This window comes from Stappia sp. ICDLI1TA098, assembly GCF_054880955.1.
This window is the reverse complement of the sequence record NZ_JBTZBT010000001.1, coordinates 458,229-514,765: the sequence shown is the minus strand read 5'-3', so window position 1 is coordinate 514,765 and position 56,537 is coordinate 458,229. Positions and strand designations below refer to the sequence as shown.

51 protein-coding genes and 1 pseudogene (2 of these 52 cut by a window edge) are annotated in these 56,537 nt (G+C 66.1%); 33 read left to right on the top strand and 19 right to left on the bottom strand.

Annotation, left to right across the window (positions count from 1 at the left end; translation table 11 throughout):
• From ACSLUQ_RS02255 to ACSLUQ_RS02245, 3 genes are all read right to left on the bottom strand, one after another.
• Window positions 1-321 carry the beginning of a threonine ammonia-lyase gene (locus ACSLUQ_RS02255; RefSeq protein ID WP_461807582.1) on the bottom strand. The gene continues 666 nt to the left of window position 1, outside the view, so the window shows 321 of its 987 coding nt (coding positions 1-321); the start codon lies at window positions 319-321; its stop codon lies off the left edge, out of view.
• A gap of 74 nt (window positions 322-395) precedes the next feature.
• Window positions 396-1,433 (bottom strand): glycosyltransferase family 4 protein, encoded by a 1,038-nt coding sequence (locus tag ACSLUQ_RS02250; protein ID WP_417770957.1) that lies wholly within the window; start codon window positions 1,431-1,433, stop codon window positions 396-398.
• Window positions 1,430-2,233 (bottom strand): UDP-2,3-diacylglucosamine diphosphatase, encoded by an 804-nt coding sequence (locus ACSLUQ_RS02245; protein ID WP_417770958.1) that lies wholly within the window; start codon window positions 2,231-2,233, stop codon window positions 1,430-1,432. The genes ACSLUQ_RS02250 and ACSLUQ_RS02245 overlap by 4 nt, the downstream gene beginning before the upstream one ends.
• A 191-nt stretch (window positions 2,234-2,424) precedes the next feature.
• Between ACSLUQ_RS02245 and ACSLUQ_RS02240 the strand changes: the two genes are divergently transcribed.
• Complete coding sequence (locus tag ACSLUQ_RS02240) at window positions 2,425-3,204, top strand: SDR family oxidoreductase (RefSeq protein ID WP_417770959.1); 780 nt, start codon at window positions 2,425-2,427, stop codon at window positions 3,202-3,204.
• 94 nt (window positions 3,205-3,298) lie between these two features.
• Here the strand turns inward: ACSLUQ_RS02240 and ACSLUQ_RS02235 are convergent, their stop codons facing one another.
• The 3 genes from ACSLUQ_RS02235 to ACSLUQ_RS02225 form a co-directional block, all read right to left on the bottom strand.
• Window positions 3,299-4,603, bottom strand: a complete 1,305-nt coding sequence (locus ACSLUQ_RS02235) for an OmpP1/FadL family transporter (protein ID WP_417770960.1) — start codon at window positions 4,601-4,603, stop codon at window positions 3,299-3,301.
• Between the two features lie 463 nt (window positions 4,604-5,066).
• Window positions 5,067-8,270, bottom strand: a complete 3,204-nt coding sequence (locus ACSLUQ_RS02230; RefSeq protein ID WP_461807581.1) for an efflux RND transporter permease subunit — start codon at window positions 8,268-8,270, stop codon at window positions 5,067-5,069.
• Entirely contained in the window at window positions 8,267-9,472 is a 1,206-nt protein-coding gene (locus ACSLUQ_RS02225) for an efflux RND transporter periplasmic adaptor subunit (protein WP_461807580.1), read from the bottom strand. The genes ACSLUQ_RS02230 and ACSLUQ_RS02225 overlap by 4 nt, the downstream gene beginning before the upstream one ends.
• Before the next feature lie 380 nt (window positions 9,473-9,852).
• On the opposite strand from ACSLUQ_RS02225, the gene ACSLUQ_RS02220 reads away from it, so the two are divergent.
• Window positions 9,853-10,614 (top strand): TetR/AcrR family transcriptional regulator, encoded by a 762-nt coding sequence (locus tag ACSLUQ_RS02220; RefSeq protein WP_461807579.1) that lies wholly within the window; start codon window positions 9,853-9,855, stop codon window positions 10,612-10,614.
• 33 nt (window positions 10,615-10,647) lie between these two features.
• Here ACSLUQ_RS02220 and ACSLUQ_RS02215 read toward each other — a convergent pair whose 3' ends face one another.
• The gene (locus tag ACSLUQ_RS02215; protein WP_461807578.1) at window positions 10,648-11,808 is read right to left on the bottom strand and encodes a TRAP transporter substrate-binding protein; all 1,161 of its coding nucleotides are present in this window, start codon (window positions 11,806-11,808) and stop codon (window positions 10,648-10,650) included.
• A 272-nt stretch (window positions 11,809-12,080) separates the two neighbouring features.
• Between ACSLUQ_RS02215 and ACSLUQ_RS02210 the strand changes: the two genes are divergently transcribed.
• On the top strand, window positions 12,081-12,317 hold the full coding sequence (locus tag ACSLUQ_RS02210) for an Lrp/AsnC ligand binding domain-containing protein (RefSeq protein ID WP_417770965.1): 237 nt from the start codon (window positions 12,081-12,083) through the stop codon (window positions 12,315-12,317).
• Between the two features lie 30 nt (window positions 12,318-12,347).
• Here ACSLUQ_RS02210 and ACSLUQ_RS02205 read toward each other — a convergent pair whose 3' ends face one another.
• On the bottom strand, window positions 12,348-13,340 hold the full coding sequence (locus ACSLUQ_RS02205) for a DMT family transporter (RefSeq protein ID WP_461807577.1): 993 nt from the start codon (window positions 13,338-13,340) through the stop codon (window positions 12,348-12,350).
• 294 nt (window positions 13,341-13,634) lie between these two features.
• Window positions 13,635-15,938, bottom strand: coding sequence for a xanthine dehydrogenase family protein molybdopterin-binding subunit (locus tag ACSLUQ_RS02200; protein WP_417770967.1), 2,304 nt, complete (start codon window positions 15,936-15,938; stop codon window positions 13,635-13,637).
• A gap of 333 nt (window positions 15,939-16,271) precedes the next feature.
• On the opposite strand from ACSLUQ_RS02200, the gene ACSLUQ_RS02195 reads away from it, so the two are divergent.
• Window positions 16,272-17,237, top strand: coding sequence for a DMT family transporter (locus ACSLUQ_RS02195; RefSeq protein WP_417770968.1), 966 nt, complete (start codon window positions 16,272-16,274; stop codon window positions 17,235-17,237).
• Window positions 17,238-17,279: 42 nt separating this feature from the next.
• Here the strand turns inward: ACSLUQ_RS02195 and ACSLUQ_RS02190 are convergent, their stop codons facing one another.
• The 3 genes from ACSLUQ_RS02190 to ade form a co-directional block, all read right to left on the bottom strand.
• Window positions 17,280-18,152 carry a substrate-binding domain-containing protein gene (locus tag ACSLUQ_RS02190; RefSeq protein WP_417770969.1) on the bottom strand — a complete coding sequence of 291 codons (873 nt, stop codon included), beginning with the start codon at window positions 18,150-18,152 and terminating at the stop codon, window positions 17,280-17,282.
• 112 nt (window positions 18,153-18,264) lie between these two features.
• Window positions 18,265-19,923, bottom strand: coding sequence for a long-chain-fatty-acid--CoA ligase (locus ACSLUQ_RS02185; protein ID WP_417770970.1), 1,659 nt, complete (start codon window positions 19,921-19,923; stop codon window positions 18,265-18,267).
• A 226-nt stretch (window positions 19,924-20,149) separates the two neighbouring features.
• Entirely contained in the window at window positions 20,150-21,916 is a 1,767-nt protein-coding gene (gene ade / locus ACSLUQ_RS02180) for an adenine deaminase (protein WP_461807576.1), read from the bottom strand.
• Window positions 21,917-22,114: 198 nt separating this feature from the next.
• Between ade and ACSLUQ_RS02175 the strand changes: the two genes are divergently transcribed.
• The 12 genes from ACSLUQ_RS02175 to ACSLUQ_RS02120 all read left to right on the top strand — a co-directional run bounded on the left by ACSLUQ_RS02175 (window position 22,115) and on the right by ACSLUQ_RS02120 (window position 35,137).
• Window positions 22,115-23,413: an ROK family protein gene (locus ACSLUQ_RS02175; RefSeq protein ID WP_461807575.1), complete on the top strand. Its 1,299-nt coding sequence runs from the start codon at window positions 22,115-22,117 to the stop codon at window positions 23,411-23,413.
• Between the two features lie 42 nt (window positions 23,414-23,455).
• Window positions 23,456-24,472, top strand: coding sequence for a sugar ABC transporter substrate-binding protein (locus ACSLUQ_RS02170; protein ID WP_417770973.1), 1,017 nt, complete (start codon window positions 23,456-23,458; stop codon window positions 24,470-24,472).
• Window positions 24,473-24,574: 102 nt separating this feature from the next.
• Entirely contained in the window at window positions 24,575-25,651 is a 1,077-nt protein-coding gene (locus ACSLUQ_RS02165; RefSeq protein ID WP_461807574.1) for an ABC transporter permease, read from the top strand.
• Complete coding sequence (locus ACSLUQ_RS02160; RefSeq protein ID WP_417770975.1) at window positions 25,648-26,430, top strand: ATP-binding cassette domain-containing protein; 783 nt, start codon at window positions 25,648-25,650, stop codon at window positions 26,428-26,430. The genes ACSLUQ_RS02165 and ACSLUQ_RS02160 overlap by 4 nt, the downstream gene beginning before the upstream one ends.
• A gap of 28 nt (window positions 26,431-26,458) precedes the next feature.
• Window positions 26,459-27,484 (top strand): alpha/beta hydrolase, encoded by a 1,026-nt coding sequence (locus ACSLUQ_RS02155; RefSeq protein ID WP_461807573.1) that lies wholly within the window; start codon window positions 26,459-26,461, stop codon window positions 27,482-27,484.
• Complete coding sequence (locus ACSLUQ_RS02150; RefSeq protein ID WP_461807572.1) at window positions 27,481-28,446, top strand: carbohydrate kinase family protein; 966 nt, start codon at window positions 27,481-27,483, stop codon at window positions 28,444-28,446. The genes ACSLUQ_RS02155 and ACSLUQ_RS02150 overlap by 4 nt, the downstream gene beginning before the upstream one ends.
• 19 nt (window positions 28,447-28,465) lie before the next feature.
• Window positions 28,466-29,938, top strand: coding sequence for a glucose-6-phosphate dehydrogenase (gene zwf, locus ACSLUQ_RS02145; RefSeq protein WP_417770978.1), 1,473 nt, complete (start codon window positions 28,466-28,468; stop codon window positions 29,936-29,938).
• 179 nt (window positions 29,939-30,117) lie between these two features.
• Window positions 30,118-31,944: a phosphogluconate dehydratase gene (edd, locus tag ACSLUQ_RS02140; RefSeq protein ID WP_417770979.1), complete on the top strand. Its 1,827-nt coding sequence runs from the start codon at window positions 30,118-30,120 to the stop codon at window positions 31,942-31,944.
• 46 nt (window positions 31,945-31,990) lie between these two features.
• Window positions 31,991-32,626: a bifunctional 4-hydroxy-2-oxoglutarate aldolase/2-dehydro-3-deoxy-phosphogluconate aldolase gene (gene eda / locus ACSLUQ_RS02135; RefSeq protein ID WP_461807571.1), complete on the top strand. Its 636-nt coding sequence runs from the start codon at window positions 31,991-31,993 to the stop codon at window positions 32,624-32,626.
• A 48-nt stretch (window positions 32,627-32,674) separates the two neighbouring features.
• Window positions 32,675-34,336, top strand: a complete 1,662-nt coding sequence (gene pgi / locus ACSLUQ_RS02130) for a glucose-6-phosphate isomerase (RefSeq protein WP_461807570.1) — start codon at window positions 32,675-32,677, stop codon at window positions 34,334-34,336.
• A 183-nt stretch (window positions 34,337-34,519) separates the two neighbouring features.
• A complete protein-coding gene (locus ACSLUQ_RS02125) occupies window positions 34,520-34,789 on the top strand; it encodes a glycine zipper domain-containing protein (RefSeq protein ID WP_417770982.1) in 270 nt (89 codons plus the stop codon).
• A 78-nt stretch (window positions 34,790-34,867) separates the two neighbouring features.
• The gene (locus ACSLUQ_RS02120; RefSeq protein WP_417770983.1) at window positions 34,868-35,137 is read left to right on the top strand and encodes a glycine zipper domain-containing protein; all 270 of its coding nucleotides are present in this window, start codon (window positions 34,868-34,870) and stop codon (window positions 35,135-35,137) included.
• Window positions 35,138-35,237: 100 nt separating this feature from the next.
• On the opposite strand, the gene ald is transcribed toward ACSLUQ_RS02120, so the two are convergent.
• Complete coding sequence (gene ald / locus ACSLUQ_RS02115; RefSeq protein WP_461807569.1) at window positions 35,238-36,377, bottom strand: alanine dehydrogenase; 1,140 nt, start codon at window positions 36,375-36,377, stop codon at window positions 35,238-35,240.
• A gap of 222 nt (window positions 36,378-36,599) precedes the next feature.
• On the opposite strand from ald, the gene ACSLUQ_RS02110 reads away from it, so the two are divergent.
• The 3 genes from ACSLUQ_RS02110 (at window position 36,600) to ACSLUQ_RS02100 (ending at window position 38,643) form a co-directional block, all read left to right on the top strand.
• Window positions 36,600-37,076: an Lrp/AsnC family transcriptional regulator gene (locus ACSLUQ_RS02110; RefSeq protein ID WP_417770985.1), complete on the top strand. Its 477-nt coding sequence runs from the start codon at window positions 36,600-36,602 to the stop codon at window positions 37,074-37,076.
• A 97-nt stretch (window positions 37,077-37,173) separates the two neighbouring features.
• Window positions 37,174-37,671: a response regulator gene (locus tag ACSLUQ_RS02105; protein WP_417770986.1), complete on the top strand. Its 498-nt coding sequence runs from the start codon at window positions 37,174-37,176 to the stop codon at window positions 37,669-37,671.
• 84 nt (window positions 37,672-37,755) lie between these two features.
• Window positions 37,756-38,643 (top strand): SMP-30/gluconolactonase/LRE family protein, encoded by an 888-nt coding sequence (locus ACSLUQ_RS02100; RefSeq protein ID WP_461807568.1) that lies wholly within the window; start codon window positions 37,756-37,758, stop codon window positions 38,641-38,643.
• 24 nt (window positions 38,644-38,667) lie between these two features.
• On the opposite strand, the gene trhO is transcribed toward ACSLUQ_RS02100, so the two are convergent.
• Complete coding sequence (gene trhO, locus ACSLUQ_RS02095; protein ID WP_461807567.1) at window positions 38,668-39,474, bottom strand: oxygen-dependent tRNA uridine(34) hydroxylase TrhO; 807 nt, start codon at window positions 39,472-39,474, stop codon at window positions 38,668-38,670.
• Between the two features lie 198 nt (window positions 39,475-39,672).
• Here trhO and ACSLUQ_RS02090 point away from each other — a divergent pair, with 198 nt between their 5' ends.
• Window positions 39,673-40,587 (top strand): PhzF family phenazine biosynthesis protein, encoded by a 915-nt coding sequence (locus ACSLUQ_RS02090; RefSeq protein WP_461807566.1) that lies wholly within the window; start codon window positions 39,673-39,675, stop codon window positions 40,585-40,587.
• A 62-nt stretch (window positions 40,588-40,649) separates the two neighbouring features.
• Here the strand turns inward: ACSLUQ_RS02090 and ACSLUQ_RS02085 are convergent.
• From ACSLUQ_RS02085 to ACSLUQ_RS02075, 3 genes and pseudogenes are all read right to left on the bottom strand, one after another.
• Window positions 40,650-40,991: pseudogene (locus ACSLUQ_RS02085) on the bottom strand (ribbon-helix-helix domain-containing protein); the annotation flags it as partial.
• A gap of 132 nt (window positions 40,992-41,123) precedes the next feature.
• Window positions 41,124-41,693 (bottom strand): DJ-1/PfpI family protein, encoded by a 570-nt coding sequence (locus ACSLUQ_RS02080; protein WP_461807565.1) that lies wholly within the window; start codon window positions 41,691-41,693, stop codon window positions 41,124-41,126.
• Window positions 41,694-41,848: 155 nt separating this feature from the next.
• A complete protein-coding gene (locus ACSLUQ_RS02075; RefSeq protein ID WP_461807564.1) occupies window positions 41,849-42,619 on the bottom strand; it encodes a matrixin family metalloprotease in 771 nt (256 codons plus the stop codon).
• Between the two features lie 576 nt (window positions 42,620-43,195).
• Here ACSLUQ_RS02075 and ACSLUQ_RS02070 point away from each other — a divergent pair.
• From ACSLUQ_RS02070 to ACSLUQ_RS02020, 11 genes are all read left to right on the top strand, one after another.
• Complete coding sequence (locus ACSLUQ_RS02070) at window positions 43,196-43,864, top strand: TetR/AcrR family transcriptional regulator C-terminal domain-containing protein (RefSeq protein ID WP_461807563.1); 669 nt, start codon at window positions 43,196-43,198, stop codon at window positions 43,862-43,864.
• Between the two features lie 20 nt (window positions 43,865-43,884).
• Window positions 43,885-44,949 (top strand): ketol-acid reductoisomerase, encoded by a 1,065-nt coding sequence (ilvC, locus tag ACSLUQ_RS02065; protein WP_461807562.1) that lies wholly within the window; start codon window positions 43,885-43,887, stop codon window positions 44,947-44,949.
• Window positions 44,950-45,085: 136 nt separating this feature from the next.
• Window positions 45,086-45,619, top strand: a complete 534-nt coding sequence (locus ACSLUQ_RS02060) for a dihydrofolate reductase (RefSeq protein WP_417770994.1) — start codon at window positions 45,086-45,088, stop codon at window positions 45,617-45,619.
• Between the two features lie 154 nt (window positions 45,620-45,773).
• The gene (locus ACSLUQ_RS02055; RefSeq protein ID WP_417771208.1) at window positions 45,774-46,883 is read left to right on the top strand and encodes an S-(hydroxymethyl)glutathione dehydrogenase/class III alcohol dehydrogenase; all 1,110 of its coding nucleotides are present in this window, start codon (window positions 45,774-45,776) and stop codon (window positions 46,881-46,883) included.
• A 71-nt stretch (window positions 46,884-46,954) separates the two neighbouring features.
• The gene (locus tag ACSLUQ_RS02050; protein WP_417770995.1) at window positions 46,955-47,377 is read left to right on the top strand and encodes a helix-turn-helix domain-containing protein; all 423 of its coding nucleotides are present in this window, start codon (window positions 46,955-46,957) and stop codon (window positions 47,375-47,377) included.
• 44 nt (window positions 47,378-47,421) lie between these two features.
• A complete protein-coding gene (locus ACSLUQ_RS02045) occupies window positions 47,422-47,910 on the top strand; it encodes a GNAT family N-acetyltransferase (protein WP_417770996.1) in 489 nt (162 codons plus the stop codon).
• Window positions 47,907-48,749, top strand: a complete 843-nt coding sequence (gene fghA / locus ACSLUQ_RS02040; RefSeq protein WP_417770997.1) for an S-formylglutathione hydrolase — start codon at window positions 47,907-47,909, stop codon at window positions 48,747-48,749. The genes ACSLUQ_RS02045 and fghA overlap by 4 nt, the downstream gene beginning before the upstream one ends.
• A 240-nt stretch (window positions 48,750-48,989) precedes the next feature.
• The gene (gene hflK, locus ACSLUQ_RS02035) at window positions 48,990-50,174 is read left to right on the top strand and encodes an FtsH protease activity modulator HflK (RefSeq protein WP_417770998.1); all 1,185 of its coding nucleotides are present in this window, start codon (window positions 48,990-48,992) and stop codon (window positions 50,172-50,174) included.
• Complete coding sequence (gene hflC, locus ACSLUQ_RS02030; protein ID WP_417770999.1) at window positions 50,174-51,085, top strand: protease modulator HflC; 912 nt, start codon at window positions 50,174-50,176, stop codon at window positions 51,083-51,085. The genes hflK and hflC overlap by 1 nt, the downstream gene beginning before the upstream one ends.
• Window positions 51,082-51,267: a DUF2065 domain-containing protein gene (locus ACSLUQ_RS02025; protein WP_417771000.1), complete on the top strand. Its 186-nt coding sequence runs from the start codon at window positions 51,082-51,084 to the stop codon at window positions 51,265-51,267. Before hflC ends, ACSLUQ_RS02025 begins: the two co-directional genes overlap by 4 nt.
• A 167-nt stretch (window positions 51,268-51,434) precedes the next feature.
• Window positions 51,435-52,946 (top strand): DegQ family serine endoprotease, encoded by a 1,512-nt coding sequence (locus ACSLUQ_RS02020; protein WP_417771001.1) that lies wholly within the window; start codon window positions 51,435-51,437, stop codon window positions 52,944-52,946.
• Window positions 52,947-53,044: 98 nt separating this feature from the next.
• Here the strand turns inward: ACSLUQ_RS02020 and serB are convergent, their stop codons facing one another.
• Complete coding sequence (gene serB / locus ACSLUQ_RS02015; RefSeq protein ID WP_417771002.1) at window positions 53,045-53,956, bottom strand: phosphoserine phosphatase SerB; 912 nt, start codon at window positions 53,954-53,956, stop codon at window positions 53,045-53,047.
• 32 nt (window positions 53,957-53,988) lie between these two features.
• On the opposite strand from serB, the gene miaA reads away from it, so the two are divergent.
• Together miaA and ACSLUQ_RS02005 are read left to right on the top strand one after the other, a co-directional pair.
• Window positions 53,989-54,897, top strand: a complete 909-nt coding sequence (gene miaA / locus ACSLUQ_RS02010; RefSeq protein ID WP_461807561.1) for a tRNA (adenosine(37)-N6)-dimethylallyltransferase MiaA — start codon at window positions 53,989-53,991, stop codon at window positions 54,895-54,897.
• A gap of 308 nt (window positions 54,898-55,205) precedes the next feature.
• Window positions 55,206-55,745, top strand: coding sequence for a GNAT family N-acetyltransferase (locus tag ACSLUQ_RS02005; RefSeq protein WP_417771004.1), 540 nt, complete (start codon window positions 55,206-55,208; stop codon window positions 55,743-55,745).
• A 106-nt stretch (window positions 55,746-55,851) separates the two neighbouring features.
• Here the strand turns inward: ACSLUQ_RS02005 and ACSLUQ_RS02000 are convergent, their stop codons facing one another.
• Window positions 55,852-56,537, bottom strand: partial view of a 2-isopropylmalate synthase gene (locus tag ACSLUQ_RS02000; protein ID WP_417771005.1) — the 3' portion only. Its footprint extends 862 nt past the window's final position; 686 of the gene's 1,548 nt are visible here — the last part of the coding sequence; the start codon falls outside the window, past its right edge — the gene reads right to left on this strand; its stop codon occupies window positions 55,852-55,854.

The following is a 56,537-nucleotide window of genomic DNA, read 5'->3' as shown; positions in this document are numbered from 1 at the left end:
ATCCGCCGGCATCACGATGGTCGCGGGCATGCCGAGGATACGGGCGGCCTCCGCCACGCCCTGGGCGTGATTGCCCGAGGAACAGGCAACAACGCCGCGCGCCCGATCTGCCTCGGGGATCATCGACAGCCGGTTGAACGCGCCGCGAAACTTGAAGGACCCGGTGCGCTGCAGGCTCTCCGCCTTGAGCAGGATCCGGCCGCCGGTCAGTTCGTCGAGAAAGGCGGACGAGATCAGCGGCGTCAGCACCGCTTCGCCCGCGATGCGCCGGCGCGCATCGAGAATGTCCTGAAAAACCGGTGCCTTGACGTTGATACCCATGCCGCTCTCCTTCGCAAGATCATTCAATCGGTACACGATCGGAGAAGGCCGTTGAAGCGCGAAACGCGGCGGCGTCAGGCGGCGGCAGTGGTGGCGCGCGCTATTTCCTGCGCGTGCATGCAATTGTCGATGAATTGCCCGGTGCTCTTTTCCCAGGTGTAGGAAAGCGCCAGCTCGCGACAGCGGGCGGAAGGGATGTCGAGCGCGGCAAGCGCGGCGGCGCCGAGATCCTCGCACAGCACGCCGGCATCCGTTCCCCCGATGATGTCGATCGGCCCCATCACCGGAAAGGCGGCGACCGGCACCCCGCAGGCAAGCGCCTCCAGAAGCACGTTGCCGAAGGTATCCGTCAGGCTCGGGAAAACGACCACATCGGCGCTGGCATAGTGGCGGGCGAGGTCTTCCCCGTACTTCGATCCGGTGAACAGCACGTCCGGATAGTCCGCCTTCAGCTCGCCGAGCTGCGGCCCCCCGCCGACGACCACCTTCGACCCGGGCAGGTCGAGATCGAGGAAGGCGGAGATGTTCTTTTCCACCGCAACCCGACCGACATACATGAACACCGGTCCCTCGACATCGGCCGGCAGCACGCTGTCGCGGTGGGGACGAAAGAGGTCATGGTCGACACCTCGCGACCAGCGCATCAGGTTGCGGAAGCCCCGCCCGGCAAGATCCTCCTCCAGCGTCCGCGTCGCCACCATGCAGCCGCTGCCGGCGTTGTGAAACCGGCGCAGCCAGCCGTAGGACCAGGAGACCGGCACGGGCATGCGCGCCGAGAGGTATTCGGGAAAACGGGTGTGGTAGCTCGTGGTGAAGGGCTGGCCGGTGGTGCGCGCCACCCGCGCCGCCAGCATTCCCAGCGGCCCCTCGGTGGCGATGTGCAGGTGCTCGCAATCGAGACCGGCGATCCGCCGGCGCAGGCTTCCCGGCGTTGTCAGTGTCAGCCGGATCTCCGGGTAGGTCGGACAGGGAACGGTGTAGAAATCAGACGGCGACAGCACCACCACCCTGACGCCGCGACGCTCCAGCTCGACGACCGTGCGCTCGATCGACCTCACGACGCCGTTGACCTGCGGATGCCAGGCGTCGGAGACGATGAGCAGCGATCTCATGCGGCCACCTGCGGGCGGCCGAGCTGCCGGGGTTCCGCGGCAACGGCGGAGCGGTCCGCCCAGCGGATGATCTCGAAGGTGCCGTCGTGATGTTCGGCAACGGCCGTGCAGCTTTCCACCCAGTCGCCGGTGTTGATGTAGCGGGTGCCGAACTCGCGATGGTCGGCGGCATGGTGGATATGCCCGCAGATCACCCCGTCGACCTTCTGGCGCGCCGCCTCATGGGCGAGCGTTTCCTCGAACTTGCCGATGAAGCTGACAGCGTTCTTCACCTTCAGCTTGGCCCAGGCCGACAGCGACCAGTATTGCAGGCCGAGACGGCGGCGCATCACGTTCAGCACGGTGTTGAGGTTGAGCGCCGTGACATAAGCCCAGTCGCCCAGAAACGCGAGCCACTTGGCGTGGCGCACGACGACATCGAACTTGTCCCCGTGGATCACCAGGAAGCGCTTGCCGTCGGCGCTCTCATGGATCGTCTCCTCGACAACCTCGATGCCGCCGAAGTGGGTGCCGAGGAAATCGCGCAGGAACTCGTCGTGATTGCCCGGCGTGTAGATGATGCGCGCGCCCTTGCGGCCCTTGCGCATCAGCTTCTGCACCACGTCGTTGTGCGCCTGCGGCCAGTACCACATGCGTTTCAACCGCCAACCGTCGACGATATCCCCGACCAGATAGATCGTGTCGGCGTCGTTGTGGCGCATGAAGTCCAGCAGAAGATCCGCCTGGCACCCTCGCGTGCCGAGATGGATATCGGAAAGGAAAATCGCCCGGTAGTGACGCGGGGCCGGCTCGACGGACATGGCGCGCTCCTGACAAGTGTTGGAGCCTTGATCCACGATTCCGATCTCAGGAATGTGACAGGCGCGACGATCCGTCATCGCCAGGCCTGCCCGGCGCCGGCCATGGACGCGCGCCCGCCCGATCCGCTATCACGGTTGGCAAGGCGCAAACCCGGGCCGGCCCGGATGCGTGCAGCACAAGGAGATATCTGATGGATCTTGGCATTTCCGGTCGCACGGCGATCGTTTGCGCGTCCAGTCGCGGGCTGGGGCGCGGGTGCGCCGAGGCGCTCGCCGAGGCGGGCTGCAATCTCGTGATCAACGGTCTCGACGCGGTTCGCCTCGACGCCACCGCCAGCGACCTGCGCGCCCGCTACGGGGTCGAGGTGACGCCGGTCGTCGCCAATGTCTCGACGCTCGCGGGCCAGAAGGCGCTGCTCGCCGCCTGCCCCGCCCCCGACATCCTGGTCAACAACAACGGCGGCCCGCCACGCCGCGACTATCTCGATCTGGACCGCGAGGCGATGATCGACGGCGTCATCCAGAACATGATCTCGCCGATCGAGATGATCCAGCAGGTGGCCGAAGGCATGGCCGAGCGCGGCTTCGGGCGGATCGTCAACATCACCTCGATCTCCGTGCGCATGCCGCTCGACGGGCTCGACCTGTCGAGCGGCGCCCGCGCCGGACTGACCGCCTTTCTGGCGAGCATCGCCCGCCGCTACGCCGGGCGTAACGTCACGATCAACAACATCCTGCCCGGCAAGATGGACACCGACCGCCTGCGCGGTGGCCTGGAACGCGCCGCGGAGCTCTCCGGCACCTCCGTCGACGCCGCCGGCGCCGCCCAGATGGCGGAGATCCCGGCGCGCCGCTTCGGCACGGCCGACGAGTTCGGCAAGCTCTGCGCCTTCGCCTGCTCCACCCACGCCGGCTACATCACGGGCCAGAACCTGCTGATCGACGGGGGCCTCTACCCGGCCGCCTTCTGAGCCGGCGAGGATGACGCAAGAAAAGGCCGGCGGAAGCTTCCGCCGGCCTTTGTTTTCGAAATTCTGTCACGCGAATTGCCGGAATTGCAGCCGCTCAGTAGCCGCGCGCCGGATCAAGGCTCGGCCGTGGCAACGCCCCGCCCCAGTTGTAGCGCACCGACGCGGAGACAATGTTGACGCTCGAATCCGCGTTGCCGACGTAGCTGCCGAGAGCCGGATTGTAGTCCTGATGGGTGCCGCTGATGTTGATCGGCGTGTCCTTCGACCAGATGTAGGTGTAGCCAAGGTCGAACGCCAGATTGTCGCTGAAGCGATAGGACGCGCCGGCAGACAGCCAGTAGCGGTCGTTGTCGGGCAGGCGGGTCGAGCGGATCGAATCGTCGATCGGCGAGATCTCGTAGGCGAGACCACCGCGCACCGTCAGGTCTTCATTGATGTCATATTCGCCGCCGAGCGCGAAGAACCAGCCATCGCTGTAATTGAACTTCAGCGTCTGCACCGTCGCACCCGAGGCCTGCGCATAAACGCGCGGTGCCTTGAGCCGGCTCCAGTTGCTCCATTCAACCGTGCCAAACAGCCGGAACTGATCGGTAATGCGCTGTTTCACCGAAAGATTCACCGAGTCCGGCGTAATCAGGTTGGCGCCGATCGCCGGCGTTCCGGCCGGTGACTGCAGGCTGCCGCCAAGCTCGTGCACGATGCCGGAGCGGTAGCCCAGACCGACCTCGGTTCCCGCCATCGGCTTGTAGGTCAGGCCGGCGGTGACGCCGAAGCCGATGTCATCGCCCTCCAGGATGCCCGAGGGGAAGCCCGGCACCGTCGGAATGCCGGTGGCCAGGCGCACCTTGAGCTGCTCGATCTGCAGGCCGAAGCCGACGGCAAGCTGCTCGTTGATCTGATAGGAGATCATCGGCGTGACGTTGAGCGAGGAAACCTTTGACGTGCGCGAGTAGAACTGGCCCGCCCAGTTGTAGTTCGGCTTGGTCGACAGGCCGAAGGGCGCGTTGACGGAGAGGCCGAAGACCACCTGGTCGGTGACCCGATAGGCCATGTAGCTTGCGGGAATATAGGCGTCGGAACCGATGTCGCCGGACGGCGCAGTGCTCGCCGGAACCGGCACGACACCTGGCGTGAAGGTGCCGGTGATCTCGGAATTCGGAACAATCGCAGTGTTGTGGGTTTCGGACGTGAAGCCCGCGCCGGCCCCCGAAAGCGCCGCCGGGTTCCAGAACATGGACGAGATCGACGGCCCGGTCGTACCATAACCGGCGAACGACATGCCCTGATAATAGGAACTCTGCTCGCGCAGCGCAAAACCGCCCGCATAGGCTCCCGTCGCGCCGACACACAAGGCGACCGCAGTCGCCGAAAGCAATAGAACCCTGCGCTTGCTTGCCATGTCTGCCATTTCCTCCCGAAGCGGCCTTCGCCAGCATGCCCCTGCCGGCAATTACGTTTACGTAATCGTTACCAACCAAAACGAGAGAAGCAAGCCGGGAAATTTCCCGAAAATCCGGGGATTTTGCAGCGCGAGATCGCGAAATATTGCCAATATCGTTAGGACATGCACGTTTTGCGTGCAATGAAAAATATGCTCAAGATATTGCTTTCACGACACTTTCATGAACGAAGCCGAAAAATTCAGAAATTAATTCCAAAATCGATCAACCAAGTACTCCCGCAGTGCAGCAATGCTTTCATCGCCGATCGTTGCCGGAATGACACAGGCACCCGCCTTGAACGCCCCAAGCCGATCTCCAGGGGCGCAAGGCCTCGACCGCCCGCCCCGAACCGGCCCCGGGATGGGGGAGCCGAAAGGCCGGAGGGGCGGGCGGCGCGGCGTGGCGGAATGACCTCGCGGGTCACTCCGCCGCGTGGGGCAGAGCCGGTGCGGGGGCCGTTTGACGCTCTGCCTCAACTGGATTTTCCGTGTGTGCGCTGGCCGATGCGGCATCGCCGCCAGCCCCGCGACCGGCCTGGCTCGCCATTTCCGCCTCGGTCTTGTCGAGGCGGCGGCGGAACCACAGGGCATAAAGCGCCGGCATGAAGACCAGCGTCAGGACGGTCGCCACCGTCAGCCCGCCGATCATCGAGATCGCCATCGGCCCCCAGAAGATATTGAAGGTGAGCGGGATGAACGCCAGAACAGCGGCGAGCGCGGTCAGGATCACCGGGCGTGACCGCCGCACGGTCGACTCGACGATGGCCTGCCGCATGGTCGCTCCCGCACCGAGATCATGCTCGATCTGATCGGCCAGGATCAGCGTGTTGCGCATCACCATGCCCCCCAGCGCGATGACGCCGAGAATGGCGACGAAGCCGAAGGGCGCATCCGTCAGCAACAGCGCCCCCACCGCTCCGACCAGCCCGAGCGGGAAGGTCAGAAAGACCAGCACCATCTTCGAGAACGACTGCATCTGCAGCATGATCAGGAACGCCATGGCCAGCAGCATCAGCGGGAAGACGGCAGCCAGCGCCGTGTTCGCCTTGGCCGATTCCTCGGCCGCGCCGCCGGTGTCGATCCGGTAGCCGGCGGGTAGCCCCGCCTCGATCTCGCGCATCGCCGGCAGCAGCGCCGCGGTGACGTCGGGCGCCTGCACGCCGGGCGCCACATCGGCGCGCACGCTCAGGACGGTCTCGCGGTTGCGCCGCCACAGGATCGGCTCCTCGGCCTCATAAGAGATCCTGGCAACCTGCGAAACCGGAATGGCCCTGCCGTCGCGAACGCGAAGCACAAGATCACCGAGATCTCCGAGCGCGGCGCGCTCGGCTTCCGTCGCGCGCACCACGACGCCGACCGAATGGCGGCCGTCGCGCAGGGCCGTCGCCTCGACACCTGACAGAAGTGCCTGCAGCGACTGGCCGATCTCGCTCGTCGAAAGGCCCAGCGCCCGCGCCCGGTCCTGGTCGACCTCGAGACGGATCGACTTCATCTTCTCGCCCCACTGCAACTCGGTGAAGCGCGTGTCCGGATGGGCGCGCATCTTGTCGCGCACCCGCTCTGCGATCCGATGCACCTCTTCGCGATCCGCGCCGATGACGCGGAACTGAACGGGAAAGCCCACGGGCGGGCCGAGCTCGAGCCTGTTGACCCGCCCGCGCACAGGGCCGGGCGCGGTCTCGAAATGCGCGCGCAGCTGCTCGGTCAGCCGCCCCGTGTGTTCGCCGCCCTTCGACTGGGCGAGGATCATCGCGTAGCTCGGGTTCGGCAGCGCCGGATTGTAGGCGAGGAAGAAGCGCGGCGCGCCCGCCCCCACGTAGGTGGTGAAATAGTCGACATCGGGATTGTCGGAGAGCATTGCCTCGATCTTGCGGACCTCGGCATCCGTCGCCTCGAAGGAGGCGGATTGCGCGCCCTGGAGCTCGATCAGCACCTCCGGCCGGGAGGAACTGGGAAAGAACTGCTGCTTGACGAAGCCCATGCCGTAGCCAGCCCCACCGATGAGGGCGAAGGTGGCGAGCACCACCGGCAGGCGAAAGCGCACCGCACCGGAGACCAGACGGCGGAGCCGGTTGTAGGAGGGCGTCGCATAGATCGCCTCCTCGTCATGATGCCCGCTTTCCGCCGCCTTGCGTTCCAGCGAGCGCGGCAGCAGCATCATGCCCAGATACGGGGTGAAGACCACCGCGACGATCCAGGAGATCAGCAGCGCCGTGGTCACCACCCAGAAGATGCCGCCTGCGTATTCGCCCGCCGCCGACTTGGCGAACCCGACGGGAAGGAAGCCCGCAGCCGTCACCAGCGTGCCGGTGAGCATTGGAAAGGCCGTCGATTCCCACGCATAGGTGGCGGCCCGGAAGCGGTCCCACCCCTGCTCGATCTTCACCACCATCATCTCGATGGCGATGATCGCATCGTCGACCAGAAGACCCAGCGACAGGATCAGCGCTCCGAGCGAGATCCGCTCCAGGTCGATGCCCATGCCCATCATCACGACGAATGTGCCGGCCAGAGTCAGCGGCACTGACAGGGCGACAATAATCCCGGTGCGCAGGCCGAGCGAGGCGAAGGACACAAGGAGCACGATGGAAATGGCGGCGACGAACTTGAGCAGGAACTCGCCGATGGCTTCCTCCACCACTTCCGGCTGGTTCGAGACCTGGTGGAGTTCCGCCCCGACCGGAAGCTGCGCCTTGAGCTCGCGCGCCTTCTCGTGCAGCAGCTCGCCGAGATCCAGCACGTTGCCGCCGTCGGACATGGCGATGCCGATCATGACCGCCGGCTCGCCATCGTAGCGTGCCACATAGCTCTTGGGATCCGCGATGCCGCGCGACACGCGGGCGACGTCGCCAAGACGGAATGTCTTGCCGCCGGCCTCGATCGGCACCGACGCCACCGCCTCGACCCCGTTCAGGCTGCCGCTGACGCGGATCTCGACGGTTTCCGCCGGCGTGTCGACCGAACCGGACGGCACGACGGCGTTCTGCGCCGCGAGCGCGTCGAAGATGGCGCTCGCGGGAATGCCCAGGGTGGCGAGCTTGGAATAGGAGATGTCGACGTAGATCTTCGGATCCTGCTCGCCAAAGAGCTGAACCTTTTCCACGCCGGGAACCCTGAGGAAGCCCTGACGCAGGGTCTCGGCGAGATCGGAAAGCTCGATGGCGGAGGCGCCCGGCGCGGTCAGCGCGTGAACCTGGACGAAGACGTCGGCGTATTCATCGTTGAAGAAGGGACCGAGGACGCCGGACGGCAGCTCGGAGCGGATATCCCCGACCTTCTTGCGCACCTGGTACCAGAGCCCCTCCACATCGGCGGCCGGAGTCGAATCCTTGAGAACCACCTGCGAGGCCATGAAGCCCGGCCGCGCGTAGGTCTCGATACGCTCCAGATGAGGCAGCGTCTGCAGACGGGTCTCGATCCGGTCCGCGACCTGGCCCTGCATCTCCTCCGCAGTCGCTCCCGGCCAGGCGGCCGTGACGACCATCACCTTTACCGTGAAGGAGGGATCCTCGTTGCGCCCGAGATTGACATAGGCATAGACGCCTGCCGCCGCGATGACGAGGATGAAGAAGAGCACGAGCGCCTGATGCCGCAGGGCCCAGGCCGACAGGTTGAAGCGGCTCACTGCAGCGCCCCCACCGCGAGCGCGCCGGAGGACGTCGCGCCAGCGGCGGTCGTGCCACTGGCCGCGCGCTGCACCACGCGGACCTCAAGCCCCGGGTCAAGCCGGTGCACTCCCATGCTGACAACATCGTCGCCGACCGCGAGATCGCCGGCGATCACCGCCCGCTCGCTCTCGATGCGCCTGACCGTCACCGGAACCGCGCTGACCCGCCTGGCATCGGCCTCGGCGCGCCACACGCGCGCCGCGCCGCCTTCGTACCAGACAGCCGACAGCGGCACGGAGAGACCTTCATGCGCGGCTTCCGGCGAAAGTGCGACCGTCGCCGTCATGCCGAGACGCACCGCCGCGATCGGAGCGTCGAGCGCATAGCGCGCGGTGAAGCTGCGCGAGGCGCTGTCGGCCTGCGGCGAAACCTCGCGCAAGGTGGCGGGAAAACTGCGGCCGGGTGCGGCCCAGAGCGACACCCGGGCCGTCGCGCGATCCAGGTCGGCGATCCTTGCCTCGGGAATGGCGACCTCGATCTCGCGCGCGCTGCCTCGCGTGACCAACGCCACCGGCTGGCCGGCGGTCACCACCTCGCCGGGTTCCGCCCGGACCTCGGTGACAACGCCGTCCGCATCGGCGCGCAAGACAGCGTAGGAAAGCCGGCTCTCGGCAAGGATGCGCGCCTCGCGCGCGGCCTTCAGCGTTTCGCGTGCCGCATCGGCGGTCGCCTCCGCCCGGTCGAGCGCCGATTCGCTGACATGCCCCTTGTCCTTGAGTGCGGCGACACGGGTGAGGTCCTCGGCGCTGCGGCGCGCTTCCGTCTCCGCCGCCCGCTCCCGCGCCTTCTCCGCCCGCAGGCTGGATTCCAGGTCCGTGGCATCGAGGCGCGCGATCACATCTCCGGCGCGAACGCTTGTTCCCGGATCGACGAAGCGCTCGGCGATCTTGCCGCCGGTGCGAAAGGCCAGCGGCACCTCGAAACGAGCGCGAACCGTGCCGGAATAGGCAAGAATGCGGGCGGCCGCGCTTTCGACCGGCTCGACCCAGACGGCACGGACCTCGCCCTGCCCGCCCGTGTCTTCGCTCGCCTCAGGCTGGCACCCGGCGAGGAAAACCGCGGCAAGGAGCCCGACCGAAAGGCGCAGGCGGCCGTACGTCCGCCCAGATGACGCGGCGGTTTCTTCCCCGGCGCGGGTGGCGGTGTGATTGTCTCTCATCGTCTTTCCCTTGCCAGGCTGGAACCGCCGCGCGTCTCGATCCGCGGCATCTTGCGTTCCGCCAACATCACCCCTGCGGCCGCCACGATGACAAGCCGATGCCCGAACGGCATTTCGCACATATTGTCTGTCGAATGACGATTGTCAATATTCGTCAGGAGACATATGTTCAACTGCGGACGTTGACGTCGAGGTGAGAGGTGCCCATGGTATTCTGGTACGCACGTCAGTTGGACGCACCGGAGCATGGCCACCCCAGACAGATGGAACCGGCAAGGCGCTGGATGCGTTGATGAAAGACGAGGCAGGCCAATGATCGCGCCTGCCGGCGCTGAAACCGAGAACAACAGTCAGGCAGGGCCGGAGCCCGCATTGGACAGATGAGCGAAACAATCGAGAAGACGGTCCATCCGGTGGAAACCCCGATGAACCACGAAACGGACCCGCGCGATGGCGGGTCCCGCGATGGCTCGACTTCGAGCGCGGCAATCGAAATGCGCCGCCGCATCGTCGAGAAGGCGAGCGAACTGTTTCACATCTACGGCTTCCAGAAGACGACCGTCGCCGACATCGCGCGCGAACTCGGCATGTCGCCGGCCAATGTCTATCGATTCTTCTCATCTAAGGCTGCTCTGACCAAGGCCGTCGCGGGGCTGGTGACCTGGCAGGTTCGCCAGCAGATGCAGAAGGGCATGGAGATGCCGGCGCAGACCTGCGCCGAGCAGCTGCGCATCATGGTGAAAAGTCATTTCCACTACATGCGCGACCGCTACACGGACTTCCGTAAGATCCACGACCTGCTCGAGGCGGCCATGGAGGAAGCCTGGGACGTCGTACAGGTGCACAAGGAAGAGGAACGCCGCTCCTTCGCCGCCGTCATCCGCGAGGGCATCGCCAGGGGCGAGTTTCCCGAACAGGACGCCGACAGTGCGGCGATGCTGTTCCAGCACTCGCTGCTGCTGTTCTTCCACCCGGCGCTGGTCGCGGAAACCTGCCGCTGCCTGCCCGAGGGCCATCAGGACCTGCTGTTCGATCCGCTGGTGGATTTCTCCATCGCCGCCCTGCGCGACGGGCGGTATCGCGAGGTGCCGGAGGAGGTGAAGAGGATCTTCACCGATCCGTCGATCTCCTCGGCGAATTGATGGCGCAATGGCGCCGCGAACGTACCGAAATCCTCAGAAGTAGACGCCGCGGCCTTCCAGGAAGAGCCGGCGGGAAGCATCGCTCCACGGTGCGATCCGGTTCATCGCGCGGAAATAGCTCTTGAAGATGTCGCGCGCCAGATCGCCGTCGGCGCCGAGCCCCGAAACCACATCGCGCGCCGTCGAGCGCAGCGCCTGGACAATGTCCTGGGGATAGACGCGGATCGAAGCCCCGTCCTCCTCGCGCAGCGCCCGCAGCGCGTCGGCGTTGATCCATTCGCTTTCGGCAAGCGACAGAACCGTCTCCGCCCGGCACGCAGCCCGCACGACCGCCTTCAGGTCGCTTGAAAGGCCGTCGAAGGCGACCGCATTGACGAGCGCCTCGTTCGCCCCGTTCGGCTCGTGGAAGCCGGGCGCGTAGCAATAGGGAGCAACGGCTGCGAGCCCGAGCGGACGGTCGCTCGCGGGACCGAGGAATTCCGCCGCATCGATCAGTCCGCTCGACAGCGCCGGGATCAGTTCGCCGGGCGGCAGCGACACGGGCGTTGCGCCGAGGCGCCGCATGACCTCCCCGCCAAGGCCAGGCATGCGGATCTTGAGCCCCTGAAGGTCCTCCAGCCGCTCGACCGGACGCCGATACCAGCCGCCGAGCTGGCAGCCGCTGTTGCCGGCCAGAAACGGCCGGACGCCGAAGGGCGCATAAAGCGCCTCCCACAGCTCCTGCCCGCCGCCACGCTCGATCCAGGTCACATGCTCGCCCGGCAGCATGCCGAAGGGAACGGTGGCGAAGAACGCCGCCGCTGGCATCCGCCCCTGCCAGAACGCGGGAGAGGCATGTCCCATCTGCGCCGTTCCGGAGGCAACCGCGTCGAACACTTCCGCCGCCGGCACCAGTGCCCCGGCGGCAAAGAGGCGCACCCGCATGCGGCCGCCGCTCAGTTCCGCGATCATGTCGCAGATGCGCTGCGCCGAGGCGCCCTGCCCCGGCAGATCCGCCGGCCAGGCGGTCGCCATCTTCCATTCGATCGTGGTCTGCGCCAGCGCCGGACGGGCGAGCGAGGCCACGGCCCCCGCCCCGGCAAGCCCCAGCGCCCCGCGTCGGGTCAGCCCGGCGGCGCCGGCAGACTTGGCCGGCCGCGGACCGGAGATCTCGCGGCACTCGGCATCGGCATCAGTGGGGCGACGGGTCGTCATCGCGTCTTTCCGTGGTCGTCTGTTTTCCGTGGTCGTTTCGCACCGCCCTGCGCGACCCGCGAGCGGGCCGAACGGTCCCGTTTTCATGGCAGGTTCCGGCCCATGCCGCAACTTTCCAGCCCCCGCCATCCCCCCTTTGACCGACAGAAAGCACAGGAGACGCGGATCGGCGGCCGGCACGCCACTTGCCGAGCGTGCCCGCTTCCGCTTCACTGGCGGGCAACCCAAACCGGCGCCGGCCACCCTGCGCGAGCGCCGCAACGGAGAGAAAGATGATCCCGTTCTTCGTCATGATCAAATGCCATCTCGGCAAGGCTTATCAGGTCGCGAATTCCATTGCTGACGCCGAAATCGCCTCGGAAATCTACTCGACGGCGGGTGACTACGATCTCATGGTCAAGTTTTACGTCGAGGATGAGACCGATATCGGTCATTTCGTCAATGAGAAGGTACATCCCTTCGACGGCATCCTCGACACCAAGACAATCATCACCTTCAAGGCGTTTTGAGCCCCACGCGAATCGCTGCGGCGGCTCGGGTCAGACCTTGGACGGCGTCACCGTGCGCCGCTCCTTCGAGCGGTCGAGCCCGAGCGCCCGCTCGCGGAAGATGACGAAAACGCCCGCGCCGATCACGATCAGGGCTCCGGCGATCACCTCCACCGACGGCACGTCGGAAAAGACCAGCCAGCCGACGATAACCGTCCAGAGCATGGTCGAATAATCGAAGGGCGCGATGGTCGAGGCATCGGCGAAACGGTAGCTGCTGGTGAGCAGGATCTGCCCCACGCCGCCAAGCAGCCCCATGCACAAAAGCATCGCGAAATCCGTCGCATCCGGCATGATCCAGCCGAAGGGAGCGCTCATCAGCGCCATGATCGAGGTCACGCCGGCGAACCAGATGACGATGGTCGAGGTCCGCTCCGTGCCGGTGAGCCGCCGCACGGTGATCATCGCCAGCGCCATGAAGACGGCCGAGGTGAAGGCGAAGGCCGACCCGGTGGCCGTCTCCGGTCCCTCCACCGAGCCGCCCAGATGCGGCGACAGGATGATGAGAATGCCGATAAAGCCGACGACGACAGCGGACCAGCGGTAGATGCGCACGGTCTCGTGCAGGATCAGCGCGGCGAAGACCACGGTGATCAGCGGGGCGGCAAAGCTGATCGCCGTCGCATCCGGCAGCGGCAGCCGGGCAAGGGCGGCGAACCAGAAGGTCATGGCCAGTCCGCCGACAACCGCTCGGCTGATATGGCCCATCGGCCGCTTGGTATGGAAGGCGCCCGGCAGTTCGCCCCGCCAGGCCGCCATCGCCAGCACCGGCAGGATGCCGAAAAAGCTGCGGGCGAAGATTATTTCGCCCACCGGATAGCGCGCCGACAGGATCTTCACCAGCGCCACCATGCCGGTGAACAGCAACGCCGACCCCACCTTGAGCGTGATGCCGAGCCTGGGGTTGTAGTGGTTCAGATCGGGTGAAGACTTCGGCCCGGGCTCGGGCGCGCTGCTGGAAGACGACGCGCTCTTGGAAGACATGAAGGAGGTGTCCGGGCTGGAGGGGCTGCGGGCGGCAACCGCGATATCCGCGCGCCCTGCTCTCGGTGGGAAGGAGCGGACCCGAGGACCGCACCCAAGCAAAGCACCTTGCGCCCGGTCGCGCAACCATCGGCGGGCACAAGCGACTGTGCCGCCGTGCTTTCTCCCCCGCTGCCAGACCCGACCGACTGGAAGGCCCGAGCTACCGGCCCCGGCAACGCACGCGAAAAGGGCCGGACCACCCCGCGGCGATCCGGCCCTCCTTCGAGTGTCGCCCGGCCCCGGAGAGACGGATCAGTTGCGGGTCGCGGCAATCGCCTCCCACACGCGCGACGGCGTTGCCGGCATTTCGATCTGCGGCACGCCCGCCCCCCGGCGCAGCGCATCGTTGACCGCGTTCATCACCGCCGGCGTCGCGCCGATGGTGCCGGCCTCGCCCGCACCCTTGATACCGAGCGCGTTGGTGGTGGAAGGCACGTTGCGGGTGTCGAAGCGAATGGGCGGAATGTCGGCCGCCCGTGGCATCCGGTAGTCGAGGAAGGAGGCCGTCATGAGCTGGCCGTCCTCGTCATAGACGGTCTGCTCCATCAGCGCCTGGCCGATGGCCTGCACCACGCCGCCATGCACCTGCCCGGCGAGAAGCAGAGGGTTCACCACAACACCGAAGTCGTCGACGATCACATAGTCGAGCAGCTCCGTGTCACCGGTCTCCGGATCGATCTCGAGCTCGCAGATGTGTGTGCCGTTGGGATAGGTCGCCTCGTTCTGGCGCACCTCCTCGCGCCCCATCAGGGGCTCCGGCGCGCCGGCGGCGATCTCGGCAAGCGTTACGGCACGGTCGGTGCCGACAACGCGAACCTCGCCATCCAGCAACTCAAGATCCTCGACCCCGGCCTCCAGCTTGTCGGCCGCCAGTTCCTTGACCTTCTTCACCAGCGACTTCGATGCCTCGAGCACCGAGGGCATGCCGATGGGGATCGAACGCGAACCGCCCGTGCCGCCGCCCTTGCGCACCCGGTCAGTGTCGCCCTGGATCATCGAAACCTTGTCCAGATCGACGCCGAACTGCTCCGCGATGATCTGGCCATAGGCGGTCGCATGGCCCTGGCCGTTGGTCTGGGTGCCGATCAGAAGCGTCAGCGAGCCGTCGGTTCCAAGCTCGATCGTCGCCTCCTCGGAGCCGGCGAAGGCGCAGGCCTCGATATAGGTGGCCATGCCGATGCCGCGCATCCGACCGCGCTCGCGCGACTGGCGGGCCCGATCCTCGAAGCCGTCCCAGTCTGCCGCCGCAAGCGCCTTGTCCATGTGCTGGGCGAACTCGCCCGTGTCGTACATGCGCCCGGCCTGCGTCGTGTAGGGAAGCTGCTCCGGCGTGATGAAGTTGCGACGCCGCAGCTCGGCCGGCGACAGGTCCATCTCCGCCGCCGCCTTGTCGACCAGACGCTCCAGCAGATAGGCGGCTTCCGGCCGGCCCGCGCCGCGATAGGCATCGACCGGCGTGGTGTTGGTGAAGACACCGCGCAGCGCCGCGTGCATCGCCGGAATGTCATAAAGGCCGGTCGTCATCGACAGCCCGAGGAAGGGAATATAGGGCCCGAACTGGTGAAGATAGGCACCCATGGCTGCGATCAGGTCGACCTTCATGGCAAGGAAGCGCCCTTCCTCGTCCATCGCGACCTCGGCGGCTGCGAGATTGTCGCGCCCGTGGGCGTCGGCGAGGAAGTGCTCGGAGCGTTCGCAGACCCATTTGACCGGTCGGCCAAGACGTTCCGCCGCCACCAGCGCCACCGGGTATTCCGGATAGACGAAGTTCTTGGTGCCGAAACCGCCGCCCACGTCCGGCGTCACCACCCGCAGCCGATCCTTCTCGATCCGCAGGATGTCGCCGGTGATGATGTCTCGCATGCCGTGACCGCCCTGGGTGCCGGCGGTGAGCGTGTAGCGCCCGGTATCCTTGTCATATTCGGCGATACAGCCGCGCGGCTCCATGTAGTTGCACACGAGACGGTTGTTGACGATCTCGATGCGGGTGACGTGATGGGCCCTGGCGAAAGCCTCCCCGGTCGCCTCCGCGTCGCCGATCTCGAAGGTGTAGGCGAGGTTCGTGCCACTCTCGGGCCAGACCAGCGGCGCGCCGGGCTTCAGCGCATCGCCCGTCTCCACGACGGCATCAAGCGGCTCGTAGTCGATCTCGATCAGTTCCGCCGCCGACTTGGCGTTCGCGATCGTGTCGGCGATCACCATGGCGATGGGCTCGCCGACATGGCGCACGGTGTCCGTGGCCAGAACGGGGCGCGGGGGAATGGCGTGCTTGGAGCCGTCGGGCTGGGTCAGCACCGCCTTGGTCGGCATGTTCCCGAGCCCTTCCAGATCCGCAGCCGTCAGGATCATCGCGACACCGGGAGCCGAACGCGCGTCGGCAAGGTCGCCGAGCGCGATGCGGGCATGCGCCATGGACGAACGCAGCACAAAGGCCTTGAGCACGCCCTCCGGCTTGTGGTCGTCGACGTAGTTGCCGCGGCCGGTGATCAGGGCGTCATCTTCCTTGCGGCGCACCGGGGCGCCCATACCGAATTTCGCCTGGACAATCTCGTTCATTCGAAAGGCCTCATTGAGAGTTCGCTGGCTGCCGGGGGGCTCGCTGGCGACATGGGGTCGCGCGACGTGCGGTCAAGGGCGGAAGAGGTTGCGGTTCGGCCAGGTGGGTCCTCGCCGGCGGGTCTGTCAGGCCGCAAACACGCGCGTCACAGCACGCGTTTGCGGCCCGTTGCGGGCCAGACTAACGGCAAACCGCCCGGCCCGCCAAGTGGGTCTTGATCGGCCTCAGCTCGTTCGCCCGGTCCACGCCCCCTTCCTTCGCTGGCGCGGATGGGTCTATGCTGTCAGTCCTGCCTTGCCGCGCACGCGGCCCGCTCGATGGAACAGCCAAGCATGGATTCCCCTCCCCGCCACCGGGGGCCAGCCCAGCGCTTTCGCGACGCAGGCGACCGACTGTCGCTTCTGCCCGACAACATGCGCGGCATCCTGTGGATGCTGCTGGCCGGCATGCTCCTGACCGTCATGGTGACGCTGATCAAGATCCTAGGCGAGCGGCTGCACGTCGCCCAGATCATCTTCATCCGGCAGGTCCTGATGACCCTGATCGTCGCCCCGACAATCATCTACGGCCTGCCGCATTCGCTGGTGACCCGACGGCCGATGCTGCATGCGCTGCGCGTCGTCTGCGCCTCGACGGCGATGCTGTGCGGCTTTACCGCCGCAGTGCACCTGCCGCTCGCCGACGCCACCGCCATCGGCTTTTCAAAGACCTTCTTCCTGACCGTGCTCGCCATCTTCTTCCTCAACGAGACGGTCGGCCGCCATCGCTGGGCCGCGACGCTGATCGGCTTTCTCGGCGTCATCATCATCGCCAGGCCGGCGGGTGCCGAGGGCACCTACCTCTATTCGGCCCTTGCCGTGATCGGAGCCTGTGGCGCATCCGTGGTGATGGTGATCATCCGCAAGCTGTCGCAGGTGGAACGCCCGATCACGATCCTCAGCTACCAGGCGGTCTTCGTCGGCGTCATCATGGCGCCGATCGCCTTCTACAACTGGCTCACGCCGACCTGGGAGGAACTCGGACTTCTCGTCGTCGTCGGCCTGTTCTCCTGGGCCGGGCAGATGTGCAACATCCGCGCCTTCCGCGCCGGCGAGGCCTCCGCCATCGCCGCGTTCGACTACATGCGCCTGATCTACGCGACGGTCGTCGGCTTTCTCATCTTCGGGGACATCCCGGGTATCGCGACGCTTGCCGGCGCCGCGCTGATCGTGACGGCCGCGCTCTACACCGCCTTTCGCGAGCAGCGCCTCGGGCGGCAGGTCACGGCGCGCACCGGCGTGCGCTCGGATCCGCCCTGAGCCGCGCACCAGACGAAGCCGCACACCAGACGGACAGGCGGCTCATCCGCCGTTGAAATGCGCCTTCCAGATGCCCTCGACCCGGTAGCCGCCGAGGCTTCTTGCCATTTCGGCGAAAGCAGGTGTGCGGGTGAAGGCGACGAGCGCCTGGAAAGACGGCTCGAACCACTCGCGGCGGGCAACGAGAATGTCGAACCGCTCCTCGCAGACCGGCACGAAATCGAGCTTGAACTGCCGCGCCGACGCCTCGAGCCCAAAGGCCGCGTCGGCTCGTCCGTCCAGAACCGCCAGCGCCGCGTCGCGCTCATCACGGGCCAGTGGACTGTCTTCCTGGGAAAGAGCCAGGTCCTCCTCCCGTGCCAGTCGCTCCAGCAGCAACTGACCCCCGGCAGTTTTCTGTCGGCGCACGACCCGGCGGCCGGCGAGATCGGCGAGGCGCGTGACATCCTGCGGATTGCCCTGCGGCACGATCAGGCCGCGGTTGCGCCACGCCCATTCGACGAGCACCACCGGCCGATAGCGGAAACGCGCGGACACCGCGTCGGTGTTCCAGCCCTCGTCCTGGACCACATGCAGGCCGGCGGCGACACCTTCGCCGTGCTCGAAGCGGTCGAGCCCGTCCAGACTGCCGTCGAAGAAGGCGGCAAGGCCCGAGCCCGATTCGCGCAGCGCCCATTCGAGCAACGGATCGTGGCTGCCAAGCAGCACCGTCGGACGCACCGCATCCGGCGACGGCGCGTCACTGGCGCTCTCGATCCAGGCCAGCACGACATCGCGGGGAAACAGCAGCTTGCCGGTGGCCCGGCTGTGCGGGATTTCGCCGGCTGCAGCCAGGTCGTAGATCTTTCGCTCCTTGACCCGGAGAAGGTCGGCCATTTCCCTGGTCGTGAGGTACGTCGGCAATTCGCCCGTCATCTGGCGCTGCGGCCTCCGGCTCGTCGGTTAAGAGGACGAAGACAATGCCAAGCCCCGCCCGCCGCATCAAGCGGCGCGCACACACCTTGCGACTTCGTGCGAAACAAATGCGTCAGCCCGTCCCGCCGTCGCGCTTTCCCGCCTCCTCCGCAACGAGCTCCTTCTTCGACAACTTGCCGACCATCGTCTTCGGCAGCGTGTCCCGGAACTCGATTTCCTGCGGCATCTCGATCTTCGACAGGTGCCCCTTGAGAAAGGTCAGCATCTCGCCGCCGGTAAGGCTCTCGCCCTGGCGAAGCTTGACGAAGGCCTTCGGCGCCTGACCGCGGTAGGTGTCGGGGACCGCGATGACGATCGCCTCCTCGACGGCGGGGTGACGGTAGATCGCCTCCTCGATCATGCGCGGATAGACGTTGTAGCCGGAGCACAGGATCAGGTCCTTGATGCGGTCGACCAGATAGACGAAGCCCTCCGCGTCCCGATAGCCGACGTCGCCCGTGTGCAGGGCCCCGTTGCGGATTGCGCGGGCAGTCTCCTCGGGGCGCTCGTAGTATCCGGCCATGACCTGCGGTCCGCGCACGACGAGCTCGCCCTTTTCCCCCTCGCCCACTTGCTGCGCGGGGTTCTCGATCGAATGGAAGGCGATGGTCGTGCCGGGCACCGCCATGCCGATGGACCCGGCCCGGCGGCGCTCGTCGAGCGGATTGACCGTGACCACCGGCGAAGCCTCGGTCAGCCCGTAGCCCTCGACCAGCATGCAGCCGGTCAGCTTCTCGAACTGCTCCTTCACCTCGACGGGCAGCGGCGCGCCGCCGGACAGGCAAATCTTGATCGAGGTGAGATCGTAGGAGCGCGTCAACTCGTCCGAGTTGATGGCCGTATAGAGCGTCGGCACGCCGGGGAAGAGCGTGACGCGCTTGCGCTTCGCCGCGTCAAGAAGCTGCTTCAGCTCGAAGCGCGGCAGCATCACCATCTCCGCGCCGATGGCGACCGAGAGGTTCTGCGCCACCGTCATGGCGAACACATGGAAGAACGGGAGCACGCACAGCATCCGTTCCTGACCGGGCTCGGCCATGCAGAACACCGAGCGGATCTGCTCGAGGTTGGCGGAGATGTTCGTGTGGGTGAGCATCGCCCCCTTGGGAAGCCCGGTGGTTCCGCCGGTGTATTGCAGCACCGCGACATCGGTGTCGGGCGCGATCTCCGGCACATGCGGCGTCGACCCGCGGACCGTCAGCTCGCCATAGCGCGGGTGGGCGTCGTCGTGAGGAACCTTCGCCCGGTCGCGCGCCTTGAACAGCGTGAACAGCAGCCTCTTGAGCGGCGGCAGCGCGTCGGCCATCGGACAGACGACCACCGTGTCGAGATGCCCGGCGCGGCGCACCGCATCCACCTTGTCGTAGATCACCTTGAGATCGAGCGTGATCATGATGCGCGCGTTCGCATCCTGCACCTGCGCTGCGATCTCCCGCTCCACATAGAGCGGGTTGAAGTTGACGACGATGCCCCCGATCTTCAGCACGGCAAAGTAGAAGATCGGATAATAGGGCGTGTTCGGCAGGCACAGACCAATCTTCGTGCCCTTCACCGCGCCCAGCGCCTGCAGCCCGACGGCAACCTTGTCGACCTCCGCCCCGAACTCGGCGTAGCTGTAGCCCTTTCCAAGGAAATCGATGGCCGGCCGGTCACCGTGACGACGCACCGCATCGTCAAGGTAGGTGTGGATGGGCTGCGGACGAAAGGCTGCAAGCCAGACCTGCGGTTCGCTCACGAGTGTTCCTCCCCGACCTGTGGTCGTTCTTGTTTTCAGGCATTATACGCCAAATTCATGGCGCATCGCCTATCTCGGGCCGGTCTCCCCCCGGACCAGGACAACCACGCGGACACGCGTCGCCCCGCCACCGACCATCGCCAGAGCTTCCGTTTACGTCAACGTAAAAATTTGGTCGTGCGACGGACAATCGCAACGCCCCGCGAACGGCTTGCGGCCTCCCCGGTCATTCGACCAGCGCGAAGCGGTCGACGTCGAAGAGACCCATGTCGGTGATCTTCAGGTGCGGGATCACCGGAAGCGGCAGGAACGCCACCTGCAGGAAGGGTTCCGCCAGGGTGCAGCCGAGATCGCGCGCGGCCGCGCGCAAGTCCTCCAACGTGACGCGCACCTCCTCGAAGCTCGACAGGCTCATGAGACCGGCAATGGGCAACGCCAGTTCGGCCCGCACCTCATCCCCCTCGGCGACGACGAAACCACCCTGCAGCTCGCCGATGCGACGGACCGCCGTCGCCATCGACGCGTCGTCCGCCCCCACGACGCAGATGTTGTGGCTGTCATGGCCGACGGACGAGGCAATGGCCCCCCGCTGCAAGCCGAAGCCCGAGACGAAGCCCCGGCCGATGCCGCCCGTTTTCCCGTGCCGCTCGACAACCGCGACCTTGACCGTGTCCTGCGCCGGATCGGCAATCACGGCGCCATCGCGCACAGGCAGCGTCGCCGAAAGCCGCTCGGTGATGATCCGCCCCGCCACCACGCCGATCACCGGTCGTTCGTTGGCGCGAGACGCCTCGATGCGAAAGTCCTCCGCCGAAATCCGACCGATGACGACGCTTTCGAGACCGACGGGATCGAGCGGAGCGCGTGCGGCAAAGCCGGCCTCGTCGACAGGACGACCGCCGGCCACGACCGAGTGGACACGGCAGCTCTCGAGATCGTCGAGAAGCACCAGGTCGGCGCGCCAGCCCGGCGCGACCAGGCCGCGGTCGCGCAGGCCGAAGGCCATGGCCGCCGACCAGCTCGCCGCCCGATAGGCGTCCTGGGGCCGCGCGCCGCGACCGATCAGCCGGCGGATCATGCTGTCGACATGCCCCTCCTCGGCGATATCGAGCGGATTGCGGTCGTCGGTGCACAGGCCGATGAAGGACGCCATATCGGGGGTGAGGATCTCGGCGAGGGCTTCGAGGTCCTTCGACACCGATCCCTCGCGGATCAGGATCGTCATGCCCTTCGCCAGCTTTTCACGCGCCTCCGCGGCGGTCGTGGCCTCATGGTCGGTGCGAATGCCGGCCGCGAGATACCCGTTGAGATCGAGCCCCGAAAGCAGCGGCGCATGTCCGTCGATATGTCCGCCCTGGAAGGCGGCGAGCTTCGCCAATACCGCAGGGTCACCGGAAAGGACACCCGGGAAATTCATGAACTCCGCAAGTCCAATGACCTTCGGATGATCTCGAAGCGGCTCAAGATCGGCAATTTCCAGGCGTGCGCCAGACGTTTCGAACGATGTTGCAGGAACGCACGAAGAAAGATTGACGCGCAAATCCATCAACGTGCGCTCGGATGCGTCTAGAAAATAGCGAATCCCCTCGATTCCGAGTACATTCGCAATCTCATGCGGATCGCAGATTGCAGTGGTGACGCCATGCGGCAACACGCAGCGGTCGAATTCGAGAGGCGAGACAAGGGAGGATTCCACATGCAGATGCGCGTCGATGAACCCCGGAACGACCACCCGCCCGCCCGCGTCGAGCATTTGCGCGCCCTCGTAGCGCCCGTGCGTGCCGACGATCCGCTCACCGACGATCGCGATGTCGGTGTCGACGAACGACCCGTCCATGACGGAAAAAAGCCGCGCGTTGCGGATCACCAGATCGGCCGGCTCGAGGCCGCGCCCCGCGGCGATGGCCCGCCTCAGGAATTGCTCCGTCATCGTCGCGTTCGGCATCGTCCGTTTCCTTTCCGCATCTTGCTGCAAGCAGCGCAAGCTTCGCATGACCGGAGCCGCCAGGACCAGACACAACCCCGCCACCGGCACTCTTTCCAGGCTTCGCACCGCAACATCGAATTCGATTGACAGTACGGCATGGCTATTTTTTAATAAATCAAATGAAGTAAATTTATCAAGGATGGCAACGAGAGCGGCCTCGTCCGATAATGGGAGCGGAGTCGCAAAACTTGGGAGGACAATTCGTTGCCAAGACGCCCACTCGTTGGTCAGGGATCGAACTCGGTCCAGCTCAGACGCTACAATGAACGCATCGTGCTCCAGGTTCTACGCAGGGTCGGCGAAGCCTCGAAGGCGGATCTCGCCCGGCTTGCGCAACTGACCAACGCGGCAATCGGCGGCATCATCCAGGACCTTGCCGCCGGCGGAATGATCGAGACACTCGGCAAACGTCACAGCGGCGGTCGGGGCCAGCCGGCCACGATGCTCCAACTCGCACCGAACGGCGCCTTCGGCTTCGGCGTCCGCCTCGACCGAACCCTGATCGAGACCGTCGTCGCCGACTTCTCGGGCCACATCATCGGCCGCCGCTCCCACGACCGGATCCTGCCGTCGCCGGAGGAGGCCGTTGCCATTGTCGCCAGCGACATCGCCGAACTCATCGAGCTCGTCGACAGCGACGACCGGGAGAGGATCGCCGGCGTCGGGCTGGCCATGCCCTTCAACCTCGGCGCCTGGCTCCCCGAACTCGGCCTCCCGACAGACACTTTCGCCCCCTGGGACGGCATCGATTTCAAGACGATGCTGGAGGAAGCCGTCAGATATCCCGTCTTCTTCGAGAACGATGGCACCGCCGCCGCCATCGCCGAGCTTTTCTCGGGCATCGGCCAGCATGAGGACGACTTCCTCTATCTGTTCATGGGACCGGCCATCGGCGGAGGCGTCGTCTACGGCGGCGACTGCCTGAAGGGCGTCAACGGCAATGCCGGCGACATTGCCATGATCCCGGTATCGCGAAGCGGCCTGACTTCCGCCCCGCCGCCGCGCGGCGTGCTGGATATCCTGCTCACCCGCGCCTCGATCGTCTCGCTCAAGCGGCACATCACCTATCGCGGTCACCCCGTGGAAACGCGCGCCGAGATCGAGCAGGCCATCGCGGCCCGCAACCCGGCGGTCGACGAATGGCTGGAGGATTGCGTCGCCGCGCTGGCTCCCGCGATCTGGTCGGCGATCTCCGTGCTCGACGTGCCGCTCGTGGTGATCGACTTCGACATCGACGCCGGCCTGCCCGACCGGTTGCTTGCGGACCTTGAGATCGCGCTGCAGGAAACCGCTCCCGAAGCGCGTCGCCCGCCGCGGTTGATGCGCGGCTCCTTCGGACCTGACGCGGGCGCGGCCGGTGCCGCCAACCTGCCAATTTTCTTCAACTATTCGCCACGCGCGGCAATCCTGACTGGGCGGGTGGCGGACAAGGGCGCAGCCGAGGACGGGCCGGAAAGGATCCGCGCCATGCCCCAAGGCTCACGCAGCAGCCGGAGCGCCTAGGCGCACGGCAAAACACTGGCAACACGTGGGAGGAGACCACAGATGCTACGCAAGCTGATGCTCGCCGGAACCTTCGTCGCTGCGGCGGCGGCAAGTCCCGCGATGGCGGCCGATGTCACGGCCTGCCTGGTGACCAAGACCGACACGAATCCCTTTTTCGTCAAGATGAAGGAAGGCGCCACCGCGAAAGCGGCCGAACTGGGCATCGAGCTCAAGTCCTACGCCGGCAAGATCGATGGCGACCATGAAAGCCAGGTGGCCGCCATCGAAACCTGCATCGCCGATCAGGCCAAGGGGATCCTGATCACCGCGTCCGACACCAAGGCCATCGTCGACAGCGTCAAGCAGGCCCGGGACGCCGGCATTCTGGTGATTGCGCTCGACACCCCGCTGGAACCGATCGACTCCGCCGACGCGACCTTCGCCACCGACAACTTCAAGGCCGGCGAACTGATCGGGCAATGGGCGAAGGCCACACTGGGCGACGCGGCGGCGGACGCAAAGATCGCCATGCTGGACCTTGCCGTCAGCCAGCCCTCGGTCGGCGTGCTGCGCGACCAGGGCTTCCTCACCGGCTTCGGCATCGATGTGAAGGACGTCAACCGGTGGGGCGACGAGGACGATCCGCGCATCGTCGGCAACGACGTCACCGCCGGCAACGAAGAAGGCGGCCGCTCGGCCATGGAGAACCTTCTCACCAAGGATCCCGGCGTCAATGTCGTCTACACGATCAATGAGCCCGCGGCCGCGGGCGCCTTCGAGGCGCTTAAGGCGATGGGGCGCGAGAAGGACGTGCTGATCGTTTCCGTCGATGGCGGCTGCCCGGGCGTGCGCAACGTTTCCGAGGGCGTCATCGGCGCCACCTCGCAGCAGTATCCGCTGCTGATGGCCGCGCTCGGCATCGAGGCGATCAAGGAATACGCCGACACCGGCAAGAAGCCCGAGCCGACGCCAGGCAAGAACTTCTTCGACACCGGCGTTGCGCTCGTGACCGACAGGCCGGTGGACGGCGTGCCCTCGATCGACACCAAGGAAGGCCTGGACAAGTGCTGGGGCTGATCCCCGCACACGTCTGATTTCCTGCGCTCGGCCGGCGCGGGACGGAGATCCGCCCCGCGCCGCCGGCATGTCGCGAACCGCCAAGTCTTTCGGGAGAACACCATGAGCGAAGCGGAAAGCCGCACGCCACAGGCCTACGAGACATCGCTTGCAAGCGGGCCCGGATCCGTCGCCGCCTTCGACCGGCACCACAGGTCGCTGCTCGATCTCGTGCAGCACAAGCTGCATGCCCGGCCAGAGTTCGTGCCGCTGATCGTGCTCATCGCGTCGGTCGCCGTCTTCGGCTTCTATCTGGGTGAAAAGTTCTTCTCCCCCTTCTCACTGACGCTCATCCTTCAGCAGGTGGCCATTGTCGGCATCGTCGGCTGCGCGCAATCGCTGGTGATCCTGACCGCGGGCATCGACCTCTCGGTCGGCGCGATCATGGTCCTGTCGTCGGTGGTGATGGGGCAGTTTACCTTTCGCTACGGGTTGCCCCCGGAGATCGCCGTCCTGTGCGGTCTCGCCTGCGGAGCGCTCTGCGGCTTTATCAACGGCGCGCTGGTCGCCGTCATGCGCCTGCCGCCCTTCATCGCCACGCTCGGCATGTGGCAGATCGTGCTGGCGACAAACTTCCTCTATTCCGCCAACGAGACGATCCGCAGCCAGGAAATAGAGCGGCAAGCACCGATCCTCCAGTTCTTCGGCGAGAAGTTCAACATTGGCGGGGCGGTGTTCACCTATGGCGTCGTCGGCCTGTTCGTGCTCGTGCTCGTGCTCAACTACGTCCTCAACCACACCGCCTGGGGACGGCATGTCTATGCCGTCGGTGACGACCCGGACGCGGCCGAACTCGCCGGCGTGCAGGTGGTGCGCGTGCGCATTTCGGTCTACACGCTCGCCGGCCTCATCTGCGCCTTCGCCGGCTGGGCGCTCATCGGTCGCCTTGGCTCGGTCTCGCCCACATCCGGCCAGTTCACCAACATCGAGTCCATCACCGCGGTCGTCATTGGCGGCATCTCGCTCTTCGGCGGGCGCGGTTCGGTTCTCGGCATGCTCTTCGGCGCTCTCATCGTCGGCGTCTTCTCGCTCGGCCTGCGTCTCGTCGGCACCGACCCGCAATGGACATATCTGCTCATCGGCGTGCTGATCATCTCGGCCGTCGCCGTCGACCAGTGGATCAGAAAGGTGGCCGCATGACCCGCGAACCGATCCTGTCGGCAACCGGCCTCGTCAAGCGCTACGGCCGCGTCGTGGCGCTCGACCGGGCCGACTTCGAGCTTTTCCCCGGCGAAGTGCTCGCCGTCATCGGCGACAATGGCGCCGGCAAGTCGACGCTGATCAAGGCAATCTCCGGCGCGGTCGTGCCTGACGAGGGCGAGATCCGCCTGGAAGGACAGCCGGTTCACTTCACCTCGCCGATGCATGCCCGCCAGGCCGGCATCGAAACGGTCTACCAGAACCTCGCCCTCTCCCCCGCCCTTTCCATTGCCGACAACCTCTTCATGGGGCGGGAACTGCGCCAGAGCGGCTTCCTGGGAAAGGTATTCCGCAAGCTCGACCGCAAGGGGATGGAGCGCATCGCGCGCGAGAAGCTCTCTGAGCTTGGCCTGATGACCATCCAGAACATCAACCAGGCCGTCGAGACGCTTTCGGGCGGCCAGCGCCAGGGCGTCGCCGTGGCGCGCGCCGCCGCCTTCGGCTCCAAGGTCGTTATCATGGACGAGCCGACGGCCGCGCTCGGCGTCAAGGAAAGCCGCCGCGTCCTCGAACTGATCAGGGATGTGAAAGCGCGCGGCTTGCCTATCGTTTTGATTTCACACAACATGCCACATGTGTTCGAGGTCGCGGACCGCATTCACATCCACCGGCTCGGGCGTCGCGCCTGTGTCATACGACCAGACGAATTTTCCATGGCCGACGCCGTTGCGATCATGACCGGCGCCAAGGAGCCGCCCGGAGCGGCCGTGGCCGCCTGAGGCACTCCGCCTTTGCAGAGGTAGAACGATGCGAATTCATCTTGCGGCGCTGGCGCTGATCGTCTCCTGCATGCTCGTGCAGACGACGGACGCCCAGGCGACGGAGATTGAAGCGCCCGGTCCTCTCGGTCCGCTGCGCGGTGCGATGGCAGGCCCTGCGACAGCCGACCGGCCGGTCGTTCTGATCGTGCCGGGATCGGGCCCGAGTGATCGCGACGGCAACATGCCGAGCGGCATCCGTCCGGACACGCTTAAGCTCCTCGCCAAGGGCCTCGCCGCACGCAACATCACCTCCGTGCGGATCGACAAGCGCGGCCTCCATTCCAGCCGCGACGCCGTTGCCGATGCCTCGGACGTGACGCTCGCCGCCTATGCCGACGACCTGCGCTCGTGGATTGGCGTGATCCGCCAGCGTATCGGCGCGCCCTGTATCTGGATCCTTGGCCACAGCGAAGGCGGCCTTGTGGCGATGAAGACCGCCCTGACCGGCGAGCCCGGCACCGAGGCCGGCAACGGCCCCATCTGCGGCCTCGTGCTTGCGGGAACGCCCGGCCGGCCGATCGGCCAGATCCTGCGCGACCAGTTCCGCGCCTTCACGCCCGAGGGGCCCGAGCGCGCGCCGGTGCTCGAGAGCGTCGAGCGCATTCTCGGCGAGATCGAGGCCGGGCACGAGGCGGACCTTTCCGGCGTGAGCCCGGAGCTCGCCGGCTTCTTCAACCCCTCGATCCAGCCCTACATGATCGACCTGCTTTCCCATGATCCGGCCGAGATGATCGCCGCCGTCGACCTGCCCGTCCTGATCGTGCAGGGTTCCAACGACGTTCAGGTGAGCGTCGAGGATGCGCAACGGCTCGCGGACGCCCGCCCCGGAGCGCGCCTCGTGATCCTCGACGGCGCCACCCATGTGCTCAAGACCGCCAGGGGCAACGACCGTGCGGCGAGCCTGGCCACCTATCAGGACCCCGAGCTGCCGCTCGCGTCGGGCCTCGTCGAGGCGGTCGCCGGGTTCGTTTCCTCGGCACCCGCGCGCGCAACGAAAGGCGGCTCCAAATGATCCTCGTCTGCGGCGAAGCTCTCTTCGACCTGTTCGCGGAAGAAGACGGCGCACGCCTGTCCTTCGACGCGCGCATCGGCGGTTCTCCGTTCAATGTCGCCGTCGGCCTGGCGCGGCTCGGGGCGCCATCCGCCTACTTCGGCGCGCTGTCCAGCGACCTGTTCGGCGCGCGCCTTCGCCGCGCCCTGACGCGCGAGGGCGTCGACATTTCGCTGGCGAAGGCGACAACCGCGCTCACCACGCTGAGCGTCGTCGGCGTTGATGCGCACGGAAGCCCCGCCTATGCCTTCTACGGCGACAATGCCGCCGACCGGCAGGTGTTCCCCGAAGATCTTCCGGAGTTGCCCGAAACCATCTCGGCACTCCACATCGGCTCCTTCTCGGCGCTCGTGCCGCCGGTGGGCGAGGCCCTGCTTGCCCTGGTGCGCCGCGAGCACGGGCGCCGCCTCATTGCCTACGATCCCAACGTGCGCCCGACAGTGGTGCCCGACCTCGACGCCTGGCGCGCGCGCATCGAGGCGCTGCTGCCGCATGTGGACCTGCTCAAGATCAGCTCCGAAGATGCAGGAACGCTTTATCCTAGCGTTGACATCGACGAACTCGCCGACACCTTTCTGCGCAAGGGCCCGGCCCTCGTGATCACGACCCTGGGCGTCGGGGGAGCGGTCGGGCGCACGGCGCGCCACAGGGTCGCGCTCGACGGCCGGCGGGTCGCGGTAAGCGATACGGTGGGCGCCGGCGATACCTTCCAGGCCGCCCTGCTCGCCTGCCTGCACGAGACCGGACGCACCGACCGCGACAGTCTGGCGGACCTGACGCAAGACGCCCTGACCAGCCTTCTCGCCTTCGCCGTCGACGCGGCCGCGGTGACCTGCACGCGCCGCGGCGCGGATCTGCCCAGGCGCGACGAAATCGACACGGAACTGGACAAGCGGGCCGAGCCTCCCCTCTCCGCCCCCTGAAAGACATGAAAGGACCGACATGGTTGCGCGTGTCATCGAGGTCGCCCCGTTCGACCTGATTGTTTTCGGCGCTACGGGCGACCTCGCCCACAGGAAGATCCTGCCCGCACTCTATCACCGCGACGCGGACGGACAGATCCCCGACGATGCCCGCATCATCGGCTGCTCCCGCCGCGAGATGAGCGCGGCGCAGTATCGCGACTTTGCCACGGAGGCGCTGCGCGAGCACGTCGGCGATCTCGAGGAAGACGCCCTCGCACGGTTCCTGGAGCGCATTTTCTACGTCTCGGCCGAGGCCGCCGGCGAGCGGGGCTGGGACGATCTCGCCGCCATGCTGAAGGGGCGCGACCAGGTGGTGCGGGCCTTCTATCTCGCCGTCGCCCCGGACTTCTTCGGCGCGATCTGCGAGCGCATCGGCAGCCACGCCCTCGTCAACGAGACGACCCGCATCGTCATCGAGAAGCCCATCGGCAAGGACGGCGCCTCGGCCAAGGAGTTGAACGCGGCCATCGGCGCGGTCTTTGCCGAGGACCAGGTCTTCCGTATCGACCATTATCTGGGCAAGGAGACGGTGCAGAACCTGATGGCGCTGCGCTTCGCCAACGCGCTGTTCGAACCGCTGTGGAACGCCGCGCATATCGACCACGTACAGATCACCGTCGCCGAATCCATCGGCGTTGGAGGCCGCGCCGGCTACTACGACACCGCCGGCGCCATGCGCGACATGATCCAGAACCACCTTCTGCAGCTCCTGTGCCTGGTCGCCATGGAGCCACCGGAATCGATGAACGCGGACTCCGTGCGCGACGAGAAGCTCAAGGTGCTGAAGGCGCTGAAGCAGATGGACGCGGAAACCGCGGCGCGCGCCACCGTGCGCGGCCAGTACAGGGCCGGCGCCTCGGCCGGAGGCGCGGTGCCCGGCTACCTGGAAGAACTCGACGGCCAGGAATCGCAAACGGAGACCTTCGTCGCGATCAAGGCTGAAATCGCCAATTGGCGATGGGCGAACGTCCCGTTCTACCTGCGCACCGGCAAGCGCCTTGCCGAGCGCGTCTCGGAGATCGTCGTGCAGTTCCGTCCGATCCCGCACTCGATCTTCGAGGCGGAAGCCGGCGAGATCTCCTCCAACCGGCTGGTGATCCGCTTGCAGCCGGATGAGGGCGTGCGCATGCAGGTGATGATCAAGGACCCCGGTCCCGGCGGCATGCGGCTGCGCCAGGTACCGCTCGACATGTCCTTCGCCAAGGCCTTCAACGTACGCAACCCGGACGCCTACGAGCGGCTGATCATGGATGTGATACGCGGCAACCAGACGCTCTTCATGCGCCGCGACGAAGTGGATGCCGCCTGGGCCTGGGTCGACCCGATCCTCGATGCCTGGGCCGCCTCGAAGGACGCGCCGAAGGGCTACACTTCGGGAACCTGGGGCCCGTCGGCCTCCATCGCCCTGATCGAGCGCGACGGCCGCACCTGGTTCGAGGACCTGATCTAGGCGCGACAACATCGCCCGTCCGCGACAGGCCCGGAGCTGTTGCGGCGACCCTTAAATCGATTTAAACCACACGGGACGGGGCATCCTCTCCAATGCCCTTCCCGGTCCAACAGGATCGCCGGACGCCCTCCCCGGATCGTGGGAGCGGCGCGCCGCAACCGAAAGGACGGACAGGAACCATGGCCCTCAACAGCAAGATCGCCGATGTCACCGCGCGGATTACCGAGCGCAGCCGCGACACCCGCACCCGCTATCTCGAGCGTATCCGCGCCGCCGGCGAGGCCGGCCCGACACGCTCGCGTCTGTCCTGCGGCAATCTTGCCCATGGTTTCGCCGCCTGCGGCGTCACCGACAAATCCCGGCTCTCCGACGACGTGGTGCCCAATCTCGGCATCATCACCGCCTACAACGACATGCTCTCGGCCCATCAGCCCTACGAGCGTTTCCCCGACCTGATCCGCGACGCGGCGCGCGAGGTCGGAGCGGTGGCGCAAGTCGCCGGCGGCGTGCCGGCCATGTGCGACGGCGTCACCCAGGGCCAGACCGGAATGGAGCTGTCGCTTTTCTCCCGCGACGTGATCGCCATGTCGGCCGCCGTCGGACTGTCACATCAGATGTTCGATGCGGCCGTCTTCCTCGGCATCTGCGACAAGATCGTTCCCGGCCTGATGATCGCGGCGCTTTCCTTCGGTCACCTTCCCGCCGTCTTCGTGCCCGCCGGCCCGATGACGACCGGCCTTTCCAACGACGAGAAGGCCAAGACCCGCCAGCTTTACGCGGAAGGCAAGATCGGCCGCGCGGAATTGCTGGAATCGGAGAGCAGGTCCTACCATTCGCCCGGCACCTGCACCTTCTACGGAACCGCGAATTCCAACCAGATGCTGATGGAGATCATGGGCCTGCATCTGCCGGGCGCGAGCTTCGTCAATCCGAACACGCCGCTGCGCGACGCGCTGACCCGCGAGGCCGCCAAACGTGCCCTGTCGCTGAGCGCCCTTGGCAATGACTACACGCCCGTCGGCGAAGTCATCGACGAGCGCGCCATCGTCAATGGCGTCGCCGGGCTGCATGCGACGGGCGGCTCGACCAACCACACCATGCATCTGGTCGCCATCGCCCGCACCGCCGGAATCCAGCTCACCTGGGACGATATTTCCGACCTCTCCGAGGCGGTGCCGCTGATCGCCCGCATCTATCCGAACGGGATGGCCGACGTGAACCATTTCCAGGCCGCCGGCGGCATGGGCTATCTGATCGGCGAGCTCCTGTCCGAGGGACTGCTGCACGAGGACGTGCGCACGGTGAACGGCACCGGCCTTTCCTCCTACACGGCGGAGCCGAAGCTCACCACCGAGGGCGGCATCGCCTGGGAGCCGGGCGCGCGCGCGAGCGGTGACCCGAAGGTGCTTTCGACGGTGAGGAACCCGTTCCAGCCCAATGGCGGCCTCACCGTGCTCGACGGCAACCTCGGCCGCGCCGTCATCAAGGTCTCCGCTGTGAAGCCGGACCGGCGGGTGATCGAGGCCCCGGCCCGGATCTTCCTCACGCAAGAGGCCTTGCAGGAAGCGTTCAAGGCCGGCGAACTCACCGATGATTTCGTCGCTGTCCTGCCGTTTCAGGGCCCCCGCGCCTGCGGCATGCCCGAACTGCACAAGCTGACGCCCGTGCTCGGGATCCTGCAAGATCGGGGGCTCAGGGTGGCGCTGGTCACCGACGGGCGCATGTCGGGTGCATCCGGCAAGATCCCGGCGGCAATCCACGTCACCCCGGAAGCCGTCGACGCCGGACCTATCTCGCGCATTCGCAACGGCGACAGGATCCGTGTCGACGCGCAGGCCGGGCGGCTCGAGGTTCTTGTCGACGCGCAGGATTTCGCCGCCCGTCCGCCGATGACCGCCGACCTCTCCCACCACCAGACCGGCCTCGGCCGCGATCTGTTCGCCGCCTTCCGCGCCGCTGCCGGTCCAGCCGACCAGGGCGCACATGTTTTCGGCGCCTTTGCGTGAAAAGCAGGGGCTGCCCGTTTCAAGAAGATCAGGAGTCGATCTGAAAATGACGCAGGACGTTTCCAAGCTCGACCGCATCATGCGGGCGGCCCCGGTCATTCCGGTGCTTGTCATCGAGGATCCGGCGAAGGCCGTAACCATGGCGAAGGCGCTGGTGAAGGGCGGCCTGCCCGCAATCGAGATCACCTTGCGCACGCCCAAGGCGCTGGAAGCAATCCGAGCGGTGGCGGCCGAGGTCGAGGGAGCGATGGTCGGCGCGGGAACCGTGCTCGACGCGGCGCAGTATCAGGCGGCGGTGGACGCGGGCGCGACCTTCGCCGTCTCCCCTGGTGCGACCGAAAGGCTCCTGTCAGCAGCGGCCGGCCACGACGTGCCGCTGCTTCCCGGCGCGGCCACCGCATCGGAAGTCATGCGCCTTCTCGAAGCCGGCTACGAGCGGCTGAAGCTCTTCCCGGCCGAGGCGGCCGGAGGCGTGGCGATGTTGAAGGCGCTCTCCTCCCCGCTTCCCGCCGCCCGCTTCTGCCCGACCGGCGGCATTTCCGAAAGCTCCGCGCCCGCCTATCTGTCGTTGCCCAACGTCATCTGCGTCGGCGGCTCCTGGATCGCGAGCGCCGAGGCAATCGCCATGGACGACTGGAGCGGGATAGAGGCGCGCGCGCGCACCGCCGCCGCTCTGGGCTGACGCGCGGACATTGCGACATTCGGCCGATGCGGCGAGAGGAGAGGAAACATGGACACCGCCGAGATCCTGCGCGCATTGACGCTCGAAGCCGAACGCCTGCAGGCGCGTGGCCTGCGCGAGCTGTTTCGCGAGGATCCCAACCGCTTCGACCGGCTGTCGCGCACCTTCGACGATCTTCTCGTCGATTTTTCCAAGGTCTGCTGGTCGCCCAAGGCGCTGACGCTGCTTCTCGGCCTGGCTCGCGCCAGGGGGGTGGAGACCCGCCGTGCGGCGATGTTCGCCGGCGACCCGATCAACGAGACCGAGGGGCGCGCCGTCCTGCATGTCGCCCTGCGCAACCGCTCCGGCGATCCGGTGACGGTCGACGGCCGCGACGTGATGCCAGATGTGCGCGAGACGCTGGCGCGGGCTGGTGAATTCGCCGAGGCGCTTCGCGCCGGGCACATTCGAGGAAGCACGGGAAGGCCGTTCACCGATGTGGTCAACATCGGCATTGGCGGGTCGGACCTCGGGCCGGCGATGGTCACCGGAGCGCTGGCCCCCTACGCCGACGGTCCCCGGTTGCACTATGTCTCCAACGTTGACGGCGCCCACATCGCCGACACGCTGAAGCCACTCGACCCGGCGACAACGCTCTTCATCATCGCCTCGAAGACCTTCACCACCGTCGAGACCATGACCAATGCCGCGACAGCGCGCCGGTGGGTTGCCGATGCGCTCGGTGAGCAGGCCGTGGGCGACCACTTCGCTGCCGTCTCCACCGCGCTCGACAAGGTCGCCGCCTTCGGCATCGACGAGACCCGCGTCTTCGGTTTCTGGGACTGGGTCGGCGGGCGCTATTCGGTCTGGTCGGCCATCGGCCTGCCGGTGATGATTGCCGTCGGCGCGGAGAATTTCGGTGCGTTCCTCGACGGTGCCCATGCGATGGACGAGCACTTCCGCACGGCCCCACTCGCCGGAAACCTGCCGGTGCTGCTTGGCCTTGCCGGCGTCTGGCATCGCAATGTCTGCGGCCACGCCTCACGGGCGATCCTGCCTTACGACCAGCGGCTCTCCCGCCTGCCCGCCTATCTCCAGCAGCTCGACATGGAATCAAACGGCAAGTCGGTAACGCTTGCCGGCGCGCCGGTCGAGCAGGACACCGGGCCTGTCGTCTGGGGGGAGGCCGGCACCAACGGCCAGCACGCCTTCTACCAGCTCCTTCACCAGGGGACGACTGTCGTGCCTTGCGAGTTCATCATCGCCGCCCGAGGCCATGAACCTGAGCTTGCGCATCATCACGCATTGCTGGTGGCAAACTGCCTTGCCCAGTCGGAGGCTCTCATGAACGGCCGGACGACCGCGGAGGCCCGGGCGCTTCTCGAAGCACAGGGCAATGACGCCGAAACGGTCGAGCGACTGGCCCCGCACAAGGTTTTCCCCGGAAATCGTCCTTCCGTCACAATTGTTCACGACAAGCTTACCCCCTACACGCTGGGGCGCCTGATCGCGCTTTATGAGCACCGCGTGTTTGTCGAGGGAACCATTTGGAACATCAATTCGTTTGATCAGTGGGGAGTGGAGCTTGGCAAGGTTTTGGCAGGAGAACTGCTGCCGATGATCGAGGGAAGGTCCGAGGCAAAGGGGCGGGACGCCTCCACCATGGGTCTCCTGCGCCGTCTCGCCGGTGCATCCTCCGCTCATGTTTCCGAAGTTCGCGAGGAGAGTTGAAAAGAACGGCAAACCAATGATCTGCGTCACAGCCTGACAATCCGCTCCTGCTAGACTGTCACCGGTTTTGATGCTCAGATAGTCGGTTAGGGGGGCACAGATCCCGATGGTAGCCGCGCCACCCGCCGGTTGAAAAGCCGGCACACTTTACCGAACTTCAGGTGACATGTGAGGAACGACAAGATGTTCAGGATCCTAGTTGTTGGCGGCGCAGCGCTTTTGCTCGCAGGGTGCCAGTCGGACAGTCAGCGTGACCGCGCGCTCGTCGGCGGCGGCCTTGGTGCCGCAACCGGTGCGGTCATCGGCGGCGTTGCGACCGGCGATGTGGGCGGCGCCCTTGTTGGCGGCGTGATCGGCGGCGTCGGCGGTGCCATGGTCGGCTCGGCCACCACTCCCAAGAACTGCATTGCACGCGACCGCTATGGTCGCCGCTACCGCGTCGTCTGCCCGTAAGCGGCGACGCCCCCCAATGCATCCGGCGATACGGTCGCCGGGTGCCTTCGCTGGATGATCCAAACTGGAGGCTATGACATGAAAAAACTTCTTCTCGTTTCCGCGGCGGCATTGACGCTTGCGGCATGCCAGTCGGACAGCCAGCGCGACAGAACCCTCGTCGGAGGCGGCCTTGGCGCTGCCACCGGCGCGGCCATCGGTGCAGCCGCGACCGGCGACGTCGGCGGCGCGCTGGTTGGCGGCGCCATCGGTGGTCTCGGCGGTGCCGCCGTCGGTTCGGCGACAACGCCGAAGAACTGCGTGACACGCGACCGCTACGGCCGCCGCTATCGGGTGGCGTGCCCGTAAGACCGCGCCACAGGCCCGAACCGGGCGCCAGAAACGACAACAGCCGGTCGGATCCCCGACCGGCTGTTTTCATTGGTGCGCATCAATGGGCACCAGACACTCAGGCGGCGGCCGAACCGAAGTCGCCTGCCAGTGCCCGCGTCGGGTCGACAAACGGCAGGCCGAGAGCCTCCGCCACCGCCTCGCAGGTCAGGTGACCGCCGATCACATTGAGCCCGTCGAGCAGATGCGGATTGGCGCCCAGCGCCGCCTTCACCCCCTTGTCGGCCAGCGCCAGCGCGAACGGCAGCGTCGCGTTGTTGAGCGCATAGGTCGAGGTCCGTGGCACGGCCCCGGGCATGTTGGCGACGCAATAGTGGACGACACCGTCGACCACATAGGTCGGCTCGGCATGTGTCGTCGCCCGCGAGGTCTCGAAGCAGCCGCCCTGGTCGATGGCCACATCGACGAGAACAGATCCGGGCTTCATGCGCCGGACATGGTCGGCGGTGACGAGCTTCGGCGCGGCGGCTCCAGGAAGAAGAACCGCACCGATGACGAGATCCGCGTCGAGCACATATTGCTCAACCGCCGAGCGGGTCGAATAGACCGTCCTGAGCGCCGCGCCGAACCGGGCGGACAGCGCGCCGAGCGCGTCGACGGAGCGGTCGAGAACGGTCACATCCGCCCCCAGACCAAGCGCCATGGTGATCGCATGGGCACCGACGACACCGCCGCCGATGACCACGACCTTGGCCGGAGCCACGCCAGGCACGCCGCCGAGCAGCATGCCGGCTCCGCCGTGGGACTTCTCCAGCGCCGTCGCGCCGGCCTGGATCGCAAGCCGGCCGGCAACCTGGGACATGGGAGCCAGAAGCGGCAGGCCGCCGCGTGCGTCGGTCACGGTCTCATAGGCAATGCAGGTCGCCCCCGAGCGCAGCAGATCCGCCGTCTGTTCCGGGTCCGGGGCGAGATGGAGATACGTGAAGAGAATATGGTCCGGGCGCAGCATCGCGCGCTCAGCAGCCTGAGGTTCCTTGACCTTGACGATCATGGTCGCGGCGTCGAAGACGGCCCGCGCATCGGCAAGGATCGTCGCGCCGGCAGCCTGATAGGCCGCATCCTCTGCAAGGATGCCCGCGCCGGCACTGGTCTCCACGAACAGCTCGTGCCCGTGGGCTACGAGTTCGCGGACGCTGTCCGGCGTCATACCGACGCGATACTCATGGTTTTTGATTTCTTTGGGTACTCCGATTTTCATTGTCGCCTCCTACCTGGGTCCCTCTGGATGACCCGAAGGCAGAGAGACTAAAGCAATGCCGCTCGAATGTGCTTGCGAACTCGTCTGACCGAGCGCAAGTTTTGCAATATTCCAGCGTAAACTGGTGAGATTGCGCAATCTCATGCACCAGAACCTTCAAAGCATGGCCCATGATGCGCTCGAACCCTGTCTACGCGCGAACCGAGCGGGAGGCCAGGCACGATGTTCGACCGGATCGACAGACACATCCTGAAGGAACTGCAGAGCGACGGGCGGATCGCCAACTCCGACCTTGCCGAGAAGGTCGGCCTCTCGGCCTCGGCCTGCCTGCGCCGCGTCCGGGCGCTGGAGGATGCGGGCGTCATCGAGCGCTATGTCGCGCTGCTCGATCCTTCCAAGATCCGGCGAAATCTGGTGATCTTCGTCGAGATCTCGCTGAACTCCCAGGCAAGCGATGAGCTCGCCCGCTTCGAGGAGGCGGTCGCACGTTCCCCGGAGATCATGGAATGCCACCTGATGGCCGGCGACGCCGACTATCTGCTCCGGATCGCCGCCGCCGACCCGGCCGACTTCGAGCGCATACACCGCGATCACCTGACGCGTCTGCCAGGAGTATCGCGGATGCGTTCGTCCTTCGCCATCCGCACGGTCGCGCGGACGACGGCCTTCGTTCTGCCGACACTCCCGGCAAGGGATTGATCCGACTGAAAAACCTCCCATCGACCATAAATAGCGAGCCTGTATGTAATATATCGCAGTGGAAGATAGGCAATTTTGCTGATACGCTACTGTTGCAATGATCAGGGCACGCACACTCAAAAGCAGACAGTCAATCGCACCGGCGGGCAAGACCGACGGCAAGACGGTGGTGCTTGTTATCGACGATGACCCGGACGACCTGTTCCTGCTGTCGCGGGCGCTGCGCGACGCCTTCGTCGACGCCGGCGGGTTCTCGCTGGCAACCTGTGTCAGCCCGCTGGAAGCCGTTGCGCGCATGGACGAGGCCGGCGTTCCGGTTCCAGATCTCGTGCTCATTGACCTGAACATGCCCGGCCTGTCGGGCATCGAACTGGTCGCGCACCTGCGCCGCCGTCCGGCCTTCGACGCGGTGCCGCTCATTGTCATCACCACGGGCGCCGAGGCGCACCTGCGCGAGGAGGCCCGGGCGGCCGGCGCGGATGCGGTGATCGCCAAGCCGGATACGCTCTCCGGCCTGACCAAACTGGCCGCCTCGATCCGCAACGACTGGCTCACCGGCCGCGGAACGGCCCCGCTTCATCCCCTCTCCGCCTGATATCCGGGTAGCCCAATATCCAGGCTTGATTCCGAACGTCCCCTCCCACACCGTGCCAAGCGCGACGGGGCAGGAGAAGTGCACATGATGACCGCTACGATTTCGAAGCTGGACGGCATCCGCTCGGACCTTGCGGAGAGCCTGATTTGGGATCCGAAAAGCGGGCACCTGCTGTGGTGTGACGTCCTCGGCAAGCGCCTTCATGTCCGCGACTGGGAAAGCGGCCGGGAACGCAGCCTCGACCTTCCAGACGTCATCGGCTCTTTCGGCCTGACACAGGACGACGACCTCCTCGTCTCCGCCATCCGCGACCGCATCGTCCTGCTTCGCCTGTCAAGCGGCGAGATCGTGGAGACGCTGGCGGAGATCGAGGCGAACGACGCGAGAACCCGTCTCAATGACGGCAAGGTCGGCCCCGACGGCGCCTTCTATGTCGGCACCATGGACGACCGCCCGGAGCGCCAGCCGATCGCCGCACTCTATCGGGTCGACCGCGCAGGCACGGTAACCCGGCTGGTCTCCGACGTCACCGTCTCAAACGGTCTCGCCTGGTCACCGGACGGGCGCACGCTCTATCACGCCGACAGCCGTCCCGGCTGGATCGACGCATGGGATTTCGATCCGCGAACCGGTGCCATCTCAAACCGACATCGCTTCGCTCAGCTCGTCAACGAGACCGGGCGGCCGGACGGGGGAACCGTCGATGCTTCGGGAAACTACTGGTCGGCCGGCATCTCTGCCGGCGTGCTCAACCGCTTCACGCCGGACGGAACGCTGGTCGAGACGATCTCCATGCCCGTGCCGCGCCCGACCATGCCGTGCTTCTGCGGCCCCGATCTCGACGTACTGGTCGTGACATCGCTGCGCCCGCTGGCCGACGCGGACATGCTCGCCGCATATCCGGACCTTGGCCACCTCTTCACGCTCACGCCGGGAACTCGCGGCCTGCCGCCCCATCGCTTCAGGCTCTGAACGGCCACGCCGGGTCCGCGATGCCTATTTCGCCGCGTCGCGGTCCACCACGTCCTTCGGCAGAACCTCATGCGCTTCGGGCGGCGCGTCCCGGCCCCAGGTCGGCGAAAGTTCGTGATCGACCGCGACCCGCTCGTCGAACACGAAACAATCTCCCTTCCAGAGGCTTTCCTCCCGAGGCACCTTCTCGAGATAGTTCAGGATGCCGCCATCGAGGTGATAGACCTCGTCGAACCCCTCGCGCAGCATGAGCGCCGTCGCCTTTTCGCACCGGATGCCGCCGGTGCAGAACATGGCAAGCTTGCGGGCGCGGCCCTTCTCCCGCTCGCCGCGCACCCACTCCGGGAAGGCGCGGAATGTGCGGGTCTGCGGAGAGACGGCCCGTTCGAAGGTTCCAAAGGCGATCTCGTAGTCATTGCGCGTGTCGATCACCGTCACGTCGGGATCGCTGATCAGCGCGTTCCAGTCCTCGGGCGGGACATAGTTTCCTACCGTCCGCCGGGGATCTATCCCCTCGACGCCAAGACTGACGATCTCGCGCTTGAGGCGCACCTTGAGCCGGCGAAAAGGCATCTTCTCGGCGAAGGACGCCTTGTCGGAGAGATCTGCAAGACGCGGGTCGGCACGCAGGTGAGCAAGGACGCGCGCAACGCCCGGCGCGTCGCCGGCAATGGTGCCATTTACCCCCTCGGCAGCAAGCAGGATCGACCCGCGCACGCCGGCTTCTTGCGCAACAGCAAGCAGAGGCGCGCGCAACGCCTCGAAATCCTCAAGCGGAGCAAAGAGATAGAACGCGGAAACGCGAACGGGAGCTTCTGGCGACTGTGACATGGGCGGCAAACTGCCATGAGGACAGGGCTTCGGCAAGATCCTCTGCTCCGTCACGCCGGCACCGAGCCGAGTGGGCCATTAACGCTAGCGACGCTGCACCTGCCTGCACCCGCTGGCAATGGCGCGCCCGCCATGCCAAAGTCTGGCCGGATCAAATCCAGCACGCACTGCTCTCGCGGCCAGCCAGGGAACGACACGATGGCACGACGTTATTTCGTACTCGACGTCTTTACCAATCAGGCGCTTGCAGGCAATCCGCTTGCAGTCGTCATGGACGCCGAGGGACTGTCAGACCAGCGCATGCAGGCAATCGCGAGCGAGTTCAACCTGTCGGAAACAGTGTTTGTTCTGGCCCCGCAAAACCCGGCCCATTCCGCGAAGTTGCGCATCTTCACGCCCGCCAAGGAGCTCCCCTTCGCCGGTCACCCGACTGTCGGAACGGCCATCTTGATGGCGATGGAGCGTTTCGGCGAAATCGACGCCGACCAGAACGCCATGGTCATCCTCGAGGAAGGCGTCGGCAACGTGCGCTGCGGCGTGGTTCTGAAGCCGAATGCGGCGGGCTTCGCCGAGTTCGACGTGCCCAGGCTTCCCCGCCCGGCCGACCCGCTCGCCGACAGGGACATCATCGCCGCCGCGCTCTCGTTGGAGCCAAACGAAATCGGCTTCGAGAACCACCGGCCCTGCTCCTACGATGCAGGCGTGCCCTTTGCCTTCGTTCCGGTGGCCAATCTGGCCGCCCTTTCTCGGGCCCGCCCGCGCAACGCCAATTGGGACGAGGCTTTCGGCGGACTCGGGTCGGGGGCCGCCGCCTATGTCTACTGCCGTCAGACGGCGGCGAGCGGAAGTACCTTTTCCGCGCGCATGTTCGCCCCGGCCATGGGCATCGTCGAGGACCCGGCGACGGGCTCCGCAGCGGCTGCCTTCGCCGGCGTCGTCCGCCACTTCGACAAGCCCACCGATGGCACTCACAATCTGCGCATCGAACAGGGCGTGGACATGGGACGTCCCTCGATGATCGATCTTGAGATCGACATCCAGGCCGGAGCCCTCAAGGCGGCCCGGATCGGTGGCCAGGCCGTCATCATTGCCAAGGGCGAGATGCTTATCTAGCGCGAGGCGATGCGCGCCACGGCGGCGCCGCCGCTCACCCGCCGGGGCAGCGGATGCGAGAGGCGGGCGCGCTCCTTGTCGAGGATGCGCGCGCTGTCGAGCGTCGAGATCGGCGTCGAGACATCCGCGGGAATGTCGCCGCTGAGCTGCAGCGCCAGATAGCGGCCGCAGCACACGCGCAGGAACGACGCGAAGTTTCCGAGATCGTGGCCGGCCTCGATGGATTCATGATGCAGCCGCGTGATGAGTTGCACGAGGTTCATCCCGTCACGCTCTGCGATTTCCTCCAGAATGCTCCAGAAAAACGTCTCAAGCCGGACACTGGTCACCATCCGGTCGATCCTGAGCGACCGGGTCGTGCTCTCCCAAAGCCCCGGATCGGCCTCGATAAAGAGCTTGCACATACCGCCTCCTCCCTGTCCGTCGGGCTCACGCCTTGCGCCCACCGCCTGCCGCGCGCCCGCGCCAACCTGCCTCGTCGGGAGGCAGGTTGGCGCGGGCGTCGCTTGAAATCAATCAAGGGCACCAGCGGCCCGTCAAACGGCAAGCACCGCCATGAACTGCGAGAGCCAGGCGGGATGCGCGGGCCAGGCGGGCGCAGTGACAAGCTTGCCGTCCGTCACCGCGCCGTCGATCGCGATATCCGCATAACGTCCCCCTGCGAGTTCCACCTCGGGCCGGCAGGCGGGATAGGCCGACACCGTCCGCCCCTCGATGACACGCGCGGCCGCCAGGATCTGAGCACCGTGACAGATGGCGGCAACCGGCTTGTCCGCTTCGAAGAAATGCTTCACCGCCGCGATGACGGCAGTGTCGAGGCGCAGATATTCCGGCGCCCGCCCGCCCGGAACGACAAGCGCGTCATAGTCGGCCGGATCGATCTCGGAGAATGTCGCGTTGAGCGTGAAATTGTGCCCGCGCTTCTCGCTGTAGGTCTGGTCGCCCTCGAAATCGTGGATCGAGGTCGCCACGGTGTCACCGGCCTTCTTGCCCGGGCAAACCGCATGCACGTCGTGCCCAAGCGCCAGCAATGCCTGGAACGGGACCATCGTCTCGTAATCCTCGGTGAAGTCACCGGTGATCATCAGGATCTTCTTCTTGCTCATCGCATCCTCCCAAATGTGAACTGGAACGGGGAGGAGGCTAGCAATCCGCGCGCGGCAACGGGTATTAGGCCGGTACTACAAGAGGGCCCAATTCACCCGAGGCACGGCCGCGCGAGACCAGCGGAGCCGATGGCACACCGATGGCTTTCGCGCTGTTAGCCAGGGCGGCCATAGAGCCATTGAACGCCCTCGATGTCGCCGGGCTGCAGGGTCTGGAAGGTTTCCCCATACCTGAAATGCATGATCGACTGACGCCGAACGTAATGGTCGAGACCGATCGCATGCCCGATCTCATGGGCGAAAGTGTATCTGAGATCATAGACGCCGGGGTCGCCGTCGAAGCCGATCTTCCACCTCTGCGCGGGGTTGAGGCAGATGGCGGACTGCGTGATCCGGGAGACCCGTGGGCCACCGGCGGCGCGTTTCTCGCTTGTCACGTCGGATGCGGATCCCGCCTTGCCAAGACCTCGGTCACTGCCCGCCGCCACCCCTGGCAGGCCAGTGACCTGCCTTGCGTGCTGGACATTGGTGAAGGCATAGCCGCGCGGCGATGACTGGGAGCCGATGACAATGTTCGCCTCACCGACGGAGCCGACCTCCTGGAAGGAAATCCCGCTCACCTCCTCCCAGAGCCGGAAGGCGGCGACGGCCTCGCCGCGAATGTCGGCAAGATCGAGCCTGCTCTCGCGGGCGACACGCTCAAGACTGTCCATCGCCCGGCAGTTGCGGGCGCTCGTGTTGTCGAGAGGGCCACGGGCAAAGGCATAGGTCACGCGTGCCGGAACCCCGAGCCTGGGCGCCCCCCACTTCACGACATGTCCATCCAGCTTGAGGGGATTGAAGCCCTTGGCATCGGCCGCATGCGCCGGGGCCGCCGCACCGATGGCGAGGCTGAGCAGCAAGAGAAGGGGAGTGATTTTCGCCACGCCTGAACTTGTCCACTCTTTGAGGTCGCCGACAAGCGCACGGCCTTGCAGGCGCCTTTGACGGCCGGTTGCCCTGAACGTCGAGAGAGCCACCCGGTTCACGCGGATGCCCGCCACCCTCGGCACGTAAAGAAAGCGTGGTGCATCGTGGTTAACAAACCGCTACCGACCATCATCTGCGTCGCAGCCTCGGTATATTCGGTAAATCCCCGACAGATGTGACAGGGACTTTTTCCTGACGGGACAAACAGGCATCTGGGTAAGGCCTATCAGGGAGCGATTCTCCTTTCCCATTTCCTTACGGAAGAGATCAGGAGATGCGGTGCAAGTGTGAGCCTCCGCGGGCGGTTTCAGCGCCCTCGCAACATGCGCGCAACGCGCCTTCCCGCCTCCGATCCGCCATTCGCACCTGCCACTTTCCCCCTTGACCGTCCTCAGACCCGATGCGATAAATGTCGCCGAACCGTACCGTACGGTACCAATCCAGCGAGATCTGCAAGAACCAGGGCCCCGCGCCCTGAAACGTCGGTCTTGGCGGCCTTCCCGCCCTCCTCCGACGCAGCCACCCGGACCGGAATGTCGAGCATGCCTCCCCTCACCGAAAGCGACTTCACGCCGCGCCAGAACGAGGTCCTCGCCTCGGCGCTGCGGCTTGTCGTAGACGGCGGCGAGAAGGCGCTGACGACGGCGGCTCTGGCACGGGCGGCCAATTGTTCCAAGGAAAGCCTCTACCGCTGGTTCGGCGACCGCGACGGCCTGCTGGCGGCCATCGTCGGCCACCAGGCGGCAAAGGTGCGGGTGCCAAGCGAACGGGCGGGCGAACTGAGTGCGGGCGAATTCCGTGATCGGCTTGTCACCTTCGCCGAGGACCTGCTGACAGTGCTTGCCGGCGACACGTCGCTGGCGCTCAACAGGCTGGCAACCGCCCATGCGAGCCGCGACGGCGCACCGCTCGGCCGCCTTTTGCTGGAGCGCGGCCGCGAGCGCATCGCCACGAGGGCCCGGGTGCTTCTGGAAGCGGGCGCGGCGCAGGGGCACATCGCCTGCGACGATTCGACCGATGCCTATCGCACGCTCTACGGGCTCATCCTGCGCGACAGCCATGGGCGCTGGCTTCTCGGCGAGGAGCCCGGCGTCGCCGAACCGGATTTCGCGGAACGGGCGCGGCGCGCCGTCGACCAGTTCCTCACCCTTCACCACCCTGCCGGGGACAGCCGCGAAACAGGCTGCGCCCGGCAATCCTGACCCCGGCCGCGCGGCGGGACATGCCGCCGGCCAAGAAGCGAAAACGCAAACGGGAGACTGCTGAAATGCGCGTTTACTACGATCGCGATGCCGACCTGAACCTGCTGAAGTCCAAGAAGGTCGCCATCATCGGCTACGGCAGCCAGGGCCGCGCCCATGCTCTGAACCTCAAGGATTCCGGCGTCACCGAGGTTGTGGTCGCCCTGCGTCCGGGTTCCTCCACCGCCAAGAAGGTCGAGGCCGATGGCCTCAAGGTCATGAGTGTCGCGGATGCCGCCGGCTGGGCCGACCTGATGATGATGGCCACCCCGGACGAGCTCCAGGCCGACATCTACAACGATCACATCGCCGCCAACATCCGTGATGGCGCCGCGATCGCCTTCGCTCATGGCCTCAACGTCCACTTCGGCCTGATCGAGGCGAAGCCGACCGTCGACGTCATCATGATCGCGCCGAAGGGCCCGGGCCACACGGTGCGCGGCGAATACGAGCGCGGCGGCGGCGTTCCCTGCCTCGTGGCGGTCCATCACGACGCTTCCGGCAACGCCCTCGACATCGCTCTCTCCTATGCTTCCGGCGTTGGCGGCGGCCGTTCGGGCATCATCGAGACGACCTTCAAGGAAGAGTGCGAGACGGATCTCTTCGGCGAACAGGCCGTGCTTTGCGGCGGCCTCGTCGAGCTCATCCGCGCCGGTTTCGAGACGCTGGTCGAGGCTGGCTACGCTCCCGAGATGGCCTACTTCGAGTGCCTGCACGAAGTGAAGCTCATCGTCGACCTCATCTACGAGGGCGGCATCGCCAACATGAACTACTCCATCTCCAACACTGCCGAGTGGGGTGAGTACATGTCCGGTCCGCGCGTCGTGACGCCGCAGACCAAGGCCGCGATGAAGGACATCCTGACGGACATCCAGTCCGGCAAGTTCACTTCCGAGTGGATGCAGGAATGCAAGGCCGGCCAGGCCCGCTTCAAGGCGACCCGCCGCCTCAACGATGCTCACCAGATCGAGGAAGTCGGCGAGAAGCTGCGCGGCATGATGCCGTGGATCAAGAAGGGCGCGCTCGTCGACAAGGAGCGCAACTAAGCCCTACGGGCCCTTGCCTCCCGGTTTTTCCGGGTTATAGACAGATGGAAACGGCCCGCTCCGCGCGGGCCGTTTTCATTTCGCCCCATGGGCGCTACTAGAGGTGCCAGATCGGAAGGCCGGAGCCGGAGCCCCCATGACGTCAGCCAACACGCCGCAAATCGTGCTTGTCGCCGCAGCGGCAGAAAACGGGGTGATCGGCGCTGTCGGCGACATGCCCTGGCGGCTCTCCAGCGACCTGAAGCGCTTCAAGCGCCTGACGAGCGGACATCCGGTGGTCATGGGTCGCAAGACGTTCGCCTCCATCGGCCGCCCGCTTCCCGGGCGCACGAACATCGTCATCACCCGCGATCCCGGATTTGCCCACGAGGGCCTGCGTGTCGTGGCGACCCCCGCCGAGGGACTGGCCCTTGCCGGCGAGATCGCGCGGGCCGACGGGGTCGATGCGATCATGGTGATCGGCGGCGGCCAGATCTACGCCGCGACCATCGGTCGCGCCGACCGCCTCGAGATCACCCGTGTCCATGCGACACCTGAAGGCGACACGCGCTTTCCCGACATAGACCCTGCCATCTGGCGGGAAACCGCACGAGAGACACCCCAACGCGGCCCGAAGGACAGCGCCGAGGTGACCTTCCTCACCTATATTCGACGCGACAACAGTGCCTGACCCCGGGCATCTGCTTCCTCACGCTGTCGCACAATCGACCTTTCGCGTCGTCTCCGCCCTTTCGCCCGCCGCCATCCTTTCCTAGGATCGGGTCAAAGGGATCGTGCCGGAACCGCGCGCCCGCAAGCTCAACACGCTCGAAGGAATGCTTCTCATGGATGTACGCGCCGCAGTGGCCCACAAGGCCGGCCAGCCCCTCACGATCGAAACCGTGCAGCTTGAGGGACCGAAGGCCTTCGAGGTGCTTGTCGAGATCAAGGCGACGGGCGTTTGCCACACGGACGCTTTCACCCTTTCCGGCGACGACCCGGAAGGCATCTTCCCCGCGATTCTCGGCCATGAGGGTGCCGGCATCGTCCGCGAGGTCGGCAAGGGCGTCACCTCGCTGAAGCCGGGCGACCATGTGATTCCGCTCTACACACCCGAGTGCCGCGAGTGCGAATACTGCCTCAACCCGAAGACCAACCTGTGCCAGAAGATCCGCGCCACCCAGGGTGCCGGCGTGATGCCGGACGGCTCCTCGCGCTTCTCCGTCGGCGGCGAGAAGGTGTTCCACTACATGGGCACTTCGACCTTCGCCAACTTTACGGTCGTGCCGGAGATCGCGCTCGCCAAGGTGCGTGAGGACGCCCCCTTCGACAAGATCTGCTACATCGGCTGCGGCGTCACCACCGGCATCGGTGCCGTGATCAACACGGCCAAGGTGGAGCCCGGATCCAACGTCATCGTCTTCGGCCTCGGCGGTATCGGCCTAAACGTCATCCAGGGCGCCCGCCTCGTCGGCGCCAACATGATCGTCGGTGTCGACATCAACCCGGCCAAGAAGGAAATCGCCGAGCGGTACGGCATGACCCACTTCGTCAATCCCAACGAGGTCGAGGGTGATCTGGTCCCCTATCTGGTCGATCTGACCAAGGGCGGCGCCGACTATTCCTTCGAATGCATCGGCCGGCCGGCGACCATGCGCCAGGCGCTGGAATGCGCTCACAAGGGCTGGGGCGAATCCATCATCATCGGCGTTGCCGGCGCGGGACAGGAAATCTCCACCCGCCCGTTCCAGCTCGTGACCGGCCGCTCCTGGCGTGGCTCCGCCTTTGGCGGCGCGCGCGGCCGCACGGATGTGCCGAAGATCGTCGACTGGTACATGGACGGAAAGATCGACATCGACAGCATGATCACCCACACCATGCCGCTCGAAAAGATCAACGAGGCCTTCGACCTCATGCATGAGGGCAAGTCGATCCGGTCCGTCGTGACCTTCTGACCGCCTTGCCTCAACGGCGCGCCGGCATCGGCGCGCCGTCACCGGGAGAACCAAAAAGGGGGAGCGACGCGATGACAACGGAACGCAGCATGTGGTCGGATGCCCGTGATCGGGACACGATCGGCGGCAGGATCCGACGCGCCCGCGAGGCGGCAGGTCTCAGCGGCGCTCAACTTGCCCGGCGCATCGGCGTCAAGACGGCCACCGTCACCGGCTGGGAGGCCGGCCGTTCGGAGCCGCGCGCCAACCGGCTGACCATGCTGGCCGGCTTTCTCGGCATCAGTCCCACCTGGTTGCTCTATGGCGTCGGCGACGCGCCTGTCGACAGCCCCCTGTCGAGCGAGCTGGCGGTCATCGCCGCGAGCATAAAGTCGCTCAAGGAAACCCACGAGCGAACCGGCGAGGCACTCGAACGCCTCGAGGAACAGATCGCCGCCCTGTCCCGCATTGCCGGCGACGAACCGGCCCATGGCGAGGCTCCGGGCAAGGCATGATTCGCGCCGCGAAGCCCCCCACCAGCCCTCGGGGACGAGGCCCCTTGCGGGCGACCTGGGCGGACTTCCACGAGCTCTCGCCGGAGCGGCTCTATGCCGTGCTGCGACTGCGCGTCGACGTCTTCGTCGTCGAGCAGGCCTGCCCCTATCCGGAAATCGACGGGCGCGATCCCGACGCCAGCCATCTCCTGCTTGAGGACGCAGGGACAGGCCGGCTCGCCGCCTATCTTCGTGTCTTCGCACCGACGCCGCCACCGGGCGGCGACGGCGCAGCCCATATCGGACGCATCGTCACCGCGCCCGACTGGCGCGGCGCCGGGCTCGGCTCCGCGCTGGTGCGCATGGCACTTGCCGAGATCGCCCTGAACCATCCCGGAACCGCTTCCGTCCTCGCCGCGCAGGCCCATCTTTCCGGCTTCTATGCAAGCCTCGGGTTTTCCCCGATCAGTGCGGAATATCTCGAGGACGGCATCCCCCACATCGACATGCGCCGTCCCGCCACGGCGGAACTGCTGGAGAACCAGACCCAATGACGCTAGACACCCTCTCGACCGCGCGCGCCTTCGGTGGCGAGCAGCGCGTGTACCGCCATGCCTCGACCGCGACCGGCACCGACATGGAATTCGCTGTCTTCCTGCCGGCGGAGGCCCTGCGCGGCGAGGCCTGCCCGACCCTTTTCTACCTCTCCGGCCTGACCTGCACCTGGGAGAACGCGACCAGCAAGGCAGGGTACCAGCGTCTGGCGGCGCTTCACGGCATGATCGTCGTCGCCCCCGACACCAGCCCGCGCGGCGACACCGTCGCCGACGACGAGGCCTATGACCTGGGCAAGGGCGCGGGTTTCTATGTCGATGCGACGCAGGCCCCCTGGGCACCCAATTTCAACATGGAAACCTATGTCGCCGAGGAACTTTTCGATCTGGTCACCGCCGAGTTTCCCGTTTGGGAAGGTGCGGTCGGAATCACCGGCCACTCGATGGGCGGTCACGGTGCGCTGACGCTGGCCATGCGTCACCCGGACCGTTTCCGATCGGTCTCGGCCTTCGCGCCGATCGCCAATCCCGCCGCCTGCCCCTGGGGAGAGAAGGCGTTTTCGGCATATCTCGGGGAGAATCGCGAGGACTGGCGCGAGCACGATGCCTGTGAGCTGCTGCGCACGCGCGGCTGGAGCGGGGACATTCTTGTGGACCAGGGCGGCAGCGACGGCTTCCTTGCCGAGCAGTTGCATCCATACGCGCTCGACGAGGCCTGCCGGCAGGCGGGCGTCGAGCTGACCCTTCGGATACAGGGGGGGTACGACCATTCCTACAACTTCATCGCCACGTTCCTGGAAGACCATTTCGCATGGCATTCCGAGCGGTTGACGGGCTGAAGCCCGACCGAACGGCGGCCGATTGGCGGTGCTCTCGACTTTTTCAAGCCCGAAGCGGCCGCAAACCGCTTCGAGAGATTGAAAACAAAGGACTGAATCGCCAATTCCCTCTCGGGAGGCGCGACGATGGGCTTCATTGAAAGGCCCTGCTAATCTTCCTATAACCTCGCCAGGATCTATTGGCGCAATCGAATGCAACGACCCCGGCCGCGTGGCCTGGGCCAAACGAAGGATGTCTTGATGCCTTGGAGCAACCAGAATGGCGGTGGCTGGAAAGGCGGCGGGAGCGGCGGCCCCTGGGGGGGCGGTGGTTCCGGCGGCGGCGGCCCCTGGGGCGGTGGCCCGCAGCGCGGCGGTGGCGGCGGTGGCGGCGGCAATTCTCCTGATCTGGAAGATCTCCTGAAGCGCGGTCAGGACACCCTGCGAACCGTTCTTCCCGGCGGCGGCAACATGGGCGCGAAGGGCATTATCCTTGCCGTGCTTATTGCCGGCGCCGTGTGGCTTGCGACAGGCTTCTACCGGGTCGACCAGGGCCAGGTCGGTGTCGAGCTGGTCTTTGGCAAGGTGGTCAACCAGACCAAGCCGGGCCTCAATTACAACTGGCCCTATCCTGTCGGCACTGTCTTCACGCCGGACGTCCAGCGCATCCGCGAGGTCTCCATCGGCATGCGCGAAACGGTGCGCGGCAGCCAGGTGGCCAAGCAGGACGTGGCCGAGGAAAGCCTGATGCTGACCGGCGACGAGAACATCGTCGACGTCGACTTCAAGGTGCAGTGGCGCATTCTCAACACCCGCGAGGGTGTCTCCAACTACCTGTTCAACATCCAGAATCCCGAAGGCACCGTGAAGGCTGTCGCCGAGAGCTCGATGCGTGAGGTCGTTGGCGAGAACAACATCGATTCCGTCCTTGCCGAGAACAAGCAGCAGGTCCAGGGCTCCGTGATGGAGCTGATGCAGACCTCGCTCAACCGCTACGGCGCGGGCGTCGAAGTAACCGACGTGCAGATGCAGAAGGTCGATCCTCCGCAGCAGGTCATCGAGGCCTTCCGCGACGTCCAGGCGGCGCGCGCCGACCAGGAGCGCATCCAGAACGAGGCGCAGGCCTATGCCAACCGCGTCGTGCCGGAAGCGCGCGGCGAGGCAGCACGCATCCTCGAGGCCGCGAACGCCTATCGCGAGCAGACGGTCGCCGAGGCAAACGGTCAGGCCCAGCGTTTCACCAAGGTTCTCGAGGAATACGAGAAGGCTCCCGACGTGACCCGCCAGCGCCTCTATCTGGAGACGCTTGAGAAGGTGCTCGGCGCCAACAACAAGATCATCATCGACGACAAGGTCGGTGGTGGCGACGGTGGCGTGGTGCCCTATCTGCCGCTCGACCAGCTCAATCGCAACCAGGGCTCGGCCCGTACCGGAGGCAACCAGTGATGAAGAACGGGTTTCTCGGTCTCATCGGCGTCGTCCTCGTCGTCGCGGCCTTCGTCGCCTACATGTCCGTCTACATCGTCAATCCGACCCAGCAGGCGCTCGTCCTGCAGTTCGGTGAGGTGAAGGGCAGCGAGCGCGATCCGGGCCTCAAGTTCAAGATCCCGTTCGTGCAGAACGTGGTCTATTTCGACAAGCGCGTGCTCAACCTGGACATGCCGCCCATCGAGCCGATCCTGTCGGACAAGAAGCGGCTGGTCGCGGACGCCTACGCCCGCTATCGGATCACCAACCCGGTGCTCTTCTTCCAGACGGTCAACAACGTGTCGGAGGCAAACCAGCGCCTGTCGACCTTCATGGATGCCAGCATCCGTTCGGTGCTCGGTCGCTCGACCTTCCTCCATGTGGTGCGGGACAACCGTTCCGAGCTCATGGACGAAATCCGCAAGGGGGTGGCTCTGAAGGCAGCCCCGCTCGGCATCGAGGTCGTGGACGTCAAGATCCGTCGCGCCGACCTGCCGCAGACCAACTCGGAGGCGATTTTCCGTCGCATGCAGACGGAGCGCCAGCGCGAGGCGACCGAGATCCGCGCGCAGGGTTCCGAGCAGGCTCAGCGTATCCGCTCGCGCGCCGAACGTGACGCCACGGTCATCGTCGCCGAGGCCAAGCGCGATTCGGAAGTGATCCGCGGCGATGGCGACGCGGAGCGGAACAGCGTCTTCGCCGAGGCTTTCGGCAAGGATCAGGAGTTCTTCGACTTCTATCGTTCGATGCAGGCCTACGCGGCGGCGCTGAACGAGGGCGGCACCTCGATGGTGCTGTCGCCGAGCTCGGACTTCTTCCGCTACTTCCGTGACCCGCGTGGCGTCGGTCGTCCGACGAACGAGACACCGGTCGCGCCGGTCGCCCAGTGACGGAGCTTCTTGCGGCGCTCGGCCTCGCGCTGGCTTTGGAAGGCACGCTCTATGCGCTCGCCCCCACGGCTCTCAAACGCGCGATGCAGGCGATGCAGGAGCTGCCCGACCAGACGCTCAGGGTCGGTGGCCTCGCCGCCCTGTTCGTCGGTGTGATGATCGTCTGGCTGGCACGCGGCTAGCCGGAACCCCCAATCAGCCGGCGCGGGAGATTCATTTCTCCCGCGCCGGTTTCGCGTTAGAATCGGGGCAGCCGGACGTATCCGCGTCCCGTGCCCCCGCGATCCTCGCGCGCCGGTCGGATGAACCGCGCGCGGATGGCCCCTTGCCAACTGGAGGACAACGGCCAATGGCCCTGTTGAACATCGCCTCACGTTCCCCCCGAAGCCCGTCGCGGCTCGCACGTCTCGCGGCCGCGGGCACGCTTGCCTGCATGGTCGGTCTCGGCAGCGTCGTAACGCCGCTCTCCCCCGCTCACGCCCAGCCGCCCGAGTCCGTCCCGGACCTGGCCGAGAAGCTGCTTGACGCGGTCGTGAACATCTCCACCGCGCAGAATGTCACGGCACAGCGCTCCGTGCCGCTGCCGCAGGTTCCGGAAGGATCTCCCTTCCAGGAGTTCTTTGACGAATTCTTCAACCGTCAGAACCGCGACAGCGACCGTCCACGGCGGGTGCAGTCGCTCGGTTCGGGCTTCGTGCTCGACGGCAAGGAAGGCATCATCGTCACCAACAACCATGTCATCGAGGGCGCTGACGAGATCACGGTGAACTTCACCGATGGCGCAAAGCTCTCGGCCGAGGTGGTGGGCACCGACCCCAAGACAGACATCGCCGTCTTGAAGGTGAAGCCGGAAGCGCCGCTGACCGACGTGTCTTTCGGCGATTCCGAGAAGATGCGCGTCGGCGAGTGGGTCATGGCCATCGGCAACCCGTTCGGCCTGGGCGGAACGGTCACGACCGGCATCGTCTCGGCGCGCAACCGGAACATCAACTCCGGCCCCTATGACAACTACATCCAGACCGACGCCTCCATCAATCGCGGCAACTCCGGCGGCCCGCTGTTCAACCGCGAAGGCCAGGTGATCGGCATCAACACCGCCATCATCTCGCCCTCCGGCGGATCCATCGGCATCGGCTTCGCCATCCCCTCGGAGACGGCGATCCGCGTGGTGGCACAGCTTCGCGAGTATGGCGAAACCCGCCGCGGCTGGCTCGGCGTGCGCATCCAGGAAGTCACCGACGAGATCGCCGAAAGCCTCGGAATGGACCGCGCCCGCGGCGCGCTGGTCGCCGGCGTGACCGAGGGCGGTCCGGCCGAGGACGCCAAGATCGAACCCGGCGACGTGGTGATCGGGTTCAACGGCACCGATGTTCCCTCCATGCACGACCTGCCGCGCATGGTCGCGGACACGCCGGTCGGCGAAGAGGTTTCCATCGTCGTCCTGCGCAAGGGTGAGGAAGTGGAACTCAAGGTGACGCTCGGCCGCCTCGAGGAAGCCGACAAGATCGCCGACGCCGAGGATGGCGCGGACGGCAAGCCCGGCGCTGCGGCAAAGGAAACCGAAGTTCTGGGCATGACCCTTGCCCCGGTTTCCGACGAGCTGCGCCAGAAGCACAGCATCGCTGCCGATGTCGCCGGCGTTGTCGTCACCGCCGTTGCCACCGGCTCGCCCGCCGAGGAAAAGCGCATTGCCGCCGGCGACGTCATCGTCGAGGTCGCGCAGGAGAGCGTGTCCACGCCGGCCGACATTTCCGCCCGCCTCAAGGCGCTCAAGGACGAAGGACGGCGGCTTGCCCTGTTCCTCGTCTCCAACGCGCAGGGAGAAGTCCGCTTCATCCCGCTGCCCATCGCGGACGACTGACGTCGGCCTGAGCCAATCTAGCCTTTGCGAACGAAAAAGGGGCGCGACCGCAAGGCCGCGCCCCTTTTGTCTCTTACCGGCCGGTAGCCCCCCGGGCTTCAGCCGCTGACGATGTCGCGCGCCGTGTAGCCTTGGAGGTAAAGCAGCGCCGTCAGATCGCCGTGGTCGATGCGCGCATCGGCAGCCGCCGCCACCGATGGCTTGGCATGAAAGGCGACGCCAAGCCCGGCCAGCTCGATCATCGCAAGATCGTTCGCTCCGTCGCCAACGGCGATCGCATCTGCCGGCACCAGCCCCTTTTCGTCCAGGAGCTGCTGCAGCCGCTCGCGCTTGGCGCTGCGCCCGAGGATCGGCTCACCGACCTTGCCGGTCAGCTTCCCGCCCTCGACAAGGAGCGTGTTGGCCTTGTGCTCGTCCATGCCGAGCGTTGCTGCAATCTCGCTGGTGAAGGAGGTGAAACCGCCCGAAACCAGCGCGCAATAGGCACCATCAGCCTTCATCGTCGCAACGAGTTCGCGGGCACCGGGCGTCAGGGCGATCTGCTCGGCGAGAACCTTTCCGATCACGGCGGCCTCCAGCCCGGCCAGCATTCCGGCGCGCTCGCGCAGAGCGCCCTCGAACTCCAGCTCGCCCCGCATCGCACGTTCGGTGATCGCCGAGATCACCTCCTTCTTGCCAACGGCAGCGGCCAGTTCGTCGATGCACTCCTGCTGAATCAGGGTGGAATCCATGTCCGCGATCAGCAGGCGCTTGCGTCTGGTGGCCCGCTTCTGCACAACGACATCGATGGCGGCATCGCCCAGGCTGGACCGAAGGATCAGCTCGGCCTCGTCGGCGGCCGCGACGTCCGCCTCGAAGACAATGTCGGCCGCGATCCCGGGCGCGAGTGTCTCGGTGTGTGGCGAGGGACAGGACAGGCCAGCCGCGAGGGCGGCGGCGACCCGTTCCACGGTGTCCGCATCGACCTGCGGCGCGAGAGGATTGGAAATCAACGTGGCGACAAGCGACATCGAGACAGGCTTTCCGAGATGAGGAGTGGAGCGTGAGGCAACCGGTCACGTTGATAGCGGGCCCCACCGCGAGCGGCAAGTCGGCGCTTGCTGTTGCGCTGGCCGAGCGCGACGGCAGCATTGTCGTCAATGCCGACAGCATGCAGGTCTACCGCGACCTGAACGTGCTGACGGCCAGGCCCGAGGCCGACGACCTCGCCCGCGCGCCGCATCTTCTCTACGGGCATGTGGACGCAGCCGCCAAATATTCGGTCGCCCGCTGGCTCGACGATATCCGCGAGGTCATCGAGCAGGCCCGCATCACCGGACGGCCGCTCGTCATCGTCGGAGGCACCGGCCTTTATTTTCGCGCCCTGTTCGGCGGGCTCTCCCGGGTACCGCCGATCCCCCAGGAGGTACGCGACCGATGGCGGGCCTTCGCCGAGACCGCCAAGCCCGGCGTGTTGCACGCAGCCCTGGCGGAGCGCGACGCGGAGATGGCGGCGCGGCTGGAGAAGGGCGACACCCAGCGTCTGTCGCGGGCGCTCGAGGTCATCGAGGCAACCGGCAGGTCCCTGCTCCACTGGCAACAGCAAACGGGCGAGGCCTTGCTTTCGCAGGACACGCGAAGGGTTGTTCTCGCTCCGCCCAGGCCCTGGCTCCACGCCCGGATCGAAGATCGATTCGCGCGCATGGTGGAGACCGGCGCCTGCGAGGAAGCCCGCGCGCTCATGTCCCGAGGCCTGGATCCGGCCCTCCCGGCGATGAAAGCAATCGGCCTGCGCGAGTTGGCAAGCGTCGCCGAGGGCAAGCTGTCCGTCGCCGACGCGGTCGTGGCCGCAACCGCCGCAACCCGCCAGTATGCAAAGCGTCAGGAGACCTTTTTCCGAGGTCAACTCGCCAACTGGCCACGGCTCAACCCTAGCGCAGGAAGTGTGGACACGGCACTGACACAATTTTAAGTCAATCTGAAACAACGCTCCTGCATTGCTTGCGCCACCCTATCTGGCGTAAAATGACGGCATGCGGCGTCCCGGGCACGGCAGGCGAACCAATCGTCAGGCCCTTTGTCCCGGATGCACGCGGTGCGGCCAGGGCCATGTTCACGCGACACGCATGTCGCGACGCGAGCATCGCAAGGCCGGCTCTTGGGAGGGAGACAGCACCACGCCGCCAGGACGGACGGCGAAGCGGAAGCATTTCCGCATAACGAACCGGCGTATCCGGATGACCCAAGCGCGCGCATCCGCGCCTGGAGGAGGAGAACAAGATGGCGAATACCACGATCCTGCAGACGGAGCGTCTGCGGCTCTCGACCTTCGCCGAGACCGACCTTTCCGATCTTGTCGGTCTCCACCGGGATCCTTCCGTCAACCGATACCTCGCGTCCCACGAGATCATCCACACAAGCGCAGACGCCGAACGACATCTGGCCGATTACATCACCGGTCAGGAGCGGCGCGGCTTCACCCAGTGGAAGGCAACGCTCGGCGACGGCAGCTTTGTCGGGCGCGCCGGCTTCTCGGTCTACCGGGAAACCTCGGAGGTCGCGCTCAGCGTCTGCCTCGGCGCCGCGCATTGGGGCAAGGGCTATGCCTCGGAACTCGCCTCTGCGCTGGTCGACTGGTACTTCCGCAACACCTATTACACCCATCTCATCGCCTTCGTCGCCGCCGGCAACACACCGGCAAGACGGATGATGGAAGGCATAGGCTTCAAGCAGCGCCAGCGTACGGTAATCGAGGACGGCGCGGTCGATTGCCTGCAGATCCTCTCGCCCTCCCTGGCCAAACGCTTCCTCAGCGCCTGACCTCAGGCGACAAGTCGCACAGGTCTTTGATGCAAAAAGCCCCGGCATCGCGCGATGCCGGGGCTTTTCGTTTCACTCAGCAGCAACTGGGCCGCTCCAAGGCGGCTCAGACCGCCCGCAGTTCCTGATGGTCCGGACGGTTCTGACGGGCGATCAGCTTGTTGAGCGCCGACACATAAGCCCGCGCCGAGGCCACAAGGGTGTCCGTGTCCGCGCCCTTGCCGGTCGCCATGCGGCCGTCGGCCTCGAGGCGAACGGAAACCTCGGCCTGCGCGTCAGTTCCTTCCGTCACGGCGTGCACCTGATAGAGCGAGAGCATCGCGTCATGCGGCACGATGGACTTGATCGCGTTGAACGTCGCATCGACCGGCCCGTCGCCCGAGCACTCCCGGGTTTCATGGCGACCATCGATGTCCATGGTCAGGATCGCCTTCTGCGGACCGCCGGTTCCCGCGATCACGGTCAGCGCGATGACGCGGATATGCTCGCCCTGGGTCGCGATCTCGTTCTCGACCAGCGCGTCGATGTCCTCGTCGTAGACATGCTTCTTGCGGTCGGCCAGTTCCTTGAAGCGACGGAAGGCATCCTCGAAGGCGTTGCCGCCGATCTCGTAGCCCAGTTCCTCCAGCTTCTGGCGGAACGCGTGGCGGCCTGAGTGCTTGCCCATGACCAGCGAGGTCGACTTCACGCCAACATCCTCGGGACGCATGATCTCGTAGGTCTCGGCATTCTTGAGCATGCCGTCCTGATGGATGCCACTCTCGTGCGCGAAGGCGTTCTTGCCGACGATGG

Bases quoted from the DNA above. Each gene is read 5' to 3' on its own strand.
- ACSLUQ_RS02250 (WP_417770957.1), bottom strand. From the start codon at position 1,433: ATGAGATCGCTGCTCATCGTCTCCGACGCCTGGCATCCGCAGGTCAAC.
- ACSLUQ_RS02245 (WP_417770958.1), bottom strand. From the start codon at position 2,233: ATGTCCGTCGAGCCGGCCCCGCGTCACTACCGGGCGATTTTCCTTTCC.
- ACSLUQ_RS02240 (WP_417770959.1), top strand. From the start codon at position 2,425: ATGGATCTTGGCATTTCCGGTCGCACGGCGATCGTTTGCGCGTCCAGT.
- ACSLUQ_RS02235 (WP_417770960.1), bottom strand. From the start codon at position 4,603: ATGGCAAGCAAGCGCAGGGTTCTATTGCTTTCGGCGACTGCGGTCGCC.
- ACSLUQ_RS02225 (WP_461807580.1), bottom strand. From the start codon at position 9,472: ATGAGAGACAATCACACCGCCACCCGCGCCGGGGAAGAAACCGCCGCG.
- ACSLUQ_RS02220 (WP_461807579.1), top strand. From the start codon at position 9,853: ATGAGCGAAACAATCGAGAAGACGGTCCATCCGGTGGAAACCCCGATG.
- ACSLUQ_RS02215 (WP_461807578.1), bottom strand. From the start codon at position 11,808: ATGACGACCCGTCGCCCCACTGATGCCGATGCCGAGTGCCGCGAGATC.
- ACSLUQ_RS02210 (WP_417770965.1), top strand. From the start codon at position 12,081: ATGATCCCGTTCTTCGTCATGATCAAATGCCATCTCGGCAAGGCTTAT.
- ACSLUQ_RS02205 (WP_461807577.1), bottom strand. From the start codon at position 13,340: ATGTCTTCCAAGAGCGCGTCGTCTTCCAGCAGCGCGCCCGAGCCCGGG.
- ACSLUQ_RS02200 (WP_417770967.1), bottom strand. From the start codon at position 15,938: ATGAACGAGATTGTCCAGGCGAAATTCGGTATGGGCGCCCCGGTGCGC.
- ACSLUQ_RS02195 (WP_417770968.1), top strand. From the start codon at position 16,272: ATGGATTCCCCTCCCCGCCACCGGGGGCCAGCCCAGCGCTTTCGCGAC.
- ACSLUQ_RS02190 (WP_417770969.1), bottom strand. From the start codon at position 18,152: ATGACGGGCGAATTGCCGACGTACCTCACGACCAGGGAAATGGCCGAC.
- ade (WP_461807576.1), bottom strand. From the start codon at position 21,916: ATGCGAAGCTTGCGCTGCTTGCAGCAAGATGCGGAAAGGAAACGGACG.
- ACSLUQ_RS02170 (WP_417770973.1), top strand. From the start codon at position 23,456: ATGCTACGCAAGCTGATGCTCGCCGGAACCTTCGTCGCTGCGGCGGCG.
- ACSLUQ_RS02165 (WP_461807574.1), top strand. From the start codon at position 24,575: ATGAGCGAAGCGGAAAGCCGCACGCCACAGGCCTACGAGACATCGCTT.
- ACSLUQ_RS02160 (WP_417770975.1), top strand. From the start codon at position 25,648: ATGACCCGCGAACCGATCCTGTCGGCAACCGGCCTCGTCAAGCGCTAC.
- ACSLUQ_RS02155 (WP_461807573.1), top strand. From the start codon at position 26,459: ATGCGAATTCATCTTGCGGCGCTGGCGCTGATCGTCTCCTGCATGCTC.
- ACSLUQ_RS02150 (WP_461807572.1), top strand. From the start codon at position 27,481: ATGATCCTCGTCTGCGGCGAAGCTCTCTTCGACCTGTTCGCGGAAGAA.
- zwf (WP_417770978.1), top strand. From the start codon at position 28,466: ATGGTTGCGCGTGTCATCGAGGTCGCCCCGTTCGACCTGATTGTTTTC.
- edd (WP_417770979.1), top strand. From the start codon at position 30,118: ATGGCCCTCAACAGCAAGATCGCCGATGTCACCGCGCGGATTACCGAG.
- eda (WP_461807571.1), top strand. From the start codon at position 31,991: ATGACGCAGGACGTTTCCAAGCTCGACCGCATCATGCGGGCGGCCCCG.
- pgi (WP_461807570.1), top strand. From the start codon at position 32,675: ATGGACACCGCCGAGATCCTGCGCGCATTGACGCTCGAAGCCGAACGC.
- ACSLUQ_RS02125 (WP_417770982.1), top strand. From the start codon at position 34,520: ATGTTCAGGATCCTAGTTGTTGGCGGCGCAGCGCTTTTGCTCGCAGGG.
- ACSLUQ_RS02120 (WP_417770983.1), top strand. From the start codon at position 34,868: ATGAAAAAACTTCTTCTCGTTTCCGCGGCGGCATTGACGCTTGCGGCA.
- ald (WP_461807569.1), bottom strand. From the start codon at position 36,377: ATGAAAATCGGAGTACCCAAAGAAATCAAAAACCATGAGTATCGCGTC.
- ACSLUQ_RS02110 (WP_417770985.1), top strand. From the start codon at position 36,600: ATGTTCGACCGGATCGACAGACACATCCTGAAGGAACTGCAGAGCGAC.
- ACSLUQ_RS02105 (WP_417770986.1), top strand. From the start codon at position 37,174: ATGATCAGGGCACGCACACTCAAAAGCAGACAGTCAATCGCACCGGCG.
- ACSLUQ_RS02100 (WP_461807568.1), top strand. From the start codon at position 37,756: ATGATGACCGCTACGATTTCGAAGCTGGACGGCATCCGCTCGGACCTT.
- trhO (WP_461807567.1), bottom strand. From the start codon at position 39,474: ATGTCACAGTCGCCAGAAGCTCCCGTTCGCGTTTCCGCGTTCTATCTC.
- ACSLUQ_RS02090 (WP_461807566.1), top strand. From the start codon at position 39,673: ATGGCACGACGTTATTTCGTACTCGACGTCTTTACCAATCAGGCGCTT.
- ACSLUQ_RS02080 (WP_461807565.1), bottom strand. From the start codon at position 41,693: ATGAGCAAGAAGAAGATCCTGATGATCACCGGTGACTTCACCGAGGAT.
- ACSLUQ_RS02070 (WP_461807563.1), top strand. From the start codon at position 43,196: ATGTCGAGCATGCCTCCCCTCACCGAAAGCGACTTCACGCCGCGCCAG.
- ilvC (WP_461807562.1), top strand. From the start codon at position 43,885: ATGCCGCCGGCCAAGAAGCGAAAACGCAAACGGGAGACTGCTGAAATG.
- ACSLUQ_RS02060 (WP_417770994.1), top strand. From the start codon at position 45,086: ATGACGTCAGCCAACACGCCGCAAATCGTGCTTGTCGCCGCAGCGGCA.
- ACSLUQ_RS02055 (WP_417771208.1), top strand. From the start codon at position 45,774: ATGGATGTACGCGCCGCAGTGGCCCACAAGGCCGGCCAGCCCCTCACG.
- ACSLUQ_RS02050 (WP_417770995.1), top strand. From the start codon at position 46,955: ATGACAACGGAACGCAGCATGTGGTCGGATGCCCGTGATCGGGACACG.
- fghA (WP_417770997.1), top strand. From the start codon at position 47,907: ATGACGCTAGACACCCTCTCGACCGCGCGCGCCTTCGGTGGCGAGCAG.
- hflK (WP_417770998.1), top strand. From the start codon at position 48,990: ATGCCTTGGAGCAACCAGAATGGCGGTGGCTGGAAAGGCGGCGGGAGC.
- hflC (WP_417770999.1), top strand. From the start codon at position 50,174: ATGAAGAACGGGTTTCTCGGTCTCATCGGCGTCGTCCTCGTCGTCGCG.
- ACSLUQ_RS02020 (WP_417771001.1), top strand. From the start codon at position 51,435: ATGGCCCTGTTGAACATCGCCTCACGTTCCCCCCGAAGCCCGTCGCGG.
- serB (WP_417771002.1), bottom strand. From the start codon at position 53,956: ATGTCGCTTGTCGCCACGTTGATTTCCAATCCTCTCGCGCCGCAGGTC.
- ACSLUQ_RS02005 (WP_417771004.1), top strand. From the start codon at position 55,206: ATGGCGAATACCACGATCCTGCAGACGGAGCGTCTGCGGCTCTCGACC.